We start from the raw sequence: 56703 nt of genomic DNA on the forward strand, positions 1-56703 counted from the left end.
TGCTGGCCGGCTGGACGCAAGGCAGCATGAGCACCGGCGACGCCTTCTACCATTACTACTTGCGCTTCACCCGCGACCAGCAATATTTCGAAGCCAACCTGGGACGCCTGAAGACGCCGCTCCAGGTGGTATGGGGCGAGAAAGACATCTACATCGACAAGAAGATGGGCGAGGAATTCGCCGCCAAATCAGGCAAGCCCTTCACCGTCCTGCCCAGACTTGGGCACTACCCCCACCTGCAAGCGCCACAACAAGCCGGGCGCGAAATCCGCGCAGCGTTTGATTGAGCGTCAAACTTGAGCGTCAAACTTGAGCGTGAATCGGCTGCGTCAACACTTGGCGATTACCGGCGAGCTCCCGCTGCGTTAAAGATCAACGACAGCTTGCCGCCGTTCTTTCCGCAACTACGCTTGGCCTGCTCGGGCGTCAATGTGCCGTCGACGGAAATATTTCGCGGCGAACCATCGAGCGGCAGCGTAAGGGAGACGCCATCGCTTTCGTACATGACGATCTGCGGCAGCTCCTTGCCATTCTCGTCTTCTGGATTGAAAACATCCACCTGGACCGCGTGCCCGTTCATGTTGAAGCGGCACTCGCCTGCACGCTGCTCATAAACGTAATCGAAAGCGCGCGCCCCTTTCTTGTCGATGTTGATCCGGCCCAGGCTCAAGGAATGCTCTACGCCCGCCACGGTCTGGGTGAAGCGCGTATCACCACCTATCGATCCCGAATACCAGGCCAGCTTACCGGCGGCATCCTTGGAGATAACGAACCATTGGCCCGAATTGGTATCCGCGAAGACCGGCTCACCTGGCGCCAGCTGCAATGGACTTTCTTTGCCGTTGGCAGGCGAAATGAGCGTCAATTCCGCCGCCTTGCGCTTTTCATCGCAAGGTTTGCGCAACGCCAGCACGTCCGCGCCATAGTCGCTAAGCGAACTCGTTTCGCAGAATTTGCTTGGATAGCTGCTCAGGAAAAGCTGCTTGCCCTCTGCGCTGGTCACGGCCAGCGTGGACTCGGTTTCACTGTACGCCAGCGAATAAATCGCGCCTTGCTGCGAAATGCCGGCCTCCACATGGCGTGGAGCCTTTTTGAACGGACGCATGCTCCAGGCATAACCGCCATTCGCCATCACACGCGAATTTGCATAGTCGCTGGCCAAACCGTCCTTCGCCAGTTTCGCAGGAAAGAACGAACCGGCAACCTGCAGGTTGTCGCCTACGAAGCGCGCTTTGGCACCACTCACGAAGGCCCCGGATTTCCGGACATTCAGCTTCACCTCGTTCAGGCGCCGGTCCAGCGCGAGCGTAAAGAAGGAGTAAAACTCGGAAGTATCATCCTCGTCCATGATATAGCCAGCGACCTGCACGCCATTTGCGGACACGCCCAAGGCATGGCCATAACTGTTTCGCCCCTCGATAACGAGCCGCTTCTTGCCAAGCTGCTTGCCTTGCATGTTGAACTGATACAGGTAGACGATGCCCTGGTTCAGCGAGCGCGGGAGCTGCGTATTCACGTTCGCCAGCAGGTAGACAGTGTCGCCAACGATCGCGCATTGCACTGGATACAGCGAGGCGTAATCGTCCGGCACAGGAATATGCGCCTGCGCGACCAAGATATCGCGCTTCAGGTCAAGCAGCAGCAAATCGCCAGTGCTTTGCATCGACTCCGGATCAAAACGGCCGCCTGCCAGGCAAGCGCGCGTATTGTCGGCAGCAAAGCCTACGTGATAGGGCGTGAACTTCTTGGCGCTGAATGGAAGGGATGCGGCCATGGCATTGGTGAATACAAGACCAGCCAGGGCGGCTCCAAAGAATCTGATGATATGCATGATAAGTCTTATTGGTTTGCTGGATAGCGCGCGATAGTGCGGATCAGGGTTCCCTGTTCAAACGCTTCGACGCGCACGGTTACGGTTGGCGTTACAAATCGGTTGGCTTCGACGCTCTCGTGTGAATTCTCTCCGGCGTCAGCAATTTCCAGTCGGCGGGCCTTGAGCCGCTTGCGAAGTTCGCCCGCGACCTGTTCTGGCGGCGCATCGAGAATCAAATGGTAGGCGGAACCATTACCGGTGATTCCGTACCAGAGCCTGTTCACGTTTGCACCAAATGCCCGTACCGGCTGCAAAGGCAGATAGACGTATGCCTTGGCGCATTGGCAGATTTCATGCTCCTCAATACGCCAGGACCTGCGCCATCCGCCAAGGCAGGCAACGCTAGCGCTGCCGAAGCAGTTCAGGTAACCCTTGCTGGCGTCGAGAAACAACTCTTCGAGAGCATCCGTGGCGCTGAGAACATGTTCCGAGGTAGCGATCCTTGTCAGGTCCCATTTGCCGGCAGTTGTCTTATGCCATTTGAACCGGGCATCGAACCACGGAAGGATCTGTACGATTCGGCTGCTCGTCCGTAGGCCTTGGGGAAAAGCAGGGATGGCCGGCACAGGAATCGGTTCGCCAAAATTGCCCTCAGCGTCAACCACCAGCACCACCGAAGGCTCCGCTAACGAGTCCACATAGGCAAAAGCCTTGCGATCTGGAGCAATACCAGCCGGCTCCTTGATCGAAGGCCAGTCAGGCCCTTTGGGCAGAAGCGTCTTCTCAATCGGAAAGGCCTTGAGAAGGGCTCCCCCGTACTGCGAGTCTTCGTTCTCGAAAAAGCGCAAGCCAGGACCGATGGGTTCGCCGATTTCCTTGATGTAAGTACCCATATCGATATGTTCGACGACAGCCTTCTTATTGCGTTCGTAAACGAGGAAAAGTGGGCTTTGGTCATCCGAAATATTGGCATATTGATGCACTATGACTGCCGGCTGCCCAAGGCCTTGCCACAAGCGGGCCGGATCGCCCTTTTCGATGACAACTTTGCGCTTGTACAGCACGCGATCGTAACGCTCCTGATTCGAGAATATTCGCAGCCAATCCGTAGGCTCCCGATTGATATGCAAGATCGTCAAAGGCAGTTCCTGGCTGACGGACTCCACTGTTTCATCGTTTTCAAGCCACTCGGCATAGGGTCCTTCGGGCGTGCGGCCGCAGGCAGAAAGCAGGAGGCAAAACGTTAGCAGGATGAGTTTGGACGGCAGGGATAAGTGCATGAAAGAAAGATTACCATAATAGCAATCATCTTCTGTGCACGATAGGCGACACAACAGTGCGCGATTGCCAAATCAACCAGCTTGGCCGCTGGCCGCCCATGTCTGGCAATGACAACTTCACGCATCTCGCCTTGTTCGTCTGGCTAAGGCGATAATTCCAATAGGAAAAAGCCCCGGCGATTTCTCGTCAGGGCTTGTTTTCCAAGCATAAAGCGAATTGGTAGGCCCTCGCGGAGTCGAACCGCGCACCAAAGGATTATGAGTCCTCTGCTCTAACCAAGCATGAGCTAAGGGCCCTGGGAACCCGGCAGGATAGGGCCGGTGGCCCTATCCGTCAAGTCTTAGTTACCTTCCAGGAAGCTCTTCAGCTTATCGGAGCGCGATGGGTGGCGCAGCTTGCGCAGTGCCTTGGCTTCGATCTGGCGGATACGCTCACGGGTCACGTCGAACTGTTTGCCGACCTCTTCCAGCGTGTGGTCGGTGGACATTTCGATACCGAAACGCATGCGCAGCACCTTGGCTTCGCGCGGGGTCAGCGAATCCAGCACGTCCTTCACGACACCGCGCATCGAGGCATGCAGCGCTGCGTCCGAAGGCGCCAGCGTGTTGTTGTCCTCGATGAAGTCGCCCAGATGGGAATCGTCGTCGTCACCGATCGGCGTTTCCATCGAGATCGGCTCTTTCGCGATCTTCATGATCTTGCGGATCTTATCCTCCGGCATTTCCATCTTGATGGCCAGGGTCGCCGGATCCGGCTCGGCGCCGGTTTCCTGCAGGATCTGGCGCGAGATCCGGTTCATCTTGTTGATCGTTTCGATCATGTGCACCGGAATACGGATGGTACGCGCCTGGTCGGCGATGGAACGCGTGATCGCCTGGCGGATCCACCACGTAGCGTACGTGGAGAACTTGTAGCCGCGGCGGTATTCGAACTTGTCGACCGCCTTCATCAGGCCGATATTGCCCTCCTGGATCAGGTCCAGGAATTGCAGTCCGCGGTTGGTGTACTTCTTCGCGATCGAGATCACCAGGCGCAGGTTGGCCTCGGTCATTTCACGCTTGGCCTTGCGCGCCTTCATTTCACCGGCCGCCATCTGGCGGTTGATGTTGCGCAGGTCCGGCAGCGGCAGCACGACGCGCGCTTGCAGGTCGATCAGGCGCTGCTGCAGTTCCTTGATGGTCGGGATGTTGCGGCCCAGGATCGCGCTGTAAGCGTGGCCTGCAGCGACTTCGCCATCCACCCATTCCAGGTTGGTTTCATTGCCCGGGAAGACCTTGATGAAGTGGGCGCGCGGCATGCCGCACTTGTTCACTGCCACGTCGAGGATCTGCTTCTCGATATGGCGCACTTCATCGACCTGGCCGCGCAGGGTGTCGCACAGCTTCTCCACCACTTTGGCGGTGAAGCGGATGCCCAGCAGCTCGGCGGAAATCGACTCCTGCGCCTTCAGGTAGGCTTTCGAGTTGTAGCCATCCTTCTCGAAGGCCTTGCGCATGCGCTCGAACTGGTTGGCGATATTGTCGAATTTCTCGAGGGAGGCCTGCTTCATGGCTTCCAGCTGCTCGGCGGTGTAGCCGGCTGCCGCGCCGCCTGGGCTGGCTGCTTCTTCCTCTTCTTCTTCGTCCTCTTCTTCCTCGTCCTCTTCCTCGTCTTCCTCGTCGGAAGCGGCTGGTGCCGCGGCGGCGGCTTCGCCTTCCTCATCCACCAGGCCATCGACGATTTCGTCGATCTTGATCTCATCGATGCGGATGCGTTCGGACGTGGCGAGGATTTCGGCGATCGTCACCGGGCAGGCGGAAATCGCCTGGATCATGTCGCGCAGGCCGTCTTCGATACGCTTGGCGATTTCGATCTCGCCTTCGCGGGTCAGCAGCTCGACCGAACCCATTTCGCGCATGTACATGCGGACCGGGTCGGTGGTGCGGCCGAAGTCGGAGTCGACGGTGGACAGCGCGGCTTCCGCTGCAGCCTCGGCTTCGTCGTCGCTGGTCACAGTGGCGACATTATCGGACAGCAGCAGGGTCTCGGCATCAGGCGCGTGTTCGTACACGGCGATGCCCATGTCGTTGAAGGTGCCGATAATACCTTCGATCGCTTCCGGATCGACGATATTTTCCGGCAAGTGGTCGTTGATTTCAGCGTACGTGAGGAAGCCGCGCTCCTTGCCGAACTTGATCAGCGTCTTGAGCTTCTGGCGGCGGCGTTCGAGTTCCTCTTCCGTTGCCTCGGTGTCGGACGAGAACGCGTCCTTCAGCAATGCCTTTTCCTTGGCCTTGCGGTCCTTGGCTTTCGCCTTGTCCGCAGCCTTCATCTCGGCACGCTCAACAGCGTTCAGTGCTGCAACCTCGTCGTTTTCCGGCGTGAATTCCTTCGGCTTGCGGCCACGGCGTCCCGGCACCTTGACGGTTGGCAGCACATATCCGGAAGTATCGATGGCAGCCAGGGCGGCTGCGTCCGTTGTCTGACTAACCACCGGCGGTGCCTTGGTGACGCGAGTAGCCGGCTTATCAGCCGACTTCGTCGCAGGCTTGGCGGTCACTTTGCGAGGCTTTTCAGCCGCTTTGGTTTCAGGTTTCTTTGCTGGCACAGGCGCTTTCGGGAATAGTTAAGTCCACTACAAACCGCAACAACTACTACTGTAACTTACTGAAAACAAACGAAAAAACAGACCCGCTAAATATTGCAATATTTAGCATTTTATTATAGCACGCCACTTTACAATTACCAGACGGGAAGGTTTGCGTGCGTGCAGGCAATTACCTCGGACTTAAATCAGCTTCAGCTTCCTTCCGCAATTGATCTTGCTTGGCGGTAATTTCGCGGTAGCGTACACCAATCTCCTCAGAAGACAAACCTGCCGAAAATAGCTGGTCCAGCTCCTGTTTTAATGCATCCATCTTCAGGTGGCGCACCGTGGCCAGCAGCCACAAGCGCTCGCCTTCGATATCCGGCTCCGGCGCAGCGGCAATCTCGCCGATGAGCGCATCATAATCGCTGCCCGTTTCTTTCACCAACTGGCAGAACGCAGCGAAACTGCCCTGCTCTCCCAGCGATTGGGCCTGCACCATCAGCCAGACCAGTCGCTCGGCGGCTTCCTGGCCGAAGTGGCTGAAAGCCAGCAGCGCCTCGTCGTCCAGTTCCAGCGCTAGCGTCGGGTGCGTCAGCACCACGCGGATCAGCTTCAGTTCCAGCCCAACAGGCTGCTCGCGGCGGCTACGCGGCGGTGCAACCTTGCTGGCAGCCACCGGCTTGGCCAGCTCAAACAGCTGCTCAATCTCGCCCGGCGTGCTCTGCGTCATGGTCGCCAGGCCGCGCACGATCTGCAGGCGCAGCGAGGTCGGCGGCATGGCCTGCAACAGCGGCTTGGCGTCGAACTGGACGCGCGCCCGGCCTTCAGGCGATGTTAAATCATGCTCGCCCGCCGCCTCGCGCAGCAGGAACTGGGACAGCGGCATGGCTTCGTGTACCTGCTGTTCGAACGCGTGGGCGCCATATTCGCGGATATAGCTGTCCGGGTCGTGCTCAGCCGGAAGGAACAGGAACTTGATCGTCTTGTCATCCGACACGTGCGGCAGACAGGCTTCCAGCGCACGCCGTGCAGCGCGGCGGCCGGCCTTGTCGCCATCGAAACTGAAGATCACGTTGTCGGTTTGACGCAACAACTTCTGGACGTGGGTCGTGGTGCAGGCGGTTCCCAGCGTCGCAACCGCCTGGGGAAAGCCCATCTGGGCCAGCGCCACCACATCCATATAGCCTTCCGTCACCAGTACATAACCCGCATCGCGGATCGCCTGGCGCGCTTCGAACAAGCCATACAGCTCCGAGCCCTTTGAAAATAAAGGCGTTTCGGGAGAATTCAAGTACTTGGGTTCGCCCTGGTCCATGATGCGGCCGCCGAAAGCGATCACCTGGCCCTTGGTATTGCGAATAGGGAACATTACCCGCTCGCGGAAACGGTCATAGCGCTTGGTGCGCTTGCCGTCCTCATCCACGTTCTGGATGATCAGGCCGGCTTCCACCAGGACCGGGTTTTCGTAATCCGGGAAAACGGCTTTCAGACTGTCCCAGCCGCTAGGCGAATAGCCGAGCGCAAAGCGGGCCGCGATTTCCCCGGTCAGGCCACGGCCTTTCAGGTAGCCAATCGCCTGCGGCGCAAGGCGCAGCTGGGCCCGGTAGAACTCGTTAGCCTTGGACATGGCATCGGACAGCGCCATGGATTGCTGCTGCTGGGCAGCACGCTGGGCGGGCGGGATCTTGTCATCCTGCTCAGGCACTACCATGCCGACGTTCTGGGCCAGATCCTTGACGGCATCGACGAAACCCATGCCCGAGTACTCGATCAGGAAGCCGATGGCTGTGCCATGGGCGCCGCAGCCAAAGCAATGGTAGAACTGCTTGGTCGGGCTGACGGTAAAGCTCGGAGATTTTTCGCTATGGAACGGGCACAAGCCCTGGTAATTGGCGCCGCCCTTTTTCAACTGGACGTAGCGCCCCACCACATCGACGATATCGACGCGGTTCAGCAGGTCGGCAATAAATGACTGTGGAATCACGAGGCTGAACGGTATTTGTTATAAATCAGACTATACCGCCGCGCGCGATGGGCATTTGATCCAAATCAACACACGCGGCCCACGATATGGCTCAGCCCGTGTCACACCATGGGGTCACACCCCGAGAGTGACACGGCCTCAACCGAGTCATGGCCGAGGCCGTGTCACACTTGGGGTGTGACCCCAGGGTGTGACACGAACTCGGCTGTAGATTATGCGGGGGTCAGGGCCTTTTTGACCAGTGCGGACACTACGGTCATGTCGGCGCGGCCGGCCAGCTTTAGCTTGACGATGGCCATGACTTTGCCCATGTCCTGGGGACCGGCGGCGCCGGACTCGGCTACGGCTGCTTTCACTTCAGCGGCAATTTCTTCATCGGACAGGCCGGCAGGCATGTAGGCCACCAGCACGGCCAGCTCGGCCTTTTCGATGTCAGCCAGGTCGGTACGGCCGCCGGCTTCGAACTGGGTGATGGAATCCTTGCGCTGCTTGATCATCTTTTCAACGATGGCCACGGTCTGGGCGTCGTTGACTTCGATCTGTTCGTCCACTTCCTTGCGCTTGATCTCGGCCAGGATCAGGCGGATGGTGGCCAGCTTGCCGGCTTCCTTGGCGCGCATGGCGGATTTCATGTCATCAGTAATCTGGGCTTTCAGACTCATAGCTACCTCAAAAGTGTGCGTGGAAAAAGGAAAACCCGCTGCGGCTTAGACCGGAGCGGGTTGAAACTCTGGCGTGGGCATCCGTGGCGATCAGTGCGCCTGCAAGAATGCCGACGAGAGCTGAATTAGTACAGCTTCTTAGGCAGTTGCTGGCTGCGGATGCGCTTGTAGTGACGCTTCACGGCAGCTGCCAGCTTGCGCTTGCGCTCTGCGGTTGGCTTTTCGTAGAACTCGCGTGCGCGCAGTTCGGTCAGCAGACCGGTCTTTTCGATGGTGCGCTTGAAGCGACGCATTGCGACTTCGAACGGCTCGTTTTCTTTAAGGCGGATAGTAGTCATGTAAAAATTCAAACCGTTAGGGTTCAGGAAAGACAGCGATATTAGCAGGTTTTGCTCAAAAATGGAAGAGACAATAGACGCCAAACCGGCCACTCAGGCGGTTCCGAAGGGGATATCGACGTCTTTCGCGGGCAATATTTCAGCCCAGCTAACATCATGAATCCGGCGGAAAATGCGTTGCCGGAAGTGGAATAATATCAGATCGCGAGGCCAGCAGCCACTCCGGATGCCCAGGCCCATTGGAAGTTGTAGCCGCCCAACCAACCGGTCACGTCGACTGTTTCACCAATGAAGTACAGGCCGGGCACGTTCTTGCATTCCATCGATTGCTGGGACAGTTCGCGGGTGTCCACGCCGCCGCGCGTGACCTCGGCCTTGCGGTAGCCTTCCGAGCCATTGGGGGTGATGGTCCACTGGTTGACCGCGCGGCCCAGCTTGCGCAGCGTGTCGTCCTTCATGTCGGCAATGCGCGCTTCGGGGTCCAGGCCGTGCACTTGCAGCAAACCCTCCGCCAGGCGCGCCGGCAGCCATTGAGACAGCAGGTTGCCAAGCTGCTTCTTCAGCGTACCCTTTCCTTCGATCAGGGTCTGGGCCAGGTCCATTTCCGGTAACAGGTTGATCGTGATTGGGGTGCCAGGCTGCCAGAACGAGGAAATCTGCAGGATGGCCGGACCGCTCAGGCCGCGGTGGGTGAACAGCAGGTCTTCGCGGAAGCGGGCGCCGGTCGGGTTGCGGCCTTTCAGCGAGCCGGTTTCCACGTCCACTTCCAGCGAGACGCCGGCCAGCGGCGCAAACGGCGCCCATTCCTCGACGTCGAAAGTCAGCGGCACCAGGGCGGGACGCGGGTCTACCAGCTTGAGCCCAAAATGCTTGGCCATGCGATAGCCGAAGTCGGTCGCACCAATCTTCGGGATCGACAGGCCGCCGGTCGCCACCACGACAGCGCCAGCATGGATCTCGCCTCGGTCAGTCTGCAGCACGAAGCCGGCGCCATTCTGCGCCACGGCCTGCACCTTGCTCGGCATGCGCCAATGCACGCCACCATCGGCGCACTCGCTTCGCAGCATGTCGATGATCTGCTCGGCGGAGTCGTCGCAGAACAGTTGCCCTTTATGCTTTTCGTGGAAGCCGATGCGGTGCTTCTTCACCATCGTCAGGAAATCATGCGGCGTGAAGCGCGACAGCGCGCTCTTGGCGAAGTGCGGATTCTCGGAGAGGAAGTTGGCAGGGCCGGCGTTAATATTGGTGAAGTTGCAACGACCGCCGCCAGAGATGCGGATCTTCTCCGCCAGTTTCTCGGCGTGATCGAGCAGCACAACGCGTTTGCCGCGCTTGCCGGCCGTCGCCGCGCACATCATGCCCGCCGCGCCTGCGCCGATTACCGCTACATCGTACTGATTTGCCATTTCCTGCCGCCCTGCCCTGAGACCAAACCCACCATTTTACAGGAGGGCGGCGCCGGCAGCGAGCGAGCGGGCGACATCTTTGCAGTGACCCACCTGCTGGATAATCGAATCCGGCACGGGGATTTCACCACGCAGCACGGCCTGGATCCAGGCAGCGGTCGACTCTGCGCTTTTATCCTCCGGCAGCTCGGGCAGCTTTTCGACCAGCGTCTGCTTTTCAACCAGCACGGTGCGTTCGCCGCCGTGGAACCAGTCGATCTTCTGCGCCTTGTTGGCGTTGGCGACGGTCTCGCCTTCCGTGCCGCGCATCAGGAAGGCGTGGCCTTTGTTCAGGGTGAAGAATTCGCCCAGCGACTCCAGGTATTCCGGGTGGGTGTAGGACACCAGCCGCAGTGCAGGCCCGGCAAACGGCTGCATGATCTTCACCAGCGTATGGGTCGAGTTGCGCACGCCGAGGATGCGGCGCAGCGACAGCATCCACGCCAAGCGCGGCGCCAATGCGTCGATGGTGATGAAGGCCACGCGCCCATCCTCAAGCGCCGCCTCCGCCGCTGCATGATCGGGCGAAGCATGCACGCCCAGTGCTTCGAATACTTCCGCCGTGGCGACGCGCCCAACGTCGTGCGCCACGCCATGCACCAGCACCGGGACGCCCTCGCGCGCCAGCAGCAGCGCCAGCAACGCGGTCAGGTTCGCCATCTTGCGGGCGCCGTTATAACTCGGGATCACCACAGGCGCGAATTCGCCGGCCGGCGCGCGCAGTTTTTCAAACGAGGCTTCGGACGCTTCCAGGAAGCCTTCCAGCTCCTCCACCGATTCACCCTTGATCCGCATTGACAGCAGGATGCCGCCCAGCTCAAGGTCCGATACGCGGCCATCGAGAATCGCGCCCCACAATTCGCGTGCCTGCTCGCGGTCCATGCTGCGGGCGCCCTTCGCGCCCCGGCCGATCTCCTTGATGTAGGGAGCGGCCTGGAAAGGTTGTTTAGTCGTCATTCTGCCAGTTTACGGCATTTCGGCTACACTGTTAGATCCCCCAAGAAAAAACACGTTGAAAAGCAGACTGATCATGATTGCCCAAAACCTTGAAAACATTAACGTTACCTCGTTCGCATCCATGCCTACCCCAGAGGAGCTGCATGCGAAACTGCCGCTGACCGACAAGGCTTCCGAGACCGTCACCAAGGGCCGCGCCGACCTGCGCGCCATCCTGGAGCGCAAGGACAAGCGCCTGTTCGTCGTGGTGGGCCCTTGCTCCATCCATGACCCGGTCGCGGGCCTGGACTATGCGCGCCGCCTGAAAGCGCTGCAGGAAGAAGTCAAGGACACCATGCTGCTGGTGATGCGCGTGTATTTCGAAAAGCCGCGCACCACCACGGGATGGAAGGGCTATATCAACGATCCGTATATGGACGATTCGTTCCGCGTCGACGTCGGCATGGAAAAGGCGCGCCAGTTCCTGCTGGATGTATGCGAACTCGGCCTGCCGACCGCCACCGAGGCGCTGGACCCGATCTCGCCGCAGTACCTGGGCGACCTGATCGCCTGGACCGCCATCGGCGCCCGCACCACCGAATCGCAGACCCACCGCGAAATGTCGTCGGGCCTGTCGACGCCTGTGGGCTTCAAGAACGGCACGGACGGCGACATCGGCATCGCGATCAACGCGATCCTGTCGGCGGCGAATCCGCACGCCTTCCTGGGCATCAACAGCCAGGGGAATGTGTCTGTCGTGCGCACGCGGGGCAATCCGCATGGCCACGTGGTGCTGCGCGGGGGCGACGGCCGGCCTAACTATGATTCCGTGTCGGTGGCGATTGCGGAACAATCGCTGCAGAAGGCCAAGCTGCCGGCCAATATCGTGATCGACTGCTCGCACGCCAACTCGTACAAGAAGCCGGAACTGCAGCCGCTGGTGATGACCGACGTGGTCAACCAGATCGTGCACGGCAACCAGTCGATTACCGGCGTGATGATCGAGTCGAACATTGTGGCGGGCAACCAGAAGATCCCGGCCGACCTGTCCGAGCTGAAATACGGCTGCTCGGTGACCGATGCCTGCATCGATTGGGATACCACGGTCCATATGCTGAAGGAAGCGGACCGCGAACTGCGCGCCCGCCCTTGAACCGGTAAACCGGTGTCTGACCCACAGGGTCAGACACCCCACCTGCGGCCGACACTGAATTACCGGTTTTAAAAGCGCCAGCTTCCCTCAACGCGAATCGCGGACTTCACCGAGCGCGCCAGGAAGCACTCTCCATGCGCTTCATGGTGCAGCCGCTCCAGCTCCGCATCCGTCGGCGCCTTCTCGCCCGAGAAGGCGACCATCGGCTTCAGCGTCACCACGCTGATCCAGCCGTCCTCCATCTTCCCTTCCGCCGCATCGACATAGCTGTCGACCACATAGCCGTCACGCGCCGCCAGGCTAAGGAACCACAGCATATGGCAGCTCGATAGCGAAGCTACATACGCCTCCTCCGGATCCACCGCCGAAGGATCGGACAACGGCACCCGGACCACGTGCGGCGACGACGATCCCGGCACCACCGTACCGCCGTCGAAGGTCCACTTATGCAGCCGGCTGTAACGGTTATCGGTGAACTTGGCATCGTGGCGATGCCAGGCAACTTCCGCGGTATGAATGCTCATATCAGGCTCCCAAGGGTAGAAACTGCAAGCTTTTCGGTTTCGCGCAGGTGCTGCGCCAGCATGGCGCAAGCGCCATCCGGGTCACCCGCCCGCACCAGCGCGATCAGTCGCTGGTGCTCATCGTTCCAGCCGGACCGGCGCGCCTCAGGCCCCAGCTGCGCCAGGTAGAAACGCTCGACCGATGCGCGCAGGCTGGCCACCATTTGCTGGCTGCGCAGTCGCCTGCCCGGCGCATAAAGCTCGTCGTGGAACGCGCGGTCAAGCCGCAGCCATTCCAGCGGCGCCGTTTCGCCATCCAGTTCATGCTGGATGGCTTCCAGGCGGCGCAGGCTGCGCTCCGTATGCAAGGGCACTGCACGCCGCAGCACATCCGTCTCCAGCAGCACGCGCAGGTCGAACAGTTCATGCAGCTCGTCCGCGCCAAGCGTGGTGACATAAGCGCCGCGGTTCGGCTCGATCTGCACCAGGCCTTCCGCCTGCAGGGAATTGAGCGCTTCGCGCACGGGAATGCGGCTGGTGCCGAATTGTTCGGCCAGTTCGGCCTGGCGCAGCACGGCGCCGGGCGCCAGCTTGCCGCTGCCGATGTCGGCGCGCAGGGCCGCCAGGATGGCCGGGCCGCCTTGAGCACGGGGCGGAGGTGTCTTCATGCGATAAATTGTATACACGTATACCAATCAATGCAAGCGGGCTTTCCATTACAATGGCGGATTGCCCTTTACCCTTTTGTGCATTCCAATGATCGTTCTCGGCGTTGAATCCTCCTGTGACGAAACTGGCCTGGCCCTGTATGACACGCAGCGCGGCCTGCTCTCGCACGCCCTGCACTCGCAGGTGGCGATGCATGAGGAATACGGCGGCGTGGTGCCGGAACTGGCCTCGCGCGACCATATCCGCCGCGCGATTCCGCTGCTGGAACAGGCGCTGGGCAAAGCCGGCCTGCAAGCCGGCGAGATCGATGCCATCGCCTACACCCAGGGTCCCGGCCTGGCAGGCGCCCTGCTGGTCGGTTCGGCGATTGCCTGCTCGCTGGGCATGGCGCTGGATAAGCCGGTGCTGGGCGTGCACCATCTGGAAGGCCACCTGCTGTCGCCGCTGCTGGCCAGCGAGCCGCCGGAGTTCCCTTTCGTGGCGCTGCTGGTATCGGGCGGCCATACGCAGCTGATGCGCGTGGACGGCGTCGGCCAGTACGAACTGCTGGGCGAAACACTGGATGACGCGGCGGGCGAGGCCTTCGATAAATCGGCCAAGCTGCTTGGCCTGGGCTACCCTGGCGGCCCCGCCATTTCGCGCATGGCCGAATTCGGCGACCCGGAAGCCTACAAGCTGCCGCGCCCCATGCTGCACTCGAAGGATTTGATGTTCTCCTTCTCCGGCCTGAAAACAGCCGTGCTGACGGTGGTGAACAACAACGGCGGCGCTGCCAATGTCTGCGAGCAGGACAAGGCGAATATCGCGCGCGGTTTCGTGGATGCGATCGTGGATGTGCTGACAGCCAAATGCCTGTCCGCGCTGAAGCAGACGGGCCTCAAACGCCTGGTGATCGCCGGTGGCGTGGGCGCGAATGCGCAACTGCGCGCGTCGCTGAACGCGGCGGCGAGGAAGAAGCACTTCAAGGTCTACTACCCGGAACTGGAGTTCTGCACCGATAACGGCGCAATGATTGCCTTCGCCGGCGCCATGCGCCTGCAGATCAATCCGCAGGCGGCGCAGCGGGACTATTCCTTCAACGTCCGTCCACGCTGGCCGCTGGACGAACTGCGGGTCATTTGATCAGGCGAGCAGCCAGGCGCTCAGGCCCACCAGGGCCAGCAGGCCTGCTGCAATACCGGTACGCAGGCCGGTGTGATTCATCTGCTGGCGCACCAGTTCGTGGCGGTTCGGCTTGTCTTCCCGCTTTGCTTCTTTGTTAATTTCGTGCTGCTGTACTTCGGTACTCATCAAGTGTCTCCGTTTGTATAGACCACCAATGTAGCAGCAGAGTCGCCCCGCTGCCACACTTTTGCACATTGCTATGCAGCAAAACGTTGTGCCGGGTGTCCTTGTCGTTGGTGGAGGAACTCCAGAACGCTTGTCCGATAGTCAAGATACAGCGGGTCTTGCGCCAGGGCCAGCCTGTCGCGCGGGCGTTCCAGCCGTACTTTGACGACGCCGCCGATGGTGGCGGCCGGGCCATTTGTCATCATGACAATGCGATCGGACAGCAGCACGGCTTCATCCACATCGTGCGTCACCATCACCACGGTGGCCCCCGTCGCGGCGACGATGCGCATCAATTCGTCTTGCAGGTGGGCGCGTGTCAGCGCATCGAGGGCGCCGAACGGTTCGTCCATCAGCAGCACCTTCGGTTCCATCGACAGTGCGCGGGCGATGCCGACGCGCTGCTTCATTCCACCTGAAATTTCATTGGGCCGCTTGCCGCCAGCGGCCGCCAGTCCCACCAGTTCCAGCGCCTGCCAGCTGCGTTCATCCAGTTGCGCGCGCGTCTCCTTGCCGCCGAACACCCGCTCCACTGCGAGGTAAATGTTCTCGAAACAAGTCAGCCAGGGCAGCAGCGAATGGTTCTGGAACACGACCGCGCGTTCCGGCCCCGGCCCGGCGATCTCGCGCCCGCTGCAAACCAGCACGCCACTGGTGGGACGGTTCAGGCCCGCGACCAGGTTGAGCAGCGTCGACTTGCCGCAGCCCGAGTGGCCGATCAGGGTAATGAACTCACCCTGCTCGACCACCAGGTTGACGTCGCTCAGCGCGTGGAACTGGCCAAAGCGCATGTCGACCTTGCTGATATCGATGAATTTCGAAGCCATCTCATTTCTCCTCATAGCTGAAAGCTTTGGCCAGCGCGACCAGCGCCAGTTCCAACGACAGGCCAACCACGCCGATCACGCCGATGGCGATCAGGATGTGCGGCACGTTCAGGTTATTCCACTCATCCCACACCCAGAAGCCGATGCCCACGCCGCCCGTCAGCATTTCGGCTGCGACGATGACCAGCCATGCCGTGCCGATGGCGAGCCGCACGCCGGTCAGCATGTAAGGCAGCACGGAAGGCAGCAGTATCCTGGTCGCCACCTTCCATTCGGACAGGTTCAGCACACGCGCCACGTTCAGGTAATCCTGCGGCACGCGCTGCACGCCGACGGCGGTGTTAACGATCATGGGCCAGATCGAACAAATGAAGATGGCCCAGATCGCGGCTGGATCGGCCGCCTTGAACACCAGCAGGCCAATCGGCAGCCAGGCCAAGGGCGATACGGGCTTCAGCAAACTGATTAAAGGGCTGAACATGCCGTACAAAAAGCTGAAGCGTCCGATCAGGAAGCCAAGCGGAATACCCACCAGCGCCGCCAGGCCGAAGCCCAGCGCGACGCGGCGCAGCGAGGCCAGGATGTTCCAGCCAATGCCCTGGTCATTCGGACCCTTGCGGTAGAACGGGTCCGAGAACAGCTTCACCGCCTCATGCCAGGTCTCCAGCGGAGTGGGAAAGCCTGCGTTGCGTACCGCCAGGATTTGCCAAGCCAGCACCAGCAGCGACAAGCCAAGCAGCGGCGGCAGTACTTTCATGACAAAGGGCCGCAGCCGCCCACCTTCCGGCGCCAGGTGCACGCCTTTCGCCGCCAGCCGCATGCGGCGCGTTGGCCTTCCCGGCACCGCGGGCGCCGGTTGCACTGATGCTCCCGCCTTCCCAGCCTGTCCTGCCGGCGCAACGTCCACCTTCATATCGATTGCCCGCCCCACGCCAGCCGCGGCCAATGCAGCTGCAGCTGCTTCCCGCGCAGCGTCCTGCGCGGTCAGTGCGCCGTGTGTGCCAGGCGTGCCCGCGCCGGCCCCGTCTATCGTTCCGTACATAGCACTCATAAGGCCTCCCTTCACGCTCTGATCTTGAACGAATCAGCATAGGCCTTGGGATTCTTGCCGTCCCAGGTCGTGCCGTCGATCATCTTTACGCTGCGCAGGGGCGACTTTGGTACGCTCACCTTCGCCATAGCCGCGCCGTCCTTGTACACATCGATCTGGTTGATTTGCGTGGCAACTGCCAGGTAATCCGGCTCCGCCTTCAGCAAGCCCCAGCGCTTCTGTTGCGTGAGGAACCACATGCCGTCGCTGAGGTATGGGAAATTCACCGCGCCGTCATTGAAGAACTTCATGTAGTTCGGATCGTCCCAGGTTTTGCCCAGGCCATTCTGGTAGCGGCCCATGATGCGCTGGCCAATCACATCGACCGTCGTGTTGACGTAGGATTTGTCGGCAATGGCTTCCGCCATCTTCACCTTGTTCGACAGGGACGCATCAATCCAGCGTCCAGCATCCAGCACCGCAGCGATGAGTGCGCGTGCAGTATTGGGATACTTCTTCACCCACTCCGCGCTAGTACCCAGCACCTTCTCCGGATGGTCACGCCAGATGTCCTGCGTTGTCGTGGCCGTGATGCCGACGCCATCCACAATCGCGCGGTGGTTCCATGGCTCGCCCACGCAAAAGCCATCCATGTTCCCGATCCGCATATTGGCGACCATCTGCGGCGGCGGCACCGTAATGACCTTGGCGTCCGTCATCGGGTTGATGCCATACGACGCCAGCCAGTAATACAGCCACATCGCATGGGTGCCGGTCGGGAACGTCTGTGCGAAGGTGTACTCGCGCTGGTCGGTGCGCATCAGCTTCGCCAACGAAGCGCCATCGACTGCGCCTTTGTCGGACAGTTTCTTCGACAGCGTGATCGCCTGGCCGTTGTGATTGAGGTTCATCAGTACGGCCATGTCCTTCTTCGGACCGCCAGCGCCCAGGTGGACGCCATACACCAGCCCATACAGCACATGGGCCGCGTCGAGTTCACCGTTCACCAGCTTGTCCCGCACGGCGGGCCAGGACGCCTCCTTGCTCAAGACGATCCTGATGCCGTACTTCTTGTCGAAGCCCAGCACAGAAGCCATCACGACGGAGGCGCAATCGGTCAATGGAATGAAGCCGACTTTGACTTCTTCTTTCTCAGGCTTGTCGGAGCCTGCAGCCCAGGCGTAATTCGATAAGGCTGTCGCAGCGCCCGCAGCAAGCAGGCGACGACGGGTAAGGCTGAACGTGCGATCCATCTCTATCCCCGGTTTGTAAATAATGGGGATACTGCAAGCGCCGTGCCACCCCGCTTTCAGGGGGAAAGGCGGTGGAAATCCAGCACTTTGTTTGTGCACCGCACCAATTTAGCGCCGTCAACGCACCGGGCGAAGCCTCGGATCGGTGCGCAGGCGTTCGGCCATCAGGTCCACGAAGCTGCGGATGCGGGTCGAGCCCTGACGGCTGTCACGGTGGATGATATGGATAGGCACCGCCGGCGTCGCGTAGTCCTGCAGCACCTCAACCAGCTCGCCTGCATCGAGCAAGGCTGCCGCCTGGTAGGACAGCAGGCGCGCGATGCCGAAGCCGCTGCGCACTGCTTCGATGGCAGAGTCGTTATTGTTCACGCCCAGGCGCGGCTTGACGCGCAGCGATTGCGTGCCGGCGCCATTCTGGAAGCGCCAGTCCGGAGGCACGCTGGAGCCGGACGAGGCGACAATGGTGTGCTGCTCCAGCTCCTGCGGCGTGCTCGGCGCGCCATGCTTCTCTATATAGGAAGGCGAAGCGATGATCATGCGCCGCACCTGCCCGACCGGAATGGCGCGCATGCTCGAATCGGGCAGCTCGCCGATGCGGATGCCGACATCGATGCCTTCTTCCAGCAAGTTGGTCACGCGGTCGACGAAGACAGTGGAAATATCCATCGCCGGATAGCGCTGCAGGTAATCGACAATGCCCGGCACCACGTAGATGCGTCCAAACAGCACCGGCGCCGTCACTGTAAGGTGGCCGCGCGGCGCGGCGTTGATGCCGGCAACTGCATCGTCGGCCTCGTCGACTTCCGCGATGATCCGGCGCGCATCATCCAGGTAGCGCTGGCCGGCTTCCGTCACGCGCACATGGCGCGTGGTGCGGTCCAGCAGCCTGGCGCCCAGCCTTTCTTCCAGCGCCGCCACCGCGCGCGTAACGGCAGGCGGCGACATGCCGAGGCGGCGCGCACCTGCCGCGAAGCCCTGCTCCTCGGCCACAGCCACGTAGACGGTCATCAGGTAAAGGCGGTCCATTTGCGTTTCACCATGAAGTCGATAAAGTGCCGCACGCGCATCGGCATGCGGCTGCGCTGCGGATAGTACATGTAAACGGCCGCATTTGCCGTCACATGGGTCGGCAGCAGGTGCACCAGCCGCCCTTCCGCCAGGTCGCGCTCCACCATGTACAGCGCCAGCTGGCCGATGCCGACCCCGGCGCGCACCGCCTCGACCTCGCCCTCCGCCGTATTGAACGTCGCCACGCAGGGCACGTCCTGGTACACCGTGCCGCCCTGCCCTTTGAGTTCCCACGGAATCACGCGGCCCGTGTTCGGCTGGCGGAAACCGGTGCACCGATGGTGCAGCAATTCTTCCACCGTGCGCGGGGCGCCGTGGCGCTCGATATAGCCGGGCGAAGCGCAGATATGCAAAGGAATCCTGCCCAGCTGGCGCGCAACCAGGTTGCGCTCCGGCGGATTCCCCGCCCTGAAGCCGACGTCGATCTTCGCCTCGGTCAAGTCGGTGAAGTGGTCGTCGAACAGCATGTCGAAATGCGCGCTCGGATACAGCTCCTGGAATTCGCGCAGCAGCGGCGCCAGCACCACCGTGCCCAGCGAGGTAGGTGCGGCGACGCGGATCATGCCGTCAACCGCCTCGCGGCTGTTCTGAACGTGGTCCAGCGCCTCGTCCAGCAAGCGCAGGCCCGGGTTGGCCAGCTCGAACAGGCGCTGGCCTTCGTCCGTAAGACTCAGGCTGCGTGTCGTGCGATGGAACAGGCGCACGCCGAGGTATTCCTCCAGCTGGCGAATCGCCTTGCTGACCGCCTGGGCCGACAGGCCGGCATCGACCGCCGCCTGGCTGAAGCTGCCGCCATGCACGACGCCGATGAACAATGTGATGACGCGGGCCTTATCCATTCATTTACAACCAATAGTTGAAGATCAATCACCTTTACTATGGCTAGTGTAGCAGCTCTCCGAAGCCTAATATGCCCTTCACCAACTACCCACTCTTGAAGGAGCAAGATCATGGCAAACAAAGTCTGGTTCATCACTGGCGCCTCCCGCGGCTTCGGCCTGCTGATTGCCCGCGACGCACTGGCGCGCGGCGACTCCGTGGTAGCAGCCGCCCGCAACCCGCAAGCGATTGTCGACGCCCTTGGCGCGCATCCCCAGCTGCTGCCAGTGCAGCTCGATGTGACAAAGGAAGCAGCCGCCGTAGTTGCCACCCAGGCCGCCATCGAGCGTTTTGGCCGCATCGACGTGCTGGTGAATAACGCCGGCTACGGCATCCTCGGCGCCGTCGAGGAGACCTCGGCGGAAGAGGTGCGCCGCAATTACGAAACGAATGTCTTCGGCCTGCTGAACGTGAGCCGCGCGGTGCTGCCGGCCATGCGCCGGCAGCGCAGCGGCCATGTGATCAATATTTCCTCTCTGGGCGGCTACCAGGCGTACTACGGCTGGGGCGTCTACGGTTCCACCAAGTTCGCGGTGGAAGGCCTGAGCGAAGCGATGGCGCAGGAACTGGCTCCGCTGGGCGTGCACGTCACCGTGGTGGAACCCGGCTTCTTCCGCACTGATTTCCTCGACGCCACCTCGCTGGTGGAGACCGCAAGCCGCATCGAGGACTACAAGGATACGGTGGGCGCCATGCGCACCTTCGCGGCGGGCGCAAACCACGCTCAGCCAGGCGATCCTTCCAAGCTGTCGCAAGCCCTGTTGAAGCTTGCCGATGCAACGCAGCCGCCATTACGCCTTCAGTTGGGCAGCGATGCCATCGTTCGCATCAACGCCAAGCACCAGCAGGTAGAGAAGGAACTGGCGCAATGGAAGGACCTGGCCCTGTCGACCGACTTCGAACAGCCGGCCAAGCAGGCCGCCTAACTTCCCGGGAGTTTGGTTCCGCAGCTCTTGCAGAAACGCGCCGACTGCTCATGGTCTCCGGCCAGGCAGCCGTCGCAAGTGCGACTTGAGCGGCGCTGCTGGCTGATTTCGGCGCTGATGATGCCCGTCGGGACGGCAAGAATGCCCCACCCCAGCAGCATCATCACCGACGCAATGGCGCGGCCCAGGTCCGTCTTCGGCACCAGGTCGCCGAAGCCCACGGTGGTCACGGCCGAAATCGCCCAGTAGACGGCAGTCGGAATGCTGGTAAAGCCGTGTGCCGGTCCTTCGACCACGTACATCACGGTCCCCAGCAAGAAGACGACCATGAACACCACCGACAGGAAGATCAGGATCTTGCGGCGGCTGGCCAGCAAGGCACGGCCCAGCATCCCATATTCCTCGATGTACAGCGTGAGCTTGAGAATACGGAACATGCGCAGCAGCCGCAGGATCCGCACGTTGAGCAGCACATGTGCGCCCGGCACGAACAGCGCCATATAACTTGGCAATACTGCCAGCAGGTCGATCATGCCGAAGAAACTGCGCGCGTAGCGCAACGGGTGCCGCACGCACAGCAGGCGGCTGGCGTATTCGATGGTGAACAGCACGGTAAAGAACCACTCTGCCGCAAACAGCCAGTCGCCGTAGTCGCGCGCCACTTCGGCGACACTGGCCAGCACCACGGTCGTCACGCTCAGCAGGATAGCGCCGATCAGCGCGAGGTCGAACGCCATGCCGGCAGGCGTATCGGACTCGAAAATTATTGCATAGAGCTTTTCGCGCCAACCGCCTTCCGGCCGGCCGAAGCGCTGGTGCGGATCGTAGGTCTTCATTGCGGGCTCCCCAGCAAATCAGCGCGCGGCATGCCCCATCCCGGCACGCTGAAAGGGCATTCCGGTTTCGCCGCCAGCATCAAAGTAGTGAAATTCCCACGCGGCGAGGCGGAGAAGCGCAGGTCGCTGGCCTGGGCCGCATCCACCGCCGGCATGCGGGCGAAACGCAGCCAGGCAGCCAATTGGCAATCGGCTGCGGCGCGCGCGCGCAAGCCAGCCACATCGCCCTGCCATGATCCGGACACCAGCACGCCGGGTACCGTGACGGCCATCTCCTGCACCGCATCGGCCGTCAGTGCCGCCGGGCAATCACGCGGCGGCAGCAAGGAAGGCGCAAGGCTCAAATGCCCGCGCCGGAGCTGGTAAATCTTCCCGTCCGACTCGATCGAGGTAAAGCTCCAGCACAGGGGCTGGGACGGGAAAGCGGTCAGTGCAACGTCCAGCACGCGGGACTGAGGATCCTGCAGCACCAATGCCGCCGTCACCGCCTGGCGCGCCTTGAACGAGGCCGACGCCTGGACGCCGATAAATGCCAGCACCATGCCAAGGGCCAGTAGCAGCGCACGCCGGCTTTGCATATGCATGAATCGCAGCACAGCCACCACGCCACCCAGCATGACCAGCGCAGCGAACGACGCCCAGCCCAGGTAGCCATGCAGCGTCACATACAGCAGGACCACCGGCAGCACGGAAAGCAGCACAATACGCATGCGCCGCGAAGGTGCGGCCATCGCCAGCGGCACCCCGAACGCCCCCCAGAACACCGGCTCGATGATGTAAACCATATCGCCGAAGTACCAGGTTCCGCTGAAAGGATAGAACGGATGAACTCCATAGTTGTTCATGAAGTCCATCCCCAGGTGCAGCAGGAAACCCGCGGCCAGCGCTATCAGCAGCCCACGCCGTGCATCGCGGCTCTCACGCAGCAACGCCCGCGCATTCGGCCACAAGACCCATAACAGGGCAAACAGCAGCAAAGCCTGCGGCAGCAGGTACAGCAAGGTATGCGTATGTCCGCGGTGATGCAGCAGGTAGCCCAATGGCGCCGGCGCCAGCCGGGTATAAACCAGGTCGAGGTCAGGAAAATTGCTGGCAAGGGCGCAAGCCGTCAGCAGCAAACGATGCCGCGTCCTGTGACGCCCCGGATCGGCCTCCGGCGGCAGCGAGCGCTGAATCAGCTCGCCAACGCCCAGGCCAACTACGCTATGAGTAATGTTATCCATGCTTAATGAAAGTCGGGGTCAGGTCTGGCAATCGGACACAGGCTCAGCCGCAAGCGGCTGAGCCTGTGTCCGATTGCCAGACCTGACCCCGACTTTCAACAATTAATGCTGGACTTCGACGCCGTGCCAGAAGGCGATCCGGTCCTTGATGTTGTTGGCCGCTTCTTTCGGGCTCGGGTAATACCAGGCGGCGTTGGCGTTCACCTTGCCATCCACCACCACGTTGTAATAACTGGCCACGCCCTTCCATGGACACAGCGTGGTGTGCTGGCTCGGCTGGAGATAGTCCTTCCTGACCCGCGACGGCGGGAAATAGATGTTGTGCTCGACGATCTCGACTTCGCTGCTATCGGCTTCCGCAATCACGGCGCCATTCCAAATTGCCTTCGGCATGCAAACTCCTGTCCTGTTCAACCTTCCACACGGTTGCGGCCCCCGGCTTTGGCGCGGAACAGTGCGGCGTCAGCCTGCTTCAGCAGCATCTCGGCATCATCAATATCCATGTGATTGAAGGAGCCGACGCCAAGGCTGGCCGTCACCGCGACCGTGCGCGCCCCGGCGCCATGCACCTGGGCCTCGATCCGCGACCGCAACGTCTCTGCGAACTTGCGCGCGCCTTCGGGCGGCGTGTTCGGCAACAGGATACACAATTCTTCGCCGCCGTAGCGTCCGGCCACGTCGATCACCCGCACGTTTTCGCGCACCAGGCGGCCGATCGCGGCCAGCACTTCGTCGCCCAGCTGGTGGCCGAACTCATCGTTGACGTTCTTGAAGTGGTCGACGTCCACCATCACGGCCGACAGCGGCGTGCGGAAGCGGCGCGTTCGGGCCACTTCAAAACGCAGGCGGCTCATCAGGGAGCGGCGGTTATGCAAGCCGGTCAGCTCATCGGTGGTAGCCAGGGTCTCCAGCTCATCCTTCGAGTCTTTCAGCGCCCGTTCGCTGGCGTGCAGTTCGAACAGGGCCATGACCTGGCGCGCCAGTTTGCGCAGCATGTCGCGTTGGGAGGTCGACAGGCAGCCTGGTTTGGTGTCCATCACACACAGGGTGCCGATCGCGAAGCCATCCCTGCTGGTCAGCGGCACGCTGCTGTACATGCGCATGAACGGCGCAGCGACGGTCAGCGGCATGCCGGCCGTGCGGGCATCCCGGCCCAGGTCGCCGATCTCGGTGGCCGCTTCGCCCAGCACCGCCAGCGAGCAATAGCACTGGCTGCGCGGCATGGAATCCAGCGCCAGCCCGATGCAGGACTTGACGACGGCGCGTTCGCCATCGACCAGCGTGATGAAGGCATACGGAACGTCGCAGGCCTTGGCGGCCAGCTCTGTCAGGAAGGTGAAATCTTCGCTCGCTGGCGCATCGAGGGCGCCGTAGCGGTGCAGCGCAGCCAGGCGCTTGTGGTCGTCCGACTGCCCGGGGTACAGCGTTGTTATGATTTTTTCGGCGGCAGACATGCTCTCTCCCTTGTTACGGTACCAAGTGTAACAAGGTTGTTAGCAAGATAATAGTTTTATTTGGCAGCCACTATTTGCCGCAGGGCTCGCTCAAAGGCTTCCGGCGGCTGCCCGCCGGAGATGAGATGCTTTTCATTGATGATGACGGCCGGCACCGACTGGATGCCGTTGCGGTGGTAGAAATGCTCCATATCGCGAACTTCCTGCGCGTAGCGGCCAGATGACAGCACTTGCACTGCCTCCGCCTCGTCCAGGCCGACCTTGCCCGCCAGTTGCACCAGCAGGGTGCGCGAGCTTGGATCCTGGCCGCGCGTGAAATACGCATCGAACAGGGCCTTTTTCAGCTCTTTCTGCTTGCCATGTTCGCCGGCCCAATGCAGCAGCCGGTGCGCATCAAACGTGTTGTAAATCCGGCTACGCATGCCCATGGCGAAGTCGAAACCGACATCGGCGCCGCGCTGGCGGATCATTTCACGGGTCTGTTCCTGCTGGGCGGGGCTGGCGCCGTATTTCTGGCGCAGGTGCTCGGTGATGTCCTGCCCTTCCGGCACCATGTGCGGATTCAGCTCGAAGGGCTGGAAGTGGATTTGCGCCTGGACGCTTTCGCCAAGACGGCCCAGCGCCACTTCCAGGCTGTTCAGCCCGATCGCACACCAGGGACAGGAGACGTCGGAAACGAAGTCGATGCGGATCGGGGTGGTAGTCATGGTTTTCTAGGCCTTTTTCTTGGCTTTGCTGCCGATGCGGCTTTCTTTGCCAGCAATAAGGTTAGCAATATTTTTGGAATGGCGCCAAACCAGCAAACCGCTCATGGCCAGGACGGCAGCCAGTTGCGGCTCGGCGCCGAACAGCAAGCCGTAGTAGAACGGTGCGAACACGGAAGCGACCAGCGCAGCCAGCGAGGAATAGCGGAAGGCGTAAGCCACCACCAGCCAGGTCGCCAGCGTTGCCAGGCCCAGCCATACATTCAATGCCAGCAGCACGCCCAGCGCCGTGGCCACGCCCTTGCCACCGACGAACTTGAAGAATACCGGCCACAAGTGGCCAACAAACACGGCCACGGCCACCAGTGCGATGGCCTGGTCCGCCTGGTAGCCCAGGCCCAGTTGCTGCTGGAAATGGTCGACCAGGAACACGGCCAGCCAACCTTTGAAGGCATCGCCGATCAAGGTCCAGATCGCCGCACCCTTGTTACCGCTGCGCAGCACATTGGTGGCGCCGGGGTTGCCGGAACCATAGGTGCGCGGATCGTCCAGGCCGTAGAACTTGCTCACCACCACGGCGAAGGAAATCGAGCCGATCAGGTAAGCGCCAATAATCAAAAGCAGAGTAATCATAAATCCCCAGGATTCCTTGTTTTTATATGCGGCAGCGACTATACACCATACCGTCCGGCTCGGGCGGCGCGGCCGCAGGCAATCTTATCAATCCGCCAATGCGCATTGCACCGGCCTGGCCGCCAGCACCTCGGTCAGGACCGCTGGCTTGATACCAATCAGGAAGCCACGGCGCCCGCCATTGATATAAATCGTTTCCAGGCCAAGGATGCTTTCCTCGACATAGACCGGCATTGCCTTCTTGGTGCCGAACGGCGATGTGCCGCCCACCATGTAGCCGGAATGGCGCTGCGCCACCTCGGGCTTGCACGGCTCAACGGACTTGCAGCCGATATTTCGGGCCAGGTTCTTGGTCGATACCTTGCAGTCGCCGTGCATCAGCACGATCAGCGGCTTGGCCGCCTCGTCCTGCATCACCAGGGTCTTCACCACATGGTGTTCATCGACGCCCAGCTCGCGCGAAGAGACGGAGGTACCGCCATGCTCTTCGTACTCATAAGGATGTTCGGAAAATGCGACTTTGTGCTTGCGCAGCAAGGCTGTCGCCGGGGTTTCGGAAATGTGCTCTTTTTTTGCCATGCCGTGATACGCTAGTGCCAAGAGAGGAGTTTCTCATTATGCAGCAAGAAATTCGCTTTGCCACCTTCAATGTCTGCAACCTTGCCCCGCCAGGGGCGAAACTGTACGACAACCTGCAGCCTTTGACGGAGCAGGAGTACGAGGCCAAGGCGGAATGGACCGCGCAGCAGCTGGACCAGCTCGATGCCGACGTGATCGGCTTCCAGGAGATCTTCTCCCAGGCAGCGCTGCGCGACGTGCTCGCGCGGTCCCGTAAGTATCGCGATGCCGTGCATGCCGGCTTCGATCCCGATCCCCACGCCTCTCGTTTGACGCCTAATGTGGCGCTGGTGTCGCGCCTGCCTTTGGCTGCCGCGCCGGAAGTCTATGCCAATTTCCCTGAAGGCGTGCCGGCCGACTCGGGCCTGCCGGAAGCGGACCGCTTCGCCCGCGCGCCCCTGCACGCCCAGATCATGCTGCCCAACGAAGTGGTGGTGGACGTCATCGTGGTCCACCTGAAATCGCGGCGGCCGGATTACCGCAGCGGCGACACCTCGGAAGATCCGCTGCACCTGGCCATGGCCAGCCTGCGCTCGCTGGTGTGGCGCGGTACGGAAGCGGTGGCCCTGCGTGTCCTGTTAAGCAAAATGATGCGTGAAACGCGCCGGCCTTGCATCGTTCTGGGTGATTTCAACGACACAGCCGACGCGGTGACCACCACCATCGTGCTGGGCAACGGCGGCGGCATGATGCCCGGCGACGAGCGGCGCGGCCGCATGTATGACGCCAACCAGATCCAGCTGCGGCAAGACCATCTGCGCCATGTGGCCTATACCAGCATCCACGAAGGACACTACTCCACCATCGACCACGTGCTGGTGTCGGAAGAATTCAACCCTGCCTCGCCGCGCGCCATCGGCGAAGTGCTGGACGTCAGCTACTTCAACGACCACTTGCGCCAGGAGCGGCCCGAGGTTTCCGACCACGGCCAGGTGCTGGTGCGGCTGCGGCTGCGCTAGCCGGCCGTTCGTCAGTGACCACGAAGCCGATCGGCCGCTTGGCTGGCGCCTCGGCAGGCCGGGCCAGTTGCCTGAGTACGTCCACCATGGCCTTCAACTCAACTCGCGTTGACTCCTGGCCACGCGCCACCAGAGCGGCAAGCTCATCTAACCGCGCAGCAAGGCCATCGTGCGCGGCAACGAGTTCCCGAAGGTGAAGGAAGGCTCGCACGACATAAAGACCCATTTCGATTGCCTGTCCGGTGTTGAGCACATTGGATGCCTGGATTGACCCATGTTCAGTAAAGGCAAAAGGAAGGGTTCTCGCAAACTTCAGTCGCGCGAGGTGGTCACAGTTTGTGACCACCTCGCGTTTCTCAAGCGTAGTGAGCTGGAACATAAAATCTGGCGGGAAGCGACGGCTGTTGCGTCGTACGGCCTGATTAAGTGCTTTGGTCGGCACACCATACAGCTCGGCAAGATCCGCGTCCAGCATGACCCGCTGCCTACGTAAAACCAAAATGCGGCTGGCAATCGATTCACGCGTCATGGCGTCGTCCTTACTGCATTTTCCGCCAGTTGCCCCTGGTACTGGTCGCAGCCAAGCTCTCTCAGCAACTGAAGCTGGTCCTCAGTTTCGACGCCTTCGGCGATGACTGTCATGTCCAGGCTGCGCGCCATCGCAATGATGGTGCGAATGGCGGTGGCATCCGTGCCATTGTCCATGAAGGATTGGGCAATCTTCAGTTTGTAGATAGGGAATTCCTTCAACTGCATCAATTGCGAATAGCCAGTCCCGAAATCATCGATCGACACTCGCACACCAAGCTCCCGCAACGCACCAAGCTTCTCCGGCACGTCCGAGCCGCCACGCATGATGGTGTCTTCGGTCAGTTCCAGTTCCAGCCACTGCGGCGCCAGGCCACTGCCGCGCAACGCCTCAGCCACGCTGTCGACAAAATTCTTGTGCATGAACTGGCCAATCGCAATATTCACCGAAACCACCAGCGCCCCCCCATCTTCCAGCCATTTGCGCGCGCGGCTGCAGGCGCTGCGCAACACCCAGCCACCAATTGCCACCATGAGTCCCGACTCCTGCGCCACGTTCAGAAAATCCTGTGGCAACAGCAAGCCCTGCTCCGGATGGCGCCAGCGCAGCAGCGCCTCCATGCCAACCACTTCGCCACTGGCGATGTCGACTTCCGGCTGGTAAGCCAGTTCGAACTGGCCCTCGTCCAGTGCACGCCGCAGGCCCTTTTCCAGGCTGGCATGCACAACCACGCGTGCGTTCATTTCCTGTCCAAAGAACTGGTAGCGGTCGCGCCCGGCCTGCTTGGCGTGGTACATCGCGATATCCGCATGTTTTACCAGGCTGTCGATGTCCGCCCCGTCCGACGGGAACATGGCAATGCCGATTGAGGTCGAGACATGCAGCAGGTGCTCGCCCAGCACATATTCCTGCGTGACCGCCTGCAACACCGTCTCGGCCACATGCGCCGCGCGCTCCGGCCCACCAACCTCCGCCAGCACGACCACGAATTCGTCGCCGCCATGCCGGCTCACCGTGTCGACGCTGCGCACGCATTTCAGCAAGCGGGCGGCGACCTCTTTCAGCAAGCGGTCACCCACCGCGTGGCCGAGCGTGTCGTTGATCATCTTGAAGCGGTCCAGGTCGAGGAACAGTACTGCCAGCGAACTCTTGCTGCGGCGCGCTGCCGCCAGCGCCAGATTGAGGCGGTCGAGCAGCAGCACGCGGTTTGGCAGATCGGTCAAGAAATCATGCTCTGCCAGGTGGCGCGTATATTCCTCGGTCCTTTTGCGCTCCGTGATATCGGACAGGCTGCCCATATAATTCGACACCAGACCGGCCTGGTCCCGGATCGCTGTCACACTGACCCAACACGGGAAAATCTCTCCGTTCTTGCGACGGGCCCAGGTTTCGCCCTGCCAGTGATCGCTGGCTTCGACCTGGCTCCATACCTCACGATAGAACGACTCGTCCTGCACGCCGGAGCGATACAGGCTGATCGGCTGGCCCAGCAGTTCTTCCGCCGCAAAGCCGGTGGTCTGCGAATAAGCGCGGTTGCTGGCAATGATGTGGCGGCGCCGGTCCGTCAGCACGATGGCATCGCGGCTATTTTCAAACACCTGGGCCGCCAGCCGTACCGTGCGCTCGGCTTGCTTGCGGTCAGAGATGTCGCGCACAACCACATACAGCAGGTCCGACTGTCCGGGCTGCAGGGCAGTCATCAATACCTCGGCCCAGAATGCTGTGCCATCGCAATCGGTGTAGCACCATTCGAAACGGCTATTGCCATCGCTAAAGGCGACTGCTTCCCGGCTCGCCACCGCCGTTTCCGACAATTCGCCTCCCGGCTGGCGCAGCGGCGAAAAGGTATGCAAGCGGTGGCCTGCCAGGCGTGCCGCTGAGTCGCATTTGAACAGGCGCATGGCAGCGGGGTTAACCTCCACGATCATGCCGTCACGCATGATCAACACCGCATCGCTGGAACGGGCGAACATCTGGGAAAAATTTTCCCCGACTGCGCGCAGCGCCGATTCATCATCCTTGCGCTGGGTGACATCGACATCCATGCAGACAACCTGCGCCAACTCGCCGTCCTGCCAGACCGGAACCTTGGTCGAATACAACCAGAGGTCGCGTCCGGAAAATGCGCGCACATGCCAGTCGCCAAGCGGGCCTGGCTTGCCGCTGCGCCATACTTCTTCCACCATGGCGTCATGCTCATCTTGCCGTTCGGCGCGCGACATCAGTTCAGCCAGAGGCCGGCCGATCGCCTCCTGCATCGTCAGGCCAGCCAGGCTCGCAAACTGCGAATTGCAGAATGTCACCTTGCCTTCGCGGTCCAGGCTGCTGATCGCGACCAGCGGCGTCTGTTCAAGCGCCCCCACCATGCGCGCGATCAAGTCGAGCGCTGCATGGACGGGAGTCAAGTCGGCAGGCGAGGGAGTGCTCATGCCACATTTTTCGCCCGCTTCGCGTTTTTTCGTTTGCGCTATGTCAAAGGTGCCTGACAAGCGCCGCTCCATCCGCACTTTTTGCATTTCAAGTCGCCGTTTATGCGCTTTATCGCATTTACATGGCCGCTGGACTTGTTAAAACCTACAGTGTCACCATCGCAATCCGCGCCAGCGGACAACTTTGATGAAGAGACAATAATGAGCCCACAACCCGTGCACCTGAAATCCCCAAAACGCTGGCGCCTTCCCGTGATCGGCCTGGTAGTACTGGGCCTGGCGGGCGGTAGCTGGACCGTTATGAAATCGCAGGCCAAGCCGGCAGAAACGCCAAAGGCAGCGGCCGCCAAGGCCGAGCCTGTGCTCGAGCTGGCCAGTGCCGACGTGGCCGCCATCGATGCGCGGCCGCTCTCGGTTGGACTCCCCTTGTCGGGTTCACTGATCCCGGTCAACCAGGCCACCATCAAATCGAAAGTGTCGGGCCAGGTGCAGGAAGCCACGCTGCGCGAGGGCGTCTCAGTGCAGGAAGGGCAAGTGCTGGCCCGCCTCGACCAGGCCGACCTGAAAGCGCGCCTGGCCCAGCAGCAGGCCATGCTGGAAGAGGCGCATGCCAGGCTGAGCATGGCCCAGAAAAACGAATACAACGCGAAAGCGCTGTTGTCGCAAAAATTCATCTCGCAGACCAGCTTCGATACCACGGCCAATGCCGTCGAGCTGGCGCATGCCAACGTCAAATCGGCTTCCGCCATGGTCGACCTGGCCCGCATCGCGCTGAACGACAGCGTCATCCGCGCACCGATCAGCGGGATCATCTCCAAACGTCATGTGCAGGCGGGCGATAAGGTCGCGCCTGACATGCCCGTCTACACCATCGTCGGCCTGCAAGAGCTGACGCTGGAAGCGCAAGTGCCCACCACCGATATCCCGCGCGTGAAAATCGGCCAGGAAGTCAGCTTCCGCGTCGACGGCTTCGCCAAGCGCGAATTCAGCGGCAAGGTAGCGCGCATCAACCCGACCACGGAAACCGGTTCGCGCGCCATGCTGGTGTATATCTCGGTGCCGAACGCCGACGGCGTGCTGCGCGGCGGCATGTTCGCCAAGGGGAATATCACCACCGAGCGCACCAAGGAAGCGCCGATGGTGCCGCTGGCTGCCTTGCGCGAAGAGGCGGGCAAGCAGGTGGTCTACAAGGTCGCCGACGGCATCGTCGTGGCACAGCCGGTCAGCCTTGGCCTGCGCAGCGAGGACGTGGGCCTGGCCGAAGTGACCGCGGGCCTGGACAAGGGCGCCAACGTGATCATCTCGAAGCTGGAAGGGGTGAAGCCGGGCGCCAAGGTCAAGCTGGCTGCCCCGGCAGGCGTTCCCGCCGCCAGGCCGGCCATGCTGGCAGCGGCCAAAGGTTAAGGGGCGCCGTCATGTGGATCACTAAAATCTCGATCCGCCAGCCGGTCTTTGCCACCATGGTGATGGTGGCGCTGATGGTGCTTGGCATCTTCTCTTACAAGGGGCTCGGCGTGGAATCCATGCCGAACGTTTCCTTTCCCTTCGCCGCAATCGAGGTGGTGTATCCGGGCGCCTCGCCGGAAGCGGTGGAAAACGACATCACGCGCCCGATCGAGGACATCGTCAACACCGTGTCCGGCGTCAAGACCATCCGCGCCAATTCGTGGGAAGGCAAGGCCGGCGTCTACGTCGAATTCGAACTGTCCACCAATATGGACAAGGCGATGCAGGACATGCGCGACAAGATTGCGCTGGTGCGTCCGAAATTCCCGCGCGAAGCGAAGGAGCCCTTCATCGCCCGGGCCGAAGGCGAGAACGACCAGCCCATCGTCAGCCTGTCGTTCAGCTCGGACAAGCGCAGCCTGCGCGACCTGTCCACCATGACCGACCAGATCCTGGCCAAGCGCTTCCAGGGCGTGCCGGGCGTGGGCCAGGTGCGCGTATTCGGCACCACCAAGCGCCAGATGCTGGTCAGCCTGCGCCCGGCCGACATGCGGGCACAAGGCGTGGGCGTGGACGAAGTGATGCGCGCCATCCAGAACACCAACGCCAACCTTCCGGCCGGACGCCTGTCGGCCGACGTCACCGAAACCCTGGTGCGGGTGGAAGGCAAGCTGAAAGAAGCGGTGGAATTCAACAAGATCATCGTGGCGCGCCGCGCCAACGGCCCGGTCTACCTGGACCAGGTGGCCGACGTGATCGACGGCGAGGCGGAGGAACAGTCGATCTCGCGCGTCAACGGCAAGCCCGCCGTCTCGCTCGACATCACCAAGGTACAGGACGCCAACGTGGTCGAAGTCGGCAACGGCATCCTGAAGGTGGTGGAAAACCTGCGCAAGACCCTGCCGGAAGACATCAAGATCAAGGTTCTCGATTCGCAATCGGAGCGCGTGCAGGCACAGCTCGACAACGTCAAGCGCACCATCATCGAAGGCGCGATCCTGACCATGGTGATCGTGTTCTTTTTCCTGCACTCCTGGCGCTCGACCATCATCACCGGCCTGACGCTGCCGATCTCGGTGCTGGCCTCCTTCATCGCCATGAAGGCCTTCGGCTTCACGCTGAACTTCCTGACGCTGATGGCGCTGTCGCTGTGCATTGGCTTGCTGATCGACGACGCCATCGTGGTACGCGAGAACATCGTGCGCCACCTCGGCTTCGGCAAGCACCACCGCAAGGCGGCGGAGGACGGCACCAATGAAATCGGCATCGCCGTGATGGCGACCACCTTTGCCATTGTCGCCGTGTTCGTGCCGGTCGCCTTCATGGACGGCATCATCGGCCGCTTCTTCCTGCAGTTCGGCGTGACCGTGACGGTGGCGGTGCTGGTATCGCTCTTTGTCTCCTTCACCCTCGACCCGATGCTGTCGTCGGTATGGCATGACCCGGTCAAGGACCGCTTCAAATACCTGCCGTGGCTGGGCCGCATCATGGAGAAAGTCGAACATGGCGTGGAGAAGGTGCACAAGCTGTATGGCAAGGTGCTGGCCCTGGCGCTGAGATGGCGCAAGCTGACGCTCGCCACCGCCTTCGGCCTGTTCGCCGGCAGCCTGATGCTGGTGCCGATGATCGGCGGCGAGATGTTCCCGGAAACCGACCAGGGCCAGATTGTGCTGCAGCTCAAGGTGCCGGTCGGCTCCAGCCTGGATTACAACGACGCCAAGGTGCAGCAGGTAGAGGCGGCGCTGAAGGAGTTTCCCGAGGTCGACGCCGTCACGGCCAATGTCGGCGATCCTGCCGGCCGCCACATCTCCTTCCTGCGCATCAAGCTGACCGACGTCAAGAAAACCCACCGCCAGTCCCAGCAAAAGCTGGAAGGCGCGATCCGCAAGCGCATCGAGCGCATTCCGGGCATTACCCTGTCGGTGGGCCAGAAGCCGATCTTCATCGCCATCCTCGGCACCGACGAAGCCAAGCTGGAGCAGACCGCGCAGGCGCTGATGGCCAAGATGCGCAAGATCAAGGGCGTGGCCGACCTGGAATACAGCCAGGAAGGCGCCAACCCGTCGACGCTGATCAAGATCAATAACGAACTGGCCAGCGACCTGGGACTGAGCGTGCAGCAGATCGGCAGCGCCATGCGTCCTTTCGTCGCGGGCGACACGGCCAGCTACTGGCTGGCGGCGGACGGCCAGAACTATGAAGTCAATGTGCAGTTGCCCAAGTCCGGCCGCCAGCGCATCGCTGACCTGGCCGACCTGTCGCTCACCTCGAGCAAGACCGGCCCGGACGGCAACCCGCTGATGGTGCCGCTGCGCCAGGTGGTGGACTTTGTGCCAGGCTTCAGCCCGCAGGTGCTGAAACGCCAGGCCCTGCAGCGCCGGGTGGCCATCTACGCCGCGACCGAAGGCCGCCCCGCCGGCGACGTGGATGCCGACGTGAAAAAAGCCATGGACTCGATGACGCTGCCGGACGGCGTGCGCTTCGACGTGGCCGGCAATGCGCAGCAGATGGCCGAAACGATGAACGGCGCCATCACGGCGCTGAGCATCGCCGTGGTGTTCATTTACATCGTGCTGGCGTCGCAGTTCGGCAGCTTCCTGCAGCCGATTGCGATCATGGTATCGCTGCCGATGTCGCTGATCGGCGTGCTGGTGGCGCTGCTGGCGACCGGCTCCACGCTGAACGTGTTCTCCGTGATCGGCGTGATCATGCTGATGGGCCTCGTGACCAAGAACGCGATCCTGCTGGTGGACTTCACCAACCACGGCCAGCGCGACGGCATGAGCCAGTTCGACGCCCTCATGGCGGCCGGCCAGGTGCGCCTGCGTCCCATCCTGATGACGACCCTGGCAATGATCTTCGGCATGCTGCCGATGGCGATCGGCCTCGGCGAAGGCGGGGAAACCCAGGCGCCGATGGGCCGGGCAGTGATTGGCGGCGTGATCACCTCCACCCTGCTGACGCTGGTCGTGGTGCCCGTGGCCTACACCTACCTCGACAGTTTCGGCAAGCGCGCCAAGCGCTGGCTGCGCCGCGGCCACCACGACGACGCAGCCGCCGCCGAACAATCCAGCGTAGCCGAAGCCGCGTAAGCAGTTTCGCCCGACGGCCCGCCAAATAGCCGAGCCCGTGTCACACCATGGGGTCACGCCCCAAGTGTGACACGGGCTCGGCTATTCTGGACTGGTGGTGTCGGTCTCTTCGGTTTCGTAGCCGGCCTCGTCGGCATCCTGCTCGTCGGCTGGCCGGTTCTTGGATGCAAGTTTTTTCTGCGCTTTTTCCTCAGCCTTGCGCTTCTTTTCCAGCTCTCGCTGGCGTTTCTCGAATGCGAAATTCGTCTTTGCCATGGAAATACCTCCTGAAAGCCTACATTAGGCCGATTGGCGGCGCTGCGCAAACGAAATTATCCGCGCGGATGATGTAGCGCATGAATCTGCTTCAGACGCTCGCGGGCAACATGGGTATAGATCTGTGTGGTGGAAATGTCGGAGTGGCCTAAAAGCAACTGCACCACGCGCAGGTCGGCGCCATGGTTCAGCAGGTGCGTGGCGAAGGCGTGGCGCAGCGTGTGCGGCGACAGCGGTGCGGTAATGCCAGCCTTCAAGGCCTGCTTTTTCACCACGACCCAGAACATTTGCCGCGTCATCGGCCCGCCGCGGCCGGTGATGAAGAGCGCATCGTCCTGCTTGCCGTCGAGGATGACACCGCGCGCTTCGCGCAAGTAGCGCTCGATCCACAAGCGCGCCTGTTCGCCGAACGGCACCAGGCGCGTCTTGGCGCCCTTGCCGGTGATGCGCAGCACGCCGTCGTTCATGCTCAGCTCGAGCGTCTTCAACGCCACCAGCTCCGACACGCGCAGGCCGCTGGCGTACATCAGTTCCAGCATGGTGCGGTCGCGGATGCCCAGCGGCGTGCGCAAGTCCGGCGCAGCCAGCAGCGCTTCCACCTGCGCTTCGCTCAGGGTATGGACGAAGCGCAGCGGCTGCTTGGCCGATGCCATGCGCAGGCAGGGATCTTGCGCGATCTGGCGCTGGCGCAGCGCCAACTGGTAGAAGCGCTTCAGGGCCGACAGGCGGCGGTTGGCCGAGCTGGCCTTGGTGTCTGCGTGGCGGGCTGCGAAATAGGCTTGCAGGTCGGCCGTGCCGGCTGCATGCAGGCTGCCGACCGAGGGCCGCGCCGTTTCCAGCCATTTGGCAAAGGCCGTCAAATCGCGCCGGTAGGCATCCAGGGAGTTTTTGGACAGCCCGTCCTCCAGCCACAGGCTGTCGCAGAACTCGTCAATCAGAGCAAGGTTGCCTGCTGCCATTGATACTCTTTATGTCCTTCGTGGGCCAGCAGCCAGCGCTTCACGCCGAGGGTGAAGCCGTTCTGGTCGTCGCTGCCGGCAAAGCCGCCCAGGCTGCTGGCGCCCATCATGCGGTGGCATGGCACCAGCGGCGGGAAGGGATTGCTGCGACAAGCCTGCCCCACCGCGCGCGCCACCGAATCAAGGTGCCTGGCCAGCTCGCCATAGGTGCGCACCTGGCCGCGCGGGATTTCGCGCAGCGCTTGCCACACGCGGCGCTGGAACTCGCTGCCGCGCGTTGCCAGCGGCAGGTCGAAGGCGTAGTCGGCATCGTCGCAATAGGCCAGCAGCTGCTGCACGGCTTGTTCGGCCAGCGCATTGGTGGGCGATTTTTCCGGCGTGTCGCCGGGCAGGTAGAACATTTCCGTCACGACCGCGCCGGCCGTGCCGACGCCCATGGCGCCGAACGGGAGATGGATGATGGCGCTGAAGTCCCTGCCAACATGTTGTTTTTCGGTCACGCTTACTCCAATAAAACTGTGGCAATCATGCTACACCAGCGCGCCAGGATAGGGCAAAAAAAAACGCACCCGCAGGTGCGTCTTGAATCTTTTTTGTCACCACCCCGGCCATTTAACCCCGCTTGTGGCGGCGGCCAACAGCATACTGTCAGGCAGCGTGTCTCCTCTATGATCCGCGGCCGCGCCGCTTGTTCTTCTTCTTCACTCCCCACTAAATCCTGTGCCCTTAACCATCATGGTGCAAGTCGCACCGTTCGGGGGCGTGGCCATAGTAACCGATCTTTTTCCGAATATCGTTATTTATTTTGAGCAACTTGACAGCGGACTTATTTTGCTGTCTCGCGATTGATGGCCTGGATCAGGTCCTTGCCGATGCGCTCTTCCATCTGCTTTTGCACCGGCAGCAGGGCATTGCGCCACAGGGCCTGTTCCTGCGCGCTCAGGTTGTAGATCTGGGTCTTGCCGGACTTGCGGATCGCTTCCAGCGCCATATCGTTGTCGCGCTGGGCGATGGCTTTTTCGTAAGTGGTGGCTTCCTTCATGGCGCCTTCGAGCTTGCCGCGGATGTCCGACGGCAGGCCGTCCCAGAACTTCTTGTTGACGATGACGGCGTAGCCCAGGTAGCCGTGGTTGGAGATGGTCAGGTGCTTTTGCACCTCATGCATCTTTTGCGTGTACATGTTCGAGGGCGGGTTCTCGGTGCCATCCACGACGCCGGTCTGCAGCGCCATATACGCTTCGGAAAAGGCCAGCGATTGCGGCACTGCACCGAGCGCGCGCATCTGGATGTCCAGCACCTTGGAGGACTGGATCCGCATCTTCAGGCCCTTGAAATCGGCCGGCACGCGCAGCTGGCGGTTGGCCGACATGACCTTGAAGCCATTGTCCCAGTAAGCCAGGCCGGTAATGCCCTTGGTCTCGAGCTTCTTCAGCAGCGACTTGCCGATCGGGCCCTCGGTCACGTTGTACAGCGCGGTCTTGTTGGGGAAGATGTACGGCAGGTCGAACACCTCGAATTCCTTCACGCCGAGCGGACCGAACTTGGCCAGCGACGGGGCCAGCATCTGCACCGCGCCCAGCTGCAGCGCTTCCAGTTCTTCCTTGTCCTTGTACAACTGGCTGTTCGGGTAGACCTGGACCCTGACGCGGCCGCCGGTGGCCTTCTCCGCCAGCTGCTTGAAGCGCTCCGCCGCCTGCCCCTTGGGCGTGTCCGGCGCGACGACGTGGCTGAATTTGATGACGATGGGCGCCTGAGCGAATGCTTGGGACGTGACAAGTGCGGCCGCGCCGAAGGCGGCCAGGAGGGACTTCAAATGCATAAGGTCTCCCGGCGATTTTGGTGCATTATTATTCTCACTTTATATTGTCTTCAGCGGAATGGTGGCACACAACTGTGGAAACCCACAATACAAGCAGCAACTGGATTCGCTACCCTCGGCGCATGTTGAAACGCATATCCCTGCCCTTTTCCATACGCTGGCTGCTGCCGGTAGTCCTGGTGCTGCTATTCGTCGCCATCGTGTTCTGGCTCCCTTGGCAGGCGCGCCAGCTCGAGAGCAACGAGCGGCAGGAGCAATTGATCGCCGATACCCTGTGGGTCGAACAATCGATCCGCTTCCAGCTTGGCCGCCACGAAGAAAGCCTGCGCGGCCTGGCCAATGAAATCGCCGCCGGCCACCTGGCGCCGGCCGACGTGCAGCAGCGCATGGGGCGCATGCTGAAAAACGGCGCCGAGCTGAAAAGCGTGGTCCAGGTCGATTCCAAAGGGCGCATCGTCGTGGCCAGCGAAGGCACCCCGGCCAGTCCGGCCGGCGACGCCATGCTCGGTTCAGCCGCGCTGGCGGCGCAGGACCATGCGCGCCGCACGCACACTCCCGTCTACGCCGAACCGGAGCCGATTGGCGGCGACGCCGCGCCGGACGCGCTGAAAATGGACCTGCTGTTCCCGATCTACCGCGGCGACCAGTGGATCGGCAGCCTGGTAGCGACTTTCCAGCTCAGTAGCCTGCTCGACGAAATGGTGCCGTGGTGGTTCGCCCAGGATAACCAGATCTCGCTGCTCGACCGCGACGACAAGGTGCTGGCGCGCCGCAGTTCGGCCGGCCCGGGCCACGGCGTCTACACCCACAAGCGCGCCCTCGACCTGCCCGGCGCCACCATTACCCTGATGACGGACAGCGTGAAAAGCGAGCCGAAGCTGCTGCCCAACCTGCTGGTCGGCTCCGTCATCGCGCTCTCTCTTGCCCTGTTATGGAGCCTGTTCGCACTATGGGGCCACATTTCGCGCCGGCTGGCGGCAGAAGGCGAACTGCGGCAGCAAATGACTTTCCGCACCGCGATGGAAAATTCGCTGGTGACCGGCCTGCGCGCGCGCGACCTGGAAGGCCGCATCACCTATGTCAATCCCGCCTTCTGCCAGATGGTGGGCTACCCGGCGGAAGAACTGATCGGGCGTTCGCCGCCCATGCCGTATTGGGCGCCGGACGTCATGGAGGAATACCAGCACCGCCTGGCCAATGTGCTGGCCGGCTCGGTCACCCCCGAATTCGAAACCCTGTTCCAGCGCCCCGACGGCACCCGCATTCCGGTACTGGTGTTCGAAGCGCCGCTGGTGGACAAGGAAGGCCGCCACACCGGCTACATGGGTTCCATCCTCGACATCTCGGACCGCAAGCGCATGGAGGAATTGAACCGCCAGCACCAGGAAAAGCTGCAGGCCAGCGCGCGCCTGGCCACCATGGGCGAAATCGCTTCCATGCTGGCGCACGAGCTGAACCAGCCGCTGGCTGCCATTTCGAGCTACACCACGGGCGCCCTGAACATCCTTGCGCGCGGCGGCGATGCGGGCATGCTCAAGCCCGCGCTGGAGCAAGCCGGCGCGCAGGCACAGCGCGCAGGCCAGATCATCCGCAGCGTGCACGAATTCGTGAAGAACCGCGAATCGGAGCGGCAGGACGTGGCGCTGCAATCGATGCTCGACTCCATCCTGGTGCTGATCGAACTGCAGGCGCGCCAGCACCACGTTTCGCTGCAGATCGAGATCCCGGAATTGCTGCCGCTGGTGCGCGCCGACCGCCTCCTGATCGAACAGGTGCTGCTGAACCTGACCCGCAACGGCATCGAAGCCATGGCCGACGTGCAGCCGCTGAAACGCGTGCTGCGCGTGCTGGCGGAAAACGATCCGCTGGCCGGCATGGTGGTGGTGCAGGTCATTGACAATGGCCACGGCATTCCGCAGGACGTGGCCGAGCGCCTGTTCTCGCCTTTCTTCTCGACCAAGGCGGAAGGCATGGGCATGGGCCTCAACATCTGCCGCACCGCGATCGAGTTCCACGGCGGCACATTGACCCACCGCGACAACCCGCAAGGCGGTACCATATTCACTTTCACGCTGCCGGTCGCAGGCGGCGCCCAATAGAGCAAATTCGGGAGACCCAGAATGCTACATATCGTTGACGATGAAGCCGTAGTGCGCGATGCGCTGTCGTGGCTCGCGTCCTCGCGCGGCATCGCAGCAACCACATACGAAAGCGCCGCCGCCTTCCTGGCCTTCGCGCAGGGCGGCGCCTTCGACCCGGAAGGCGACTGCGTGCTGCTCGACGTGCGCATGCCCGAGATCAGCGGCGTGGCAGCGTTCGACCAACTGGCGGCGCGCGGGCTGACGGCGCGCCTGCCCGTCATTTTCCTGACCGGCCACGGCGACGTGCCGATGGCGGTCGATACGCTCAAGCGCGGCGCCTTCGACTTCTTCGAAAAGCCTTTCAACGACAACCAGTTGATGGACCGCGTGCAGGAAGGCCTGGCCGCCTCGCGCCTGGCCAGCGGCAAGGCAGCCGTGCAGGCGCGCCTGGCCACGCTCTCCAGCCGCGAACGCGAGGTGCTGGACCTGATCCTGGCCGGCAAGATGAACAAGGTGGTGGCCGACGAGCTGGGCATCTCGATGCGCACCGTCGAAGTGCACCGCGCCCACATCTTCGACAAGATGCAGGTCAAGACCGCGGTCGAACTGGCGGGACTGCTGAAGTGAAACAGGACGGGGCGCTGATCCTAGTGCTGGCGCAGCGCCCACTCCACGTGCTCGCGCACCAGTTCCGACGGGTGGCCGCGGCGCGCCTGCAACGCGGCCAGGATGGCCGGGTCGCTCTTGGCGCCCATGCGCGCCGCGTTGCCTAGCCCGACCGCGAGGTTGCGCAGCCAGCGTTCATGGCCGATGCGGCGGATCGGGCTGCCCTCCATGCGGCGGTTGAATTCTTCCTCGGACCACGCAAACAGCTCGATCATGCCGGCGCTGCCCAGGGCGTGGCGCTCGTCGAAATCCGGCAAGGTAGCCCGCTGGGCGAACTTGTTCCAGGGGCAGACGGTCTGGCAATCGTCGCAGCCGTAGACGCGGTTCCCCAGCAAGGGCCGCAGATCCTCCGGGATCGCGCCTTTGAGTTCGATGGTCAGGTAGGAAATGCAGCGCCGCGCATCCAGCTTGCCAGGACCGAGGATGGCCTGGGTCGGGCAAACATCGATGCAGGCCGTGCACTGGCCGCAGTGCGCGCCGGTCGGCTCATCGACGGGCAAGGGCAGGTCGACCAGGATCTCGCCCATGAAGAACATGGAGCCCGCGCTGCGATTGATCAGCAAGGTGTGCTTGCCGCGCCAGCCCAGGCCCGACTTTTCCGCCAGCGGCAGCTCCATCACCGGCGCCGAGTCGGTGAACACCCGGTAGCCGAATTCGCCGACGGCCGCACTGACCTTGTCGGCCAGCTGCTGCAGCCGCGCGCGCAACACCTTGTGGTAGTCGCGGCCGCGGGCATATACCGAGATGACGGCCTGCGTGGGATCGGACAGGCGCGCCGTTTCCCGTTCGCGCCAGCCCTCGTCGGCCGCGCCGGGCAGGTAATTCATGCGCGCGGTGATCACGCGCACCGTGCCGGGCACCAGCTCCGCCGGACGGGCGCGTTTCATGCCGTGACTTGCCATATAGTCCATATCGCCGTGCATGCCTGCATCCAGCCAGGCTTGCAGCCCCGCCTCGGCGGCGGACAGGTCGATATCGGCGATCCGCACTTCCGCGAAGCCGAGTTCCTGCCCCCATGCCTTGATGCGGCTGGCTAATTCGTCTAAATTGGCTTGGGAGAGTGGCACGGCCTTACAATGCGGGGAAATCCAAACCATCATTTTATTCGATGCAGCACTTTAAATCCCATCTCCACGACGAAGCCGGTACCGCGGCGCTAGGCGCCGCGCTGTCGCGCGCCCTGCTGCCCGGCATGGCGATCTACCTGCACGGCGACCTGGGCGCCGGCAAGACCGCCCTGACGCGCGCACTGCTGCATGCTGCCGGCCACGTGGGACCTGTGAAAAGCCCGACATATACCCTGTCCGAGCCTTACCGCGTGAAGGTCGACGGCAAGCTGGCCAACGTGGTGCATTTCGACCTGTACCGCATGGGCAGCCCGGAAGAATTCCTCGATGCCGGCTTCCGCGAGGAATTCAATCGCGAGAACGTTTGCATCGTCGAATGGCCGGAGAAGGCCGACGGCGTGTTGCCGCCCCCCGACCTTCACGTTTTCCTCTCTGTAGCCGGGTCCGGACGTGATGTAGAATTGCAGCCGTCTTCCGCTCTTGGTACGTCATGCCTGCAACGCCTCCAATTCGCTCCAAACCTGTAAGTCGCCGCACGGTGCTCAAGGCCGGCGGGACGCTGCTCCTGTCCGTGCTCGCCCCCATGTCTGCGCAAGCTGCGCAGATCCTGGCTGTGCGCGTGTGGCCGGCGGAGGATTACACCCGCGTCACGCTGGAAAACGACACCGACCTCAAGGTCAAGCACTTCCTGGTTCCCGATCCGGACCGGCTGGTGGTGGACATTGAAGGCCTGGTACTGAACTCCACGCTGAAAAGCCTGGTCGCCAAGATCGAGTCGAACGACCCGTACATCAAGGAAGTGCGCGTCGGCCAGAACCGCCCGAATGTGGTGCGGCTGGTGTTCGACCTGAAAGAGAAAGTCACGCCGCAGGTGTTCACGCTGGAGCCGGTCGGCACCTACAAGCATCGCCTGATCTTCGACCTCTACCCGGTCAAGGCAGTCGATCCGATCGCGGCGATGATCGAGAAGGGCGAGTGGTCGCAGGATGAGAAGGCCGCCAGCGCCAATCCTCAGCCCCCTGCCGCCGGATCGTCCCAGCGCCCGGCCCCAGGCAGCCAGGCCGGCACAGCGGGCCAGCCCGCACTCGCCGGCCAGCCGGCTGCGTCGGGCCAGGGCAGCGCCAGCAGCAACGCCGAGGGCGCTGGCAGCCCGTCCATCGCATCTGCCCCGCCATCCGGCCAGCCCGGCACCGCCACGCCAGCACCAGGCACCGGCGCCAGCGCGCCCGGCCAATCGCCCGCCCTCGCCGGCCAGTCCGGCAAGCTCGTTCCCGGCGAACCCGAGCCGGCGCCCGCACATCACAAGCCCGGCCAGAAATCCGGCCAGGAGAAAATGGTGCGCATGCTTACCATCGCCCTCGATCCCGGCCACGGCGGCGAGGACCCCGGTGCCATGGGCGCGCGCGGCAGCCGTGAAAAGGACATCGTGCTGGCCATCGCCAAGCGCCTGAAAGACAAGATCGAAGACCACCCCAACATGCGCGTGATGCTCACGCGCGACGGCGACTATTTCGTCCCGCTCGGCAAGCGCGTGGAAAAGGCGCGCAAGGTCGACGCCGACCTGTTTGTCTCGATCCACGCCGATGCTTTCGTGAAAACCAGCGCCCGCGGCTCCTCCGTCTTCGTGCTGTCCGAAAAAGGCGCGACCTCGAGCGCCGCGCGCTGGCTGGCCGACAAGGAAAACCAGGCCGACCTGATTGGCGGCGCCAATGCCAAGGGCCACGACCCGCAACTGGCCAGCGTGCTGTTCGACCTTTCCACCACGGCCCAGATCAACGACAGCATGAAGGTCGGCAAGGCTGTGCTGGGTGAAATCGGCGGCATCAACAAGCTGCATAAAGGCTCGGTCGAGCAAGCCGGCTTCGCCGTGCTGAAGGCGCCGGACATTCCATCGATCCTGATCGAAACCGCCTTCATCTCCAACCCGGAAGAAGAAGCGCGCCTGCTGGACGATGATTACCAGGACAAGATCGCGGACGCCATTGTCAAAGGCATCCGCCGCTATTTCGCCAAGAACCCGCCGCTGTCGAAGAACCGCCTCACATAGGGAAAGCACATGAACGAAGTCCGCATCTCCACACCCGAAGGCGCCGAAGCCACCATTTCCCTGTTCGGTGCGCATTTGATGTCGTGGAAGACTGCGGACGGCAAGGAGCGCCTGTTCCTGAGCCAGCGTTCAGCGCTCGACGGCAGCGCCGCCATCCGCGGCGGGGTGCCGGTCATCTTCCCGCAATTCGCCACGCGGGGCGACGGCCTGCGCCACGGCTTCGCCCGCACTTCCACCTGGCGCATCGTCGAGCAGGCCAACGACTGGGCCGAACTGGCGCTGGCGCAAAGCGACCTGCCGCGCAACCACTTCCAATCCTGGCCGCGTGCCTTCGAACTGAGCCTGCGCTTCGACCTGAAAGCCAACGCGCTGCAGATCCGCTACACCGTGCGCAACACCAGCCAGCAGGAATTCAGCTGGGCCGGCGCCCTGCACACTTATTTCGCAGTAGGGGAATTCGACAAGGCCACGCTGGACGGCATGCCTTTCACCGGCGCCCTGGACGACATTCGGCCCGCAACGCCGCAGCTGCGCCTCGACACCGGCGCTGGCACGCTGCAACTGGAGCAGCAAGGCTTTTCGGAATGGGTGGTGTGGAACCCGGGCGCGCAAGGCGCGGCAGCTGCCGCCGACATGGACGACAGCGACTACCGCCGCTTCGTCTGCATCGAGCCGGCCCGGGTCGACAAGCAAGTGCTGCAGGCCGGCGCCGAATGGACCGGCCTTCACACCATCAGTTTGATTCCTTGATCATGCGGCCGGAGCTGGCCTGGATCGGACGCGCATTGAACGGATACAGGCGGCTGAACAAGGCCAACTGCGCCGGCGATGCCTGCACCGGCTCCTTCATCACCAGCCACAGCACGCCTTCGGTGCATGGCGGCGTGGTCAGCGATCCCATGAAAGTATAGTAGTCGCGGCGCTGCGGCAGCATGTCGTTCGGGTCCAGCACGATGCTCGGCGTAGCCGTGTCGCCCTTTTCCAGCGGCAGGTTGTTCCATACGGTCTGGATGGTCGGCTGCGGCTTGCCGCGTTCCAGCAGCAGCGCCAGCACTGCCAGCCTGCCTTCCGGATCCTTGTGTACCAGGTGCACCACCATCTCGAAACCCTTGCCGTTGACGCGTTCCTCGGCCGGGCGATGGAAGTGGAACTGCTGCAGCTCGTAGGTGCGGCCCGCCACGCTCAGGTAGTTGCCCGGGCTGACCATCACCTGCACGGTATGGCCGTTATCGGTCACGTTGAAACCGGATGGGCGGTAATCGAAGGCGATCTGCTCCAGGTCCACCTTCATGCCGTCGCGGATATCGATCGGCGACTGGCGGCTGCCCGTCGAGCATTTCGCCCAGTCGGAGTTGATCTTGGACCAGTTGGCAGGACCTGATTCGCCTTCATACGTCCAATGGGTGCCATACACGCGCGGCGGCGGCGCCTTGGCCGCCACTTCGGCAGCGGCGGCCTTGACGGCCTTCTGCTTGCGCGCCTTTTCGGCGGCAGCCATGCGCGCGGCCTGGTTGGCACGCATTTCAGCCAAGCGCTGGGCAATCTTCTCCGACAATTCCGCTTCGGCGCGCGCTTCTTCCTCGCGCTGCGCAGCGGCGGATGCAGACGCAGTGCGATTCTTCCTTACCGGCGGAACGTACTTTGGCCCGCTGGCCGAACTGGCATCCTTTTCGACATTCGCCTTGTCAGCCGCAGCAGCTGCGGCCAGGTTCGGGCGAATATTCGGCACGCCTTTGGAAGGCGCGGTGACGGGATCGGCGGCGCCTGCTGTCCCGATGACAAGACAACAGGCCGACAGGGCGATCAAGTTACGCATGTTAAATCCGGAGGAGAGACTGTTACTCCGGTTAACGGTTGCGCTATGGGAAAACTTGAGAGGCTTAACGCTTGAGCATGCGGCGGCCCAGTTTCCAGGCGCCGCCCAGTGCCATCGGCACCACCGCCACGCCAACGCCGAACAGCACGATGGTGCTCAGGTGGTCGCGCACGAAGGGAGTGTTGCCGAAGATGTAACCCGCCACGCACAGGGACACCACCCAGGCCACGGCGCCGACGATGTTGAACAGCTGGAAGCGGGCATGGGTCATGTCCGACACGCCGGCCACGAACGGCGCGAAAGTGCGCACTACCGGCACAAAGCGGGCCAGGATGATGGTCTTGCCGCCATGCTTTTCAAAGAACTCGTGGGTGCGCCGCAAGGCATCCTTGTTGATCCAGCGGTAATCGTGGGTAAATACCCGCTGGCCGATGGCTTCGCCGATCCAGTAATTGGTGGTATTGCCCAGAATTGCGGCAGTCGCCAGCAGGAACATCAGCAATCCGAGGTTCATCTGGCCGCTGGCACAGAAGGCGCCTCCGATGAACAGCAGCGTATCGCCGGGGAAGAAAAACAGCACAACCAGGCCAGTCTCGCAGAAGACGATGGCGAACAGCAGCGCATAAATATACATGCCGTATTGCGCAATCAGTTTATCCATCGCACTGTCTACGTGCACCAGCATGTCCAGCAATTGAACGAAATCCATTTATTAAATCCCAAAAGGTTGCGGCGGGAATGATACCAAACTGTCTATCTTACAGGCTAAAATTGCCCGGCATCTTAGCACCAGCTTAGAACCCCCACAAAGGAGACCTTAGTGAAGTCCATCACGCCCGCCGTCCTTGCCCTGGCCTTACCCCTGGCCGCCGTGGCCGCGCCCTCGAAAGAATTACCGCCCAGGCCGACCGTCAGCGACATCGTCAAGGCATCGCCGCAAGCCGATTGGCGCCAACTGGATCCGGCCAACACCCTGTACATGGACCTGCCAGCCGGCCGCGTCATCATCGAACTGGCGCCGGCCTTCGCGCCCAACCACGCTGCCAATATCCGAACCATGGCCAGGGAAGGCTACTGGGACGGACTGTGGATCTATCGCACGCAGGACAATTTCGTGGTGCAGTGGGGCGATCCGCGCGAAGACAAGCCAAAGGCGATCGGCACCGCCAAGGCCAGGCTGGAGCAGGAATTCACGGTACCGATGAAGAACGACACCCAGTTCACCCGCCTGCCGGACAAGGACGGCTATGCGCCGCAGGTAGGCCACTCCAACGGTTTCCCTTCCGCACGCGACCCGAAAACCGGCCAGGCCTGGCTGGCGCATTGCTACGGCATGGTTGGCGTGGCGCGCGGCAATGAATCCGACAGCGGCAACGGCGGCACCTTGTACACGGTAATCGGCAACTCGCCGCGCCACCTGGACCGCAACATCACCGTGGTGGGACGCATCGTCAGCGGCATGCCGCTGCTGTCCGTACTGCCGCGCGGCCCGGCGCCGATGGGCATGTTCGAGAAGGAGGAGCAGTGGGTGCCGATCAAGTCGGTCAAGCTGGCAGCCGACGTGCCGGAAGCCGAGCGCTCGAAGTTCGAAGTGATGCGCACCGAGTCGGCCAGCTTCAAGTCCGTGATCGAAGCCCAGCGCAACCGCGGTGGGCCATGGACCAAGTATGCGGCCGGCCATGTGGACCTGTGCAACGTGCCGATCCCGGTGCGCGAGGCAAAATAACTTCCTGGGGTAAGCACCCGGCATGCGACACGCTTAGCGTGTTGCGTGCCGGAGCCTGACACCACCGGCTACCGTTATAATCTTGCCCATGAATGCCCCAACTCCGCCCCGCCCGATCCGGGCCCTCCCCGACCAACTGATTTCCCAGATCGCCGCCGGCGAGGTGGTCGAGCGCCCATCGGCCGTTGTCAAGGAACTCCTGGAAAACGCCCTGGACGCCGGTTCGACCCAGATCACCGTGCGGCTGGAAGAAGGCGGCGTCAAGCGTATTTGCATTACTGATAACGGCCGCGGCATCCCGCCCGACCAGATGCCGCTGGCCCTGGCGCGCCATGCGACCTCGAAAATCGCCTCGCTGGACGACCTGGAAAACGTCGGCACCCTCGGCTTCCGCGGCGAGGCCCTGGCTTCGATCGCCTCGGTAGCCGCAGTCACCCTGACTTCCCGCACTGCCGACGGCGCCCACGCCTGGGAGCTGGAAGGCTCGCACGAAGGCACCGTGGTGCCCTCCTCCGGCGCCCCCGGCACGACGATTGACGTGCGCGACCTGTATTTCAACACCCCGGCGCGCCGCAAGTTCCTGAAATCCGAACAGACCGAATTTGGCCACTGCGCGGAAGTGGTTCGCCGCATCGCCCTGGCACGTCCCGACGTATCGTTCACGCTTAGCCACAATGGCAAGACGGTCGACCATTGGATGGTCAGCGACATGGCCAGGCGCAGCGCGCAAATCCTGGGAAGCAATTTCGAAGAAGCACGCCTGGCCCTGGACGAAGGCTCGGGCGTACTGCGCATCCACGGCTTTGCCGGCCTGCCGACTGCTTCCAAGGGCCGCGCCGACAGCCAGTACTTCTACGTCAACGGCCGCTTCGTGCGCGACAAGCTGCTGGTACACGCCGTGCGCGCCGCTTACGAGGATGTGCTGCACGGCGACCGCTATCCGTCCTATGTGCTGGCGCTCGACCTCGACCCTGCGCTGGTCGACGTGAACGTACACCCATCCAAGATCGAAGTGCGCTTCCGCGATGGCCGCGCCGTGCACCAATTCGTGTTCCACGCCGTGCAGCGCGCGCTGGCCGCAACTTCGGCCACCTCGCACGGCAGCGTGCCTTCGCCGTTGCCGGCCTCCGACAACCTGCAGGCATCGGGTCCGGTCTGGCGCCCGCAGCAACAGACCAGCTTCGGCTCGATCCTGAATCCCGAATACCGCCCGACGTTCTCGCCATCGCCGTTCGGCGGCCCAGGCACGGGCACGGGCGGCGTGGCCCAGAGCACGGAACGCTACGGCGCCCTGTGGTCGAACGACCCGCGCGACAATTTCGTCCCTGGCGCGACTCCAGCGGACGGCGGCAACGGCTTCCGCGCCACTTCCGAGTACACGCTGCCGCAAGCGGCGCCGATCAGCGCCTCGCCGGCGCAGATGGCAGGCGAAGAATTCCCGCTCGGCTTTGCGCTGGCGCAGCTGCACGGCATCTACATCCTGGCCCAGAACAGCAAAGGCCTGGTGCTGGTCGACATGCACGCTGCGCACGAGCGCATCCTGTACGAACAGTTGAAGAACGCACTGGACGCCCAGATCGATGGCACCGAAATGTCGGTGCAGAACCTGCTGATCCCGGTCACCTTCTACGCCGACGCAGTGGAGGTGGGGACGGTCCAGGAACACGGCGACACGCTGAAGACGCTCGGCTTCGACATCGCCGTGATGTCGCCCACTACGCTGGCAGTGCGCGCCGTACCTGCCTTGCTGAAGAACGCCGACGCGCAGACCCTGGCGCGCGACGTGATCCGCGACGTGCGCGAGTATGGCGGCTCGCGCGTGCTGATCGAGCGCCGCAACGAGCTGCTCGGCACCCTCGCCTGCCACACCGCCGTGCGCGCCAACCGCATCCTGGCCGTGCCGGAAATGAACGCCCTGTTGCGCCACATGGAAGCCACCGAGCGCGCCGACCAGTGCAACCACGGCCGCCCGACCTGGGTGCAGATCGACATCAACGCGCTGGATAAACTCTTCCTGCGCGGACAGTAAGCAATGAACGAGCAGTTGAACGAGCGCCCGCTGGCGGTCGCCATCATGGGGCCGACCGCGTCCGGCAAGACCGCCGCCGCGCTGGCCATCGCGCAGCAGGTGCCGTGCGAAATCATCTCTGTCGATTCCGCGCTGGTGTATCGAGGCATGGACATCGGCACCGCCAAGCCTTCGAAGGAAGAACTGGCCGCCGTACCGCACCACCTGGTCGACATCATCGACCCGATGGATTCCTATTCGGTGGCCCAGTTCCGTACCGACACCCTGCGCCTGGTAGCAGAGATCAGCGCACGCGGCAAGGTCCCGCTGCTGGTCGGCGGCACCATGCTGTATTACAAAGGCCTGGCCGACGGCCTGGACGACCTGCCAGGCGCCGATGCAGCCCTGCGCGCGCAGTTGGACGAGGAAGCCGCCCGCATCGGCTGGCCAGCGATGCACGCGCGCCTGGCGCAGGTCGATCCCGAAACCGCCGCCCGCCTCAAGCCCGCCGACGCCCAGCGCATCCAGCGCGCCCTGGAAATCCATGCCTTGTCAGGCAAGCCGATGTCCGAACTGCTGGCACAGCGCGAGAAAGAGGAGCTGCCCTTCGACCTAACATCGTTCGCCCTCGAACCGTCCGACCGCGCCTGGCTGCACGAACGCATTGCACGCCGCTTCGACATCATGCTCGCTTCCGGTTTCCTCGATGAAGTGAAAACCCTGCGCGCGCGCGGCGACCTGCATCTGGGCCTGCCGTCGATCCGCTGCGTCGGCTACCGCCAAGCCTGGGAATACCTGGACGGCACCATCGACTACGCGGCAATGCGCGAAACCGGCATCATCGCCACCCGCCAGCTATGCAAGCGCCAGCTGACCTGGCTGCGTGCCATGCCGGACAGGATCGTGGTCGACTGCTGCGCCGCAGACGCTGCGCAGCAACTGCAACAGCTAGTACTCGCAGCGATCAGCAAGGCGTAAGCCGATTCTGCTAGCGCTCACGTACCGCGTGGCGCAACACCTGCGTGACCGGTTCCAGAAGGTACTGCAGCGGCGTACGCTGCTCGCCTTCGATGTAGACCTCGGCCGGCATACCAGCGAGCAATTTAAGGGCGCCAGCCTTGGCCAGAGAAGATGGATCCGCCTCAATCAGCACCGAGTAATATGGCACCTCGGTGGCGCGATCGAGCAGCCGGTCGGCCGAGATATAGATCACTTTACCGTGCACCAGCCCCGTGGTGCGGTACTTGAAGGCCGTGAAGCGGATTTCGGCCGGTTGACTTAGTCCAATCCGGCTGATGTCCTCGGTCCGGATCCGCGCCTCTGTCACCAGGCGCGTGTCGTCCGGCACGATGTCGGCGATCGTCTCGCGCGGCGGAATCACAGTGCCGGGCGCCGAATACTTCAAGCCAATCACTTCGCCGTTGGCAGGCGCCGTGATGACCTGGCGCGCCGAAGCATCGGCTGATTTGCGCTGCTCCTGCTCGATCTCCGACAGCCGCGCCGTTGCCACCTTCAACTGGTCGCTGGCCTGTTGCCGATATTCTCCTTCCAGCGTGCGCACGCGCAGGTCGATGTCCACCGTGCGCTGCTCGGCGCGCGCCAGTTCAGAGCGCCGCTCCTCAAGCTTGACGCCATAATCGGCAATCCCGCCCTCAAGCTGGGTGATGCGGGTGGCCGACACGAAGCCGTCCTTGCGCAGTTTCTTGTTGTTGTCGAGATCGGCCTGCTGGAATTTCATCGACTCGCTGGCCTGCGTGATTTGCGCGCGCAGCGCCCCAATCTCCTCCGACACCTTGTCGCGCTGCGAGTGCAGCAGCCGAACCTGCCCCAGCATCGCCTCGCGCCGCACGGCGAACAGCGCTCGCTCCTTTCCGATCTGCTCCGCCAAGCGTGGATCGCCATTCGCCGCCGCCATCACGTCCGCCGGGAAAACCAGTGCCGGCGCCATCGCCTGTTCGGCATCCAGCCGAGCCAGGCTGGCACGTTCTGCCATGACGCGGTAATCCAGCCGGTTCTTGTCGGCGTCGACCGCTACATCACCCAGCACCAGCAGTGGCTCGCCTTGCCGCACGTGCTGGCCGTCGCGTACCAGCACCTGGCGTACCATACCGCCTTCCGCGTGCTGCACCGGGCGCCGGTTCAGGTCCACCTTGACATATGCCTGCGCCACCACCGCCGAAGACAAAGGGGCGAATGCCATCCAGGCCGCCACTGGAAGCAAGCCACCGATGACCACCGCCAGGCCGCAGCGCATCAAGTGGTGCGCCTCGCCAGCATGCTGCTGGAGGGAAGCGCTCCCTGTTACGGAATATGCCATACCGTTCATGATGCCCTCCCATCCGCCGTCCGCGCCATCGCCACTACCTGCGCGCCTGTGCTGCGCTGGCCAGGCTGCATGGCCTGCATGACTTCCGCCACCGTACCGAAATGCTGTGCGCGTCCGGCCTCCAGCACCAGCATTTTGTCCATATGCTGCACCAAGGTGCTGCGATGCGTGACCACGATGACCGTCACTTTTCCGCGCAGCGCCTTCAGCGCGTCGGCGAGCGCCAGTTCACCGGCGCCATCGAGGTTGGAATTGGGTTCGTCCAGCACCAGCAGCTTTGGATCGCCGTACAAGGCGCGGGCAAGGGCGATGCGTTGCCGCTGGCCCGGCGACAGCACGGCCCCCATGTCGTCGAGTGGCGTGTCGTAGCCTTGCGGCAGCGCAAGAATCAGGGCATGCACGCCGGCAAGCAGTGCCGCCTGCACCACTTTTTCGGAATCGACCGCGCCAAGGCGGGCGATATTGTCGGCCACCGTGCCTGGGAACAGTTCAACGTCCTGCGGAAGGTAGCCCAGCCACGGGCCCAGCTCTTCACGCGGCCACTGGGCCATGTCCACGTCGTCCAGCCGCACTGTTCCGGCATTCGGTTTCCAGAGGCCGGTGAGCAGGCGTGCCAGGGTCGATTTGCCGGCGCCGCTGGCGCCGATGATGGCCAGCGATTCACCCGGCTCCAGGTTCAGGGAAACGCCGGCCAGGATCGCCCGCTCGCTGTGCGCCGGGCGGAACACCAGTCCCTGCGCTTGCAGCCGCCCGGTAGGCACCGGCAGCTTCATGCGTTCCGGCCCGCGCTCGGCTGCATCCAGCAATTCGGACAGCCGCCCGAATCCCAGGCGCGCCTCCGCCAGCACGCGCCAGCTGCCCACCACTTGCTCCACCGGCGACAGAGCGCGCCCCAGCAAGGTTGTGGTGGCGACCAGGATGCCGGAAGTGCCCTCGCCGCTGATGACCAGATAGGCGCCCAGCGCCTGCATCATGACCTGCACCAGCTGCCTGGTCATGCGCGTGACGGCCGCCATCGTGACAGACTTGCGGGCAGTCGGTCCCTGCAATGCGGTAACGCTTGCGTTCAAGTCTTGCCAACGAGCGATCAGTGCATTGCCCATGCCAAGCGACTGCACTACTTCCGCGTTGCGCATCGACGACTCGAGATAGCGGGTGGCCCTGGCAGCTTCCTTCTGCAGTGCTTCGATATCGCGCCGTGTGATGCGGTCATTAACCACTGCCATGGCCAGCATCAGCAACGACGCGCCAGCTGCCGCCATGCCCAGCACCGGATGCGCCAGCCAGATGACGGCCACATAGACCACCGCCCAAGGCGTATCGAACAGTGCCAACAGGCCATGTGCCGAAAAAAGGTGGCGCAGCGTCGCCACATCCCGCAGTCCTTCGGAGGGCACGCGCTCGGTGCGATGTGCCGACTTGGCCAGCACGACTTTTGTCACGACCGGCGACAGTTGCTCAGAAATTATATTGCCCACCACACCCTGCAGGCGGCTGCGCAGATAATCGAGCACCAACATCAAGCCGAAGGCGACCGCCATGCCCAGCAACAATACCAGCAGCGTTTCCTTGCTTTGGCTGGTCAGTACACGGTCGAACACTTGCAGCATGAAGAGCGCAGGGGCCAGCATCAATAAGTTGACCACGAAAGAAAAGCCAGCAATGAAGAACAACGGGCGCCGAAGAAGTTGAAAGAGCGGTTTCATGATGGTCACCTGTTTGCTTGGCGGCTCAAGAACCGACCTTGATATCGTTCTGGTCGAACGTATCGCCTGGATTGTTGAGCGTCAGCGTTGCAAACAGGGTGCGGTTGGCGGCACCTTGTCCATCGGCGTCGAAGTATAGATTGCCCGTCACGCTATCGTAGATCACCCGAACTGATGCATCCACGGTACCCGAAGCGCCGGTACCAGCAAATGAGACAAACTCGGAAGCTGACAAGGTGCTGCCTGCCATTGTCGTGATGCCTGCCAGTGCAGAGCGCGACAATTCGATCATGTCGAAGTTCGCCCCCGTTCCAGAAGCATTGAAGTCGGTAATCAAGTCAACCGCATTGGGCGACGCATCGAAGACAAAAATGTCATTTCCGGCGCCGCCGGTCAGCAGGTCGGCGCCAGCCCCGCCGACGATACGGTCGCTGCCATCCATGCCGTTGATCACATCGTCGCCGCCGCCGCCACGCAACTGATCGTTCAAATTCGAACCGGTCAAGGTGTCCTCCTTGCCCGTGCCAATCACGCCCTCAAACCCCGAGTATTTATCCTTACCAAGACCCGCCGCGCTTGCGTCGAAGAAGGTATTGGCGCCATTGTTCACCAGCTGGAAACTGATGCCCGCAGTACCGTCAGAGAAGTCGAGCAGGTCGCTACCGCCTTTTCCGTCGAGCACATCATCGCCGGCGCTACCGCGGATGACGTCATTGTTGCTGCTGCCATTGATGATGTCGGCCTTGCTGGTGCCGATTACGCCCTCCATGTTCGAGTAGGTATCGTTGCCGAGACCGCCGGCATTGGAAGTGCCCGTCGATGCGCCCAGCGTGAAATTCAAGGCCGTGCCGCCATCGGAGAAGTCCAGCATATCCTCGCTTCCTGCGCCACCATCTAGCTTATCATTGCCGTTCCCTCCACGTAGTACGTCGTTTCCGTCTCCCCCTGATAAATCGTCGTTACCATCGCCGCCGGAAATAAAATCGTTGCCTACGGAACCAATTAATGTATCCGTTGAATTGCTGGCACCGCCAATGATGACGTCTCCAGCGTCACCGCCAGTGAGTGAATCTGGCCCGCTGCCGCCATCGATGTAAGACGCTTGATAGCTCTCCGATGATAGGTTGATCTCGTCGTGACTATTTCCATTACCTGCATCGATCGATCGGAAATTGATTGTTACCGCCCCGGTCGATGTGCGTCCAGCGCCATCGGACACTGTGTATTGGAAGCTGCCAGGTGTCGTGCCGGCTAGACTATCAAAGGTGATCATGCCGGTGTTTGAATTCAGGTTCAAGTGGTCAATTCCAACACCGAGGTCAACGTTGGTGATTGTCAATGCGTGACCATCAATATCGGTGTCATTGCCAAGCAATGCGGCGACTGAAATACTAACTGCAGTGTTAGTCGATACGAATATCGTATCCGCCATTGCGACAGGAGCGTCGTCAGTTCCTGTGATTGTGAACTTCGCCGATTGCGCGACAGTCGCCATGCCATCGAAAACGCCGTAATTGATCACCACATCTTTTGTCTGCCCAACAGCCAGCCCTTGATAGGCGGCATGAGTAGGGTCAAGCGTGAAACTATGCGATGCGGCGATATAACTGACACCAGCCGGCAGCTCGCCCAGCGGCGGCACTACCGAAAGCATTGCACCTTGATCCACATCCGACGCGTTGGCCAGTGCATCAACCGTCACCAGCCCGCCATCTTCCATCGCCGTGCCGGTCACCTGGGCCGTCACCACCGGCGCATCATTGGTGCCGGTGACCGTGAACTTCACCGATTGCGCAACATTCGCCATGCCATCGGTCACTTCAAAGTTGACCACCACATCCTTTGTCTGGCCTTGCGCGAGGCTCTGGTAGGCCGCATCGGTGGGGTCGAGTGTGAAACTGTGCGATCCAGCGATGTAGCTGACACCAGCTGGCAGCTCGGTTGGCAACGAGGTCACTGAGAGCGTCGCTCCTTGGTCCACATCCGACGCGTTGGCCAGCGCATTAACCGTCACCAGTCCCCCATCTTCCATCGCCGCGCCGGTCACCTGGGCCGTCACCACCGGCGCATCATTGGTGCCGGTGACCGTGAACTTCACCGATTGCGCAACATTCGCCATGCCATCGGTCACTTCGAAGTTGACCACCACATCCTTTGTCTGGCCTTGCGCGAGGCTCTGGTAGGCCGCATTGGTGGGATCGAGTGTGAAACTGTGCGATCCAGCGATGTAGCTGACACCAGCCGGCAGCTCGCCCAGCGGTGGCACTACCGAAAGCATTGCACCTTGATCCACATCCGACGCGTTGGCCAGCGCATCAACCGTCACCAGCCCACCATCTTCCATCGCCGTGTCTGTCACCTGGGCCGTGACTACCGGCGCATCATTGGTGCCGGTGACCGTGAACTTCACCGATTGCGCAACATTCGCCATGCCATCGGTCACTTCAAAGTTGACCACCACATCCTTTGTCTGGCCTTGCGCGAGGCTCTGGTAGGCCGCATGGGTGGGGTCGAGTGTGAAACTGTGCGATCCAGCGATGTAGCTGACACCAGCTGGCAGCTCGGTTGGCAACGAGGTCACTGAGAGCGTCGCTCCTTGGTCCACATCCGACGCGTTGGCCAGCGCATTAACCGTCACCAGTCCCCCATCTTCCATCGCCGCGCCGGTCACCTGGGCCGTCACCACCGGCGCATCATTGGTACCGGTGACCGTGAACTTCACCGATTGCGCAACATTCGCCATGCCATCGGTCACTTCGAAGTTGACCACCACATCCTTTGTCTGGCCTTGGGCCAGACTCTGATATGCCGCGTCGGTGGGGTCGAGTGTGAAACTGTGCGATCCAGCGATGTAGCTGACACCAGCCGGCAGCTCGCCCAGCGGTGGCACTACCGAAAGCATTGCACCTTGATCCACATCCGACGCGTTGGCCAGCGCATCAACCGTCACCAGCCCACCATCTTCCATCGCCGTGTCTGTCACCTGGGCCGTGACTACCGGCGCATCATTGGTGCCGGTGACCGTGAACTTCACCGATTGCGCAACATTCGCCATGCCATCGGTCACTTCAAAGTTGACCACCACATCCTTTGTCTGGCCTTGCGCGAGGCTCTGGTAGGCCGCATCGGTGGGGTCGAGTGTGAAACTGTGCGATCCAGCGATGTAGCTGACACCAGCTGGCAGCTCGGTTGGCAACGAGGTCACTGAGAGCGTCGCTCCTTGGTCCACATCCGACGCGTTGGCCAGCGCATTAACCGTCACCAGTCCCCCATCTTCCATCGCCGCGCCGGTCACCTGGGCCGTCACCACCGGCGCATCATTGGTGCCGGTGACCGTGAACTTCACCGATTGCGCAACATTCGCCATGCCATCGGTCACTTCGAAGTTGACCACCACATCCTTTGTCTGGCCTTGCGCGAGGCTCTGGTAGGCCGCATTGGTGGGATCGAGTGTGAAACTGTGCGATCCAGCGATGTAGCTGACACCAGCCGGCAGCTCGCCCAGCGGTGGCACTACCGAAAGCATTGCACCTTGATCCACATCCGACGCGTTGGCCAGCGCATCAACCGTCACCAGCCCGCCATCTTCCATCGCCGTGCCGGTCACCTGGGCCGTCACCACCGGCGCATCATTGGTGC

At 62.3% G+C, this 56703-nt stretch carries 51 protein-coding genes and 1 tRNA gene (2 of these 52 running past the window's edge); 16 read left to right on the top strand and 36 right to left on the bottom strand.

The genetic code is table 11. The annotated features are described in order from the left end of the window. A protein-coding gene (locus ACN9MY_RS26825) for an alpha/beta fold hydrolase (protein WP_426319184.1) crosses the window boundary here: on the top strand, positions 1-287 show its 3' end. Its footprint begins 640 nt before the window's first position; 287 of the gene's 927 nt are visible here — the last part of the coding sequence; its start codon lies beyond the left edge, outside the window; it ends in the stop codon at positions 285-287. 56 nt (positions 288-343) lie between these two features. Here the strand turns inward: ACN9MY_RS26825 and ACN9MY_RS26830 are convergent, their stop codons facing one another. Next, a complete protein-coding gene (locus ACN9MY_RS26830) occupies positions 344-1615 on the bottom strand; it encodes a hypothetical protein (RefSeq protein ID WP_426319185.1) in 1272 nt (423 codons plus the stop codon). Between ACN9MY_RS26830 and ACN9MY_RS26835 the strand changes: the two genes are divergently transcribed. Then, entirely contained in the window at positions 1598-1858 is a 261-nt protein-coding gene (locus ACN9MY_RS26835; protein WP_426319186.1) for a hypothetical protein, read from the top strand. The genes ACN9MY_RS26830 and ACN9MY_RS26835 overlap by 18 nt on opposite strands. Here the strand turns inward: ACN9MY_RS26835 and ACN9MY_RS26840 are convergent. The 8 genes from ACN9MY_RS26840 to ybiB form a co-directional block, all read right to left on the bottom strand. Beyond that, positions 1840-3093, bottom strand: a complete 1254-nt coding sequence (locus ACN9MY_RS26840) for a hypothetical protein (protein WP_426319187.1) — start codon at positions 3091-3093, stop codon at positions 1840-1842. The two genes, ACN9MY_RS26835 and ACN9MY_RS26840, sit on opposite strands and share 19 nt — an antisense overlap. A gap of 218 nt (positions 3094-3311) precedes the next feature. Then, positions 3312-3390, bottom strand: a tRNA-Ile gene (locus tag ACN9MY_RS26845). A gap of 44 nt (positions 3391-3434) precedes the next feature. After that, positions 3435-5681 carry an RNA polymerase sigma factor RpoD gene (gene rpoD / locus ACN9MY_RS26850; protein ID WP_426164628.1) on the bottom strand — a complete coding sequence of 749 codons (2247 nt, stop codon included), beginning with the start codon at positions 5679-5681 and terminating at the stop codon, positions 3435-3437. Between the two features lie 169 nt (positions 5682-5850). Next, positions 5851-7647, bottom strand: a complete 1797-nt coding sequence (gene dnaG / locus ACN9MY_RS26855; protein ID WP_426319188.1) for a DNA primase — start codon at positions 7645-7647, stop codon at positions 5851-5853. Positions 7648-7859: 212 nt separating this feature from the next. After that, positions 7860-8309, bottom strand: coding sequence for a GatB/YqeY domain-containing protein (locus ACN9MY_RS26860; RefSeq protein ID WP_426336378.1), 450 nt, complete (start codon positions 8307-8309; stop codon positions 7860-7862). A 125-nt stretch (positions 8310-8434) separates the two neighbouring features. After that, positions 8435-8647, bottom strand: a complete 213-nt coding sequence (gene rpsU, locus ACN9MY_RS26865) for a 30S ribosomal protein S21 (protein ID WP_005665410.1) — start codon at positions 8645-8647, stop codon at positions 8435-8437. A 197-nt stretch (positions 8648-8844) separates the two neighbouring features. After that, positions 8845-10053 carry an NAD(P)/FAD-dependent oxidoreductase gene (locus ACN9MY_RS26870; RefSeq protein ID WP_426336379.1) on the bottom strand — a complete coding sequence of 403 codons (1209 nt, stop codon included), beginning with the start codon at positions 10051-10053 and terminating at the stop codon, positions 8845-8847. Positions 10054-10089: 36 nt separating this feature from the next. Further along, on the bottom strand, positions 10090-11049 hold the full coding sequence (ybiB, locus tag ACN9MY_RS26875) for a DNA-binding protein YbiB (protein WP_426319191.1): 960 nt from the start codon (positions 11047-11049) through the stop codon (positions 10090-10092). 73 nt (positions 11050-11122) lie between these two features. On the opposite strand from ybiB, the gene ACN9MY_RS26880 reads away from it, so the two are divergent. Further along, positions 11123-12181, top strand: a complete 1059-nt coding sequence (locus ACN9MY_RS26880; RefSeq protein ID WP_426164640.1) for a 3-deoxy-7-phosphoheptulonate synthase — start codon at positions 11123-11125, stop codon at positions 12179-12181. A gap of 68 nt (positions 12182-12249) precedes the next feature. Here ACN9MY_RS26880 and ACN9MY_RS26885 read toward each other — a convergent pair whose 3' ends face one another. Next, positions 12250-12705 carry an OsmC family protein gene (locus tag ACN9MY_RS26885; protein WP_426319192.1) on the bottom strand — a complete coding sequence of 152 codons (456 nt, stop codon included), beginning with the start codon at positions 12703-12705 and terminating at the stop codon, positions 12250-12252. After that, a complete protein-coding gene (locus tag ACN9MY_RS26890; protein ID WP_426336380.1) occupies positions 12702-13352 on the bottom strand; it encodes a GntR family transcriptional regulator in 651 nt (216 codons plus the stop codon). Before ACN9MY_RS26890 ends, ACN9MY_RS26885 begins: the two co-directional genes overlap by 4 nt. 88 nt (positions 13353-13440) lie before the next feature. Between ACN9MY_RS26890 and tsaD the strand changes: the two genes are divergently transcribed. Next, a complete protein-coding gene (tsaD, locus tag ACN9MY_RS26895; protein ID WP_426164646.1) occupies positions 13441-14475 on the top strand; it encodes a tRNA (adenosine(37)-N6)-threonylcarbamoyltransferase complex transferase subunit TsaD in 1035 nt (344 codons plus the stop codon). On the opposite strand, the gene ACN9MY_RS26900 is transcribed toward tsaD, so the two are convergent. The 6 genes from ACN9MY_RS26900 to ACN9MY_RS26925 form a co-directional block, all read right to left on the bottom strand. Then, positions 14476-14643, bottom strand: coding sequence for a hypothetical protein (locus ACN9MY_RS26900; protein ID WP_426164648.1), 168 nt, complete (start codon positions 14641-14643; stop codon positions 14476-14478). A gap of 71 nt (positions 14644-14714) precedes the next feature. Further along, a complete protein-coding gene (locus tag ACN9MY_RS26905; RefSeq protein ID WP_426336381.1) occupies positions 14715-15509 on the bottom strand; it encodes an ABC transporter ATP-binding protein in 795 nt (264 codons plus the stop codon). 1 nt (position 15510) lies between these two features. Next, on the bottom strand, positions 15511-16329 hold the full coding sequence (gene ntrB, locus ACN9MY_RS26910) for a nitrate ABC transporter permease (RefSeq protein ID WP_426172309.1): 819 nt from the start codon (positions 16327-16329) through the stop codon (positions 15511-15513). Positions 16330-16571: 242 nt separating this feature from the next. Then, on the bottom strand, positions 16572-17792 hold the full coding sequence (locus tag ACN9MY_RS26915) for a CmpA/NrtA family ABC transporter substrate-binding protein (protein ID WP_426319196.1): 1221 nt from the start codon (positions 17790-17792) through the stop codon (positions 16572-16574). A gap of 117 nt (positions 17793-17909) precedes the next feature. After that, positions 17910-18818 (bottom strand): LysR family transcriptional regulator, encoded by a 909-nt coding sequence (locus ACN9MY_RS26920; protein ID WP_426319197.1) that lies wholly within the window; start codon positions 18816-18818, stop codon positions 17910-17912. After that, positions 18800-19699 (bottom strand): LysR family transcriptional regulator, encoded by a 900-nt coding sequence (locus ACN9MY_RS26925; RefSeq protein ID WP_426319198.1) that lies wholly within the window; start codon positions 19697-19699, stop codon positions 18800-18802. Before ACN9MY_RS26925 ends, ACN9MY_RS26920 begins: the two co-directional genes overlap by 19 nt. A 111-nt stretch (positions 19700-19810) precedes the next feature. Between ACN9MY_RS26925 and ACN9MY_RS26930 the strand changes: the two genes are divergently transcribed. Next, the gene (locus tag ACN9MY_RS26930) at positions 19811-20665 is read left to right on the top strand and encodes an oxidoreductase (RefSeq protein WP_426319199.1); all 855 of its coding nucleotides are present in this window, start codon (positions 19811-19813) and stop codon (positions 20663-20665) included. Here ACN9MY_RS26930 and ACN9MY_RS26935 read toward each other — a convergent pair. The 7 genes from ACN9MY_RS26935 to ybaK all read right to left on the bottom strand — a co-directional run bounded on the left by ACN9MY_RS26935 (position 20662) and on the right by ybaK (position 26094). Further along, the gene (locus tag ACN9MY_RS26935) at positions 20662-21501 is read right to left on the bottom strand and encodes an ion transporter (RefSeq protein ID WP_426319200.1); all 840 of its coding nucleotides are present in this window, start codon (positions 21499-21501) and stop codon (positions 20662-20664) included. The genes ACN9MY_RS26930 and ACN9MY_RS26935 overlap by 4 nt on opposite strands. Continuing rightward, the gene (locus ACN9MY_RS26940; protein WP_426336382.1) at positions 21498-22724 is read right to left on the bottom strand and encodes a metal-dependent hydrolase; all 1227 of its coding nucleotides are present in this window, start codon (positions 22722-22724) and stop codon (positions 21498-21500) included. The genes ACN9MY_RS26935 and ACN9MY_RS26940 overlap by 4 nt, the downstream gene beginning before the upstream one ends. A gap of 102 nt (positions 22725-22826) precedes the next feature. Beyond that, a complete protein-coding gene (locus tag ACN9MY_RS26945; protein WP_426319202.1) occupies positions 22827-23117 on the bottom strand; it encodes a DUF427 domain-containing protein in 291 nt (96 codons plus the stop codon). A gap of 17 nt (positions 23118-23134) precedes the next feature. Beyond that, on the bottom strand, positions 23135-24178 hold the full coding sequence (locus tag ACN9MY_RS26950) for a GGDEF domain-containing protein (protein WP_426336383.1): 1044 nt from the start codon (positions 24176-24178) through the stop codon (positions 23135-23137). 56 nt (positions 24179-24234) lie between these two features. After that, positions 24235-24885, bottom strand: coding sequence for a DsbA family oxidoreductase (locus ACN9MY_RS26955; RefSeq protein WP_426164666.1), 651 nt, complete (start codon positions 24883-24885; stop codon positions 24235-24237). A 6-nt stretch (positions 24886-24891) separates the two neighbouring features. Then, complete coding sequence (gene plsY / locus ACN9MY_RS26960) at positions 24892-25515, bottom strand: glycerol-3-phosphate 1-O-acyltransferase PlsY (protein ID WP_426164668.1); 624 nt, start codon at positions 25513-25515, stop codon at positions 24892-24894. A gap of 87 nt (positions 25516-25602) precedes the next feature. Further along, on the bottom strand, positions 25603-26094 hold the full coding sequence (gene ybaK, locus ACN9MY_RS26965) for a Cys-tRNA(Pro) deacylase (RefSeq protein ID WP_426164670.1): 492 nt from the start codon (positions 26092-26094) through the stop codon (positions 25603-25605). Positions 26095-26132: 38 nt separating this feature from the next. On the opposite strand from ybaK, the gene ACN9MY_RS26970 reads away from it, so the two are divergent. After that, on the top strand, positions 26133-27092 hold the full coding sequence (locus ACN9MY_RS26970) for an endonuclease/exonuclease/phosphatase family protein (RefSeq protein WP_426319205.1): 960 nt from the start codon (positions 26133-26135) through the stop codon (positions 27090-27092). On the opposite strand, the gene ACN9MY_RS26975 is transcribed toward ACN9MY_RS26970, so the two are convergent. Beyond that, positions 27016-27621 carry an ORF6N domain-containing protein gene (locus tag ACN9MY_RS26975; protein WP_426319206.1) on the bottom strand — a complete coding sequence of 202 codons (606 nt, stop codon included), beginning with the start codon at positions 27619-27621 and terminating at the stop codon, positions 27016-27018. The two genes, ACN9MY_RS26970 and ACN9MY_RS26975, sit on opposite strands and share 77 nt — an antisense overlap. Further along, positions 27618-30050 (bottom strand): sensor domain-containing protein, encoded by a 2433-nt coding sequence (locus ACN9MY_RS26980; RefSeq protein WP_426319207.1) that lies wholly within the window; start codon positions 30048-30050, stop codon positions 27618-27620. Before ACN9MY_RS26980 ends, ACN9MY_RS26975 begins: the two co-directional genes overlap by 4 nt. Positions 30051-30251: 201 nt before the next feature. Between ACN9MY_RS26980 and ACN9MY_RS26985 the strand changes: the two genes are divergently transcribed. Continuing rightward, entirely contained in the window at positions 30252-31454 is a 1203-nt protein-coding gene (locus ACN9MY_RS26985; RefSeq protein ID WP_426336384.1) for an efflux RND transporter periplasmic adaptor subunit, read from the top strand. Between the two features lie 11 nt (positions 31455-31465). After that, on the top strand, positions 31466-34588 hold the full coding sequence (locus tag ACN9MY_RS26990) for an efflux RND transporter permease subunit (RefSeq protein ID WP_426336385.1): 3123 nt from the start codon (positions 31466-31468) through the stop codon (positions 34586-34588). An 81-nt stretch (positions 34589-34669) separates the two neighbouring features. On the opposite strand, the gene ACN9MY_RS26995 is transcribed toward ACN9MY_RS26990, so the two are convergent. From ACN9MY_RS26995 to ACN9MY_RS27010, 4 genes are all read right to left on the bottom strand, one after another. After that, the gene (locus ACN9MY_RS26995; protein WP_426164682.1) at positions 34670-34843 is read right to left on the bottom strand and encodes a hypothetical protein; all 174 of its coding nucleotides are present in this window, start codon (positions 34841-34843) and stop codon (positions 34670-34672) included. Between the two features lie 56 nt (positions 34844-34899). After that, complete coding sequence (xerD, locus tag ACN9MY_RS27000) at positions 34900-35802, bottom strand: site-specific tyrosine recombinase XerD (RefSeq protein ID WP_426336386.1); 903 nt, start codon at positions 35800-35802, stop codon at positions 34900-34902. Beyond that, positions 35778-36302 (bottom strand): methylated-DNA--[protein]-cysteine S-methyltransferase, encoded by a 525-nt coding sequence (locus ACN9MY_RS27005; protein WP_426336387.1) that lies wholly within the window; start codon positions 36300-36302, stop codon positions 35778-35780. Before ACN9MY_RS27005 ends, xerD begins: the two co-directional genes overlap by 25 nt. Before the next feature lie 326 nt (positions 36303-36628). Then, positions 36629-37621 carry a TRAP transporter substrate-binding protein gene (locus tag ACN9MY_RS27010; protein WP_426319211.1) on the bottom strand — a complete coding sequence of 331 codons (993 nt, stop codon included), beginning with the start codon at positions 37619-37621 and terminating at the stop codon, positions 36629-36631. A 122-nt stretch (positions 37622-37743) separates the two neighbouring features. Here ACN9MY_RS27010 and ACN9MY_RS27015 point away from each other — a divergent pair, with 122 nt between their 5' ends. Continuing rightward, positions 37744-39720, top strand: coding sequence for a PAS domain S-box protein (locus tag ACN9MY_RS27015; protein ID WP_426319212.1), 1977 nt, complete (start codon positions 37744-37746; stop codon positions 39718-39720). A 21-nt stretch (positions 39721-39741) separates the two neighbouring features. Further along, entirely contained in the window at positions 39742-40329 is a 588-nt protein-coding gene (locus tag ACN9MY_RS27020) for a response regulator transcription factor (RefSeq protein ID WP_426164692.1), read from the top strand. 20 nt (positions 40330-40349) lie between these two features. Here ACN9MY_RS27020 and queG read toward each other — a convergent pair whose 3' ends face one another. Next, positions 40350-41465 (bottom strand): tRNA epoxyqueuosine(34) reductase QueG, encoded by a 1116-nt coding sequence (queG, locus tag ACN9MY_RS27025; protein WP_426323861.1) that lies wholly within the window; start codon positions 41463-41465, stop codon positions 40350-40352. A gap of 11 nt (positions 41466-41476) precedes the next feature. Between queG and tsaE the strand changes: the two genes are divergently transcribed. From tsaE to ACN9MY_RS27040, 3 genes are read left to right on the top strand one after another with little or no spacing between them, the layout of a single operon-like run. Further along, complete coding sequence (tsaE, locus tag ACN9MY_RS27030) at positions 41477-41962, top strand: tRNA (adenosine(37)-N6)-threonylcarbamoyltransferase complex ATPase subunit type 1 TsaE (protein WP_090434857.1); 486 nt, start codon at positions 41477-41479, stop codon at positions 41960-41962. Then, on the top strand, positions 41926-43482 hold the full coding sequence (locus ACN9MY_RS27035; RefSeq protein WP_426319213.1) for an N-acetylmuramoyl-L-alanine amidase: 1557 nt from the start codon (positions 41926-41928) through the stop codon (positions 43480-43482). The genes tsaE and ACN9MY_RS27035 overlap by 37 nt, the downstream gene beginning before the upstream one ends. A gap of 9 nt (positions 43483-43491) precedes the next feature. Further along, entirely contained in the window at positions 43492-44232 is a 741-nt protein-coding gene (locus ACN9MY_RS27040) for a D-hexose-6-phosphate mutarotase (protein ID WP_426319214.1), read from the top strand. Here ACN9MY_RS27040 and ACN9MY_RS27045 read toward each other — a convergent pair. Then, on the bottom strand, positions 44216-45298 hold the full coding sequence (locus ACN9MY_RS27045) for a carbonic anhydrase (protein WP_426319215.1): 1083 nt from the start codon (positions 45296-45298) through the stop codon (positions 44216-44218). The genes ACN9MY_RS27040 and ACN9MY_RS27045 overlap by 17 nt on opposite strands. 64 nt (positions 45299-45362) lie before the next feature. Further along, positions 45363-46007 carry a VTT domain-containing protein gene (locus tag ACN9MY_RS27050; protein WP_426164702.1) on the bottom strand — a complete coding sequence of 215 codons (645 nt, stop codon included), beginning with the start codon at positions 46005-46007 and terminating at the stop codon, positions 45363-45365. Between the two features lie 111 nt (positions 46008-46118). Between ACN9MY_RS27050 and ACN9MY_RS27055 the strand changes: the two genes are divergently transcribed. The 3 genes from ACN9MY_RS27055 to miaA all read left to right on the top strand — a co-directional run bounded on the left by ACN9MY_RS27055 (position 46119) and on the right by miaA (position 50010). Next, positions 46119-47024, top strand: coding sequence for a peptidylprolyl isomerase (locus ACN9MY_RS27055; RefSeq protein ID WP_426319217.1), 906 nt, complete (start codon positions 46119-46121; stop codon positions 47022-47024). A gap of 88 nt (positions 47025-47112) precedes the next feature. Next, complete coding sequence (gene mutL / locus ACN9MY_RS27060; protein ID WP_426319218.1) at positions 47113-49053, top strand: DNA mismatch repair endonuclease MutL; 1941 nt, start codon at positions 47113-47115, stop codon at positions 49051-49053. A 3-nt stretch (positions 49054-49056) separates the two neighbouring features. Then, positions 49057-50010 carry a tRNA (adenosine(37)-N6)-dimethylallyltransferase MiaA gene (gene miaA / locus ACN9MY_RS27065; protein WP_426336388.1) on the top strand — a complete coding sequence of 318 codons (954 nt, stop codon included), beginning with the start codon at positions 49057-49059 and terminating at the stop codon, positions 50008-50010. Positions 50011-50020: 10 nt separating this feature from the next. On the opposite strand, the gene ACN9MY_RS27070 is transcribed toward miaA, so the two are convergent. The 3 genes in view from ACN9MY_RS27070 to ACN9MY_RS27080 are tightly spaced (at most 25 nt apart) and all read right to left on the bottom strand, a layout consistent with a single transcriptional unit that may run on beyond the window. Next, complete coding sequence (locus ACN9MY_RS27070) at positions 50021-51358, bottom strand: HlyD family type I secretion periplasmic adaptor subunit (RefSeq protein ID WP_426164708.1); 1338 nt, start codon at positions 51356-51358, stop codon at positions 50021-50023. Further along, on the bottom strand, positions 51355-53064 hold the full coding sequence (locus tag ACN9MY_RS27075; protein ID WP_426336389.1) for a type I secretion system permease/ATPase: 1710 nt from the start codon (positions 53062-53064) through the stop codon (positions 51355-51357). Before ACN9MY_RS27075 ends, ACN9MY_RS27070 begins: the two co-directional genes overlap by 4 nt. A 25-nt stretch (positions 53065-53089) precedes the next feature. Continuing rightward, positions 53090-56703, bottom strand: partial view of a VCBS domain-containing protein gene (locus tag ACN9MY_RS27080; protein WP_426336390.1) — the 3' portion only. It continues 3043 nt past the right edge of the window; the window shows 3614 of its 6657 coding nt (coding positions 3044-6657); its start codon lies beyond the right edge, outside the window; its stop codon occupies positions 53090-53092.

It is taken from the genome of Pseudoduganella sp. R-31, from assembly GCF_049913235.1.
Lineage (GTDB): Bacteria > Pseudomonadota > Gammaproteobacteria > Burkholderiales > Burkholderiaceae_D > Rugamonas.

Excerpts from the sequence above, each read along its gene's own strand:
- ACN9MY_RS26835 (WP_426319186.1), top strand. The coding sequence starts at position 1,598 with ATGCGCCTGCGCGACCAAGATATCGCGCTTCAGGTCAAGCAGCAGCAA.
- ACN9MY_RS26840 (WP_426319187.1), bottom strand. The coding sequence starts at position 3,093 with ATGCACTTATCCCTGCCGTCCAAACTCATCCTGCTAACGTTTTGCCTC.
- ACN9MY_RS26860 (WP_426336378.1), bottom strand. The coding sequence starts at position 8,309 with ATGAGTCTGAAAGCCCAGATTACTGATGACATGAAATCCGCCATGCGC.
- rpsU (WP_005665410.1), bottom strand. The coding sequence starts at position 8,647 with ATGACTACTATCCGCCTTAAAGAAAACGAGCCGTTCGAAGTCGCAATG.
- ACN9MY_RS26870 (WP_426336379.1), bottom strand. The coding sequence starts at position 10,053 with ATGGCAAATCAGTACGATGTAGCGGTAATCGGCGCAGGCGCGGCGGGC.
- ybiB (WP_426319191.1), bottom strand. The coding sequence starts at position 11,049 with ATGACGACTAAACAACCTTTCCAGGCCGCTCCCTACATCAAGGAGATC.
- ACN9MY_RS26880 (WP_426164640.1), top strand. The coding sequence starts at position 11,123 with ATGATTGCCCAAAACCTTGAAAACATTAACGTTACCTCGTTCGCATCC.
- ACN9MY_RS26885 (WP_426319192.1), bottom strand. The coding sequence starts at position 12,705 with ATGAGCATTCATACCGCGGAAGTTGCCTGGCATCGCCACGATGCCAAG.
- ACN9MY_RS26890 (WP_426336380.1), bottom strand. The coding sequence starts at position 13,352 with ATGAAGACACCTCCGCCCCGTGCTCAAGGCGGCCCGGCCATCCTGGCG.
- tsaD (WP_426164646.1), top strand. The coding sequence starts at position 13,441 with ATGATCGTTCTCGGCGTTGAATCCTCCTGTGACGAAACTGGCCTGGCC.
- ACN9MY_RS26900 (WP_426164648.1), bottom strand. The coding sequence starts at position 14,643 with ATGAGTACCGAAGTACAGCAGCACGAAATTAACAAAGAAGCAAAGCGG.
- ACN9MY_RS26905 (WP_426336381.1), bottom strand. The coding sequence starts at position 15,509 with ATGGCTTCGAAATTCATCGATATCAGCAAGGTCGACATGCGCTTTGGC.
- ntrB (WP_426172309.1), bottom strand. The coding sequence starts at position 16,329 with ATGCGGCTGGCGGCGAAAGGCGTGCACCTGGCGCCGGAAGGTGGGCGG.
- ACN9MY_RS26915 (WP_426319196.1), bottom strand. The coding sequence starts at position 17,792 with ATGGATCGCACGTTCAGCCTTACCCGTCGTCGCCTGCTTGCTGCGGGC.
- ACN9MY_RS26920 (WP_426319197.1), bottom strand. The coding sequence starts at position 18,818 with ATGGACCGCCTTTACCTGATGACCGTCTACGTGGCTGTGGCCGAGGAG.
- ACN9MY_RS26925 (WP_426319198.1), bottom strand. The coding sequence starts at position 19,699 with ATGGATAAGGCCCGCGTCATCACATTGTTCATCGGCGTCGTGCATGGC.
- ACN9MY_RS26930 (WP_426319199.1), top strand. The coding sequence starts at position 19,811 with ATGGCAAACAAAGTCTGGTTCATCACTGGCGCCTCCCGCGGCTTCGGC.
- ACN9MY_RS26935 (WP_426319200.1), bottom strand. The coding sequence starts at position 21,501 with ATGAAGACCTACGATCCGCACCAGCGCTTCGGCCGGCCGGAAGGCGGT.
- ACN9MY_RS26940 (WP_426336382.1), bottom strand. The coding sequence starts at position 22,724 with ATGGATAACATTACTCATAGCGTAGTTGGCCTGGGCGTTGGCGAGCTG.
- ACN9MY_RS26945 (WP_426319202.1), bottom strand. The coding sequence starts at position 23,117 with ATGCCGAAGGCAATTTGGAATGGCGCCGTGATTGCGGAAGCCGATAGC.
- ACN9MY_RS26950 (WP_426336383.1), bottom strand. The coding sequence starts at position 24,178 with ATGTCTGCCGCCGAAAAAATCATAACAACGCTGTACCCCGGGCAGTCG.
- ACN9MY_RS26955 (WP_426164666.1), bottom strand. The coding sequence starts at position 24,885 with ATGACTACCACCCCGATCCGCATCGACTTCGTTTCCGACGTCTCCTGT.
- plsY (WP_426164668.1), bottom strand. The coding sequence starts at position 25,515 with ATGATTACTCTGCTTTTGATTATTGGCGCTTACCTGATCGGCTCGATT.
- ybaK (WP_426164670.1), bottom strand. The coding sequence starts at position 26,094 with ATGGCAAAAAAAGAGCACATTTCCGAAACCCCGGCGACAGCCTTGCTG.
- ACN9MY_RS26970 (WP_426319205.1), top strand. The coding sequence starts at position 26,133 with ATGCAGCAAGAAATTCGCTTTGCCACCTTCAATGTCTGCAACCTTGCC.
- ACN9MY_RS26975 (WP_426319206.1), bottom strand. The coding sequence starts at position 27,621 with ATGACGCGTGAATCGATTGCCAGCCGCATTTTGGTTTTACGTAGGCAG.
- ACN9MY_RS26980 (WP_426319207.1), bottom strand. The coding sequence starts at position 30,050 with ATGAGCACTCCCTCGCCTGCCGACTTGACTCCCGTCCATGCAGCGCTC.
- ACN9MY_RS26985 (WP_426336384.1), top strand. The coding sequence starts at position 30,252 with ATGAGCCCACAACCCGTGCACCTGAAATCCCCAAAACGCTGGCGCCTT.
- ACN9MY_RS26990 (WP_426336385.1), top strand. The coding sequence starts at position 31,466 with ATGTGGATCACTAAAATCTCGATCCGCCAGCCGGTCTTTGCCACCATG.
- ACN9MY_RS26995 (WP_426164682.1), bottom strand. The coding sequence starts at position 34,843 with ATGGCAAAGACGAATTTCGCATTCGAGAAACGCCAGCGAGAGCTGGAA.
- xerD (WP_426336386.1), bottom strand. The coding sequence starts at position 35,802 with ATGGCAGCAGGCAACCTTGCTCTGATTGACGAGTTCTGCGACAGCCTG.
- ACN9MY_RS27010 (WP_426319211.1), bottom strand. The coding sequence starts at position 37,621 with ATGCATTTGAAGTCCCTCCTGGCCGCCTTCGGCGCGGCCGCACTTGTC.
- ACN9MY_RS27015 (WP_426319212.1), top strand. The coding sequence starts at position 37,744 with ATGTTGAAACGCATATCCCTGCCCTTTTCCATACGCTGGCTGCTGCCG.
- ACN9MY_RS27020 (WP_426164692.1), top strand. The coding sequence starts at position 39,742 with ATGCTACATATCGTTGACGATGAAGCCGTAGTGCGCGATGCGCTGTCG.
- queG (WP_426323861.1), bottom strand. The coding sequence starts at position 41,465 with ATGGTTTGGATTTCCCCGCATTGTAAGGCCGTGCCACTCTCCCAAGCC.
- tsaE (WP_090434857.1), top strand. The coding sequence starts at position 41,477 with ATGCAGCACTTTAAATCCCATCTCCACGACGAAGCCGGTACCGCGGCG.
- ACN9MY_RS27035 (WP_426319213.1), top strand. The coding sequence starts at position 41,926 with ATGCCTGCAACGCCTCCAATTCGCTCCAAACCTGTAAGTCGCCGCACG.
- ACN9MY_RS27040 (WP_426319214.1), top strand. The coding sequence starts at position 43,492 with ATGAACGAAGTCCGCATCTCCACACCCGAAGGCGCCGAAGCCACCATT.
- ACN9MY_RS27045 (WP_426319215.1), bottom strand. The coding sequence starts at position 45,298 with ATGCGTAACTTGATCGCCCTGTCGGCCTGTTGTCTTGTCATCGGGACA.
- ACN9MY_RS27050 (WP_426164702.1), bottom strand. The coding sequence starts at position 46,007 with ATGGATTTCGTTCAATTGCTGGACATGCTGGTGCACGTAGACAGTGCG.
- mutL (WP_426319218.1), top strand. The coding sequence starts at position 47,113 with ATGAATGCCCCAACTCCGCCCCGCCCGATCCGGGCCCTCCCCGACCAA.
- miaA (WP_426336388.1), top strand. The coding sequence starts at position 49,057 with ATGAACGAGCAGTTGAACGAGCGCCCGCTGGCGGTCGCCATCATGGGG.
- ACN9MY_RS27070 (WP_426164708.1), bottom strand. The coding sequence starts at position 51,358 with ATGAACGGTATGGCATATTCCGTAACAGGGAGCGCTTCCCTCCAGCAG.
- ACN9MY_RS27075 (WP_426336389.1), bottom strand. The coding sequence starts at position 53,064 with ATGAAACCGCTCTTTCAACTTCTTCGGCGCCCGTTGTTCTTCATTGCT.